48 protein-coding genes (2 of these 48 only partly in view) are annotated in these 57,671 nt (G+C 47.7%); 29 read left to right on the forward strand and 19 right to left on the reverse strand.

Features of this window, described 5'->3' with window-relative positions:
- The 5 genes from M3P05_RS01015 to M3P05_RS01035 form a co-directional block, all read right to left on the reverse strand.
- Positions 1 to 727, reverse strand: the 5' portion of a protein-coding gene (locus M3P05_RS01015; protein WP_249697365.1) for an endonuclease/exonuclease/phosphatase family protein. The gene continues 332 nt to the left of window position 1, outside the view; 727 of the gene's 1,059 nt are visible here — the first part of the coding sequence; its start codon is at positions 725 to 727; its stop codon lies beyond the left edge, outside the window.
- Between the two features lie 151 nt (positions 728 to 878).
- On the reverse strand, positions 879 to 1,433 hold the full coding sequence (locus tag M3P05_RS01020; protein WP_249697366.1) for an L-threonylcarbamoyladenylate synthase: 555 nt from the start codon (positions 1,431 to 1,433) through the stop codon (positions 879 to 881).
- Positions 1,434 to 1,586: 153 nt separating this feature from the next.
- Positions 1,587 to 2,717, reverse strand: coding sequence for a DNA-processing protein DprA (dprA, locus tag M3P05_RS01025; protein ID WP_249697367.1), 1,131 nt, complete (start codon positions 2,715 to 2,717; stop codon positions 1,587 to 1,589).
- 40 nt (positions 2,718 to 2,757) lie between these two features.
- Entirely contained in the window at positions 2,758 to 3,798 is a 1,041-nt protein-coding gene (locus tag M3P05_RS01030; RefSeq protein WP_249697368.1) for a LysM peptidoglycan-binding domain-containing protein, read from the reverse strand.
- 84 nt (positions 3,799 to 3,882) lie between these two features.
- Positions 3,883 to 5,682 carry a hypothetical protein gene (locus M3P05_RS01035; RefSeq protein WP_249697369.1) on the reverse strand — a complete coding sequence of 600 codons (1,800 nt, stop codon included), beginning with the start codon at positions 5,680 to 5,682 and terminating at the stop codon, positions 3,883 to 3,885.
- Positions 5,683 to 6,270: 588 nt separating this feature from the next.
- On the opposite strand from M3P05_RS01035, the gene def reads away from it, so the two are divergent.
- The 6 genes from def to M3P05_RS01065 all read left to right on the forward strand — a co-directional run bounded on the left by def (position 6,271) and on the right by M3P05_RS01065 (position 15,911).
- Positions 6,271 to 6,783 carry a peptide deformylase gene (gene def, locus M3P05_RS01040; RefSeq protein WP_249697370.1) on the forward strand — a complete coding sequence of 171 codons (513 nt, stop codon included), beginning with the start codon at positions 6,271 to 6,273 and terminating at the stop codon, positions 6,781 to 6,783.
- A gap of 131 nt (positions 6,784 to 6,914) precedes the next feature.
- Positions 6,915 to 7,886 carry a methionyl-tRNA formyltransferase gene (gene fmt / locus M3P05_RS01045; protein WP_249697371.1) on the forward strand — a complete coding sequence of 324 codons (972 nt, stop codon included), beginning with the start codon at positions 6,915 to 6,917 and terminating at the stop codon, positions 7,884 to 7,886.
- On the forward strand, positions 7,886 to 9,193 hold the full coding sequence (gene rsmB, locus M3P05_RS01050; RefSeq protein ID WP_249697372.1) for a 16S rRNA (cytosine(967)-C(5))-methyltransferase RsmB: 1,308 nt from the start codon (positions 7,886 to 7,888) through the stop codon (positions 9,191 to 9,193). The genes fmt and rsmB overlap by 1 nt, the downstream gene beginning before the upstream one ends.
- A 92-nt stretch (positions 9,194 to 9,285) precedes the next feature.
- Positions 9,286 to 10,659, forward strand: coding sequence for a Trk system potassium transporter TrkA (trkA, locus tag M3P05_RS01055; RefSeq protein ID WP_249697373.1), 1,374 nt, complete (start codon positions 9,286 to 9,288; stop codon positions 10,657 to 10,659).
- A gap of 426 nt (positions 10,660 to 11,085) precedes the next feature.
- Complete coding sequence (locus tag M3P05_RS01060) at positions 11,086 to 12,534, forward strand: TrkH family potassium uptake protein (RefSeq protein ID WP_249697374.1); 1,449 nt, start codon at positions 11,086 to 11,088, stop codon at positions 12,532 to 12,534.
- Between the two features lie 167 nt (positions 12,535 to 12,701).
- On the forward strand, positions 12,702 to 15,911 hold the full coding sequence (locus tag M3P05_RS01065; protein ID WP_249697375.1) for a hypothetical protein: 3,210 nt from the start codon (positions 12,702 to 12,704) through the stop codon (positions 15,909 to 15,911).
- 67 nt (positions 15,912 to 15,978) lie between these two features.
- On the opposite strand, the gene M3P05_RS01070 is transcribed toward M3P05_RS01065, so the two are convergent.
- From M3P05_RS01070 to M3P05_RS01095, 6 genes are all read right to left on the reverse strand, one after another.
- Positions 15,979 to 18,114, reverse strand: coding sequence for a beta strand repeat-containing protein (locus M3P05_RS01070; protein WP_249697376.1), 2,136 nt, complete (start codon positions 18,112 to 18,114; stop codon positions 15,979 to 15,981).
- A gap of 13 nt (positions 18,115 to 18,127) precedes the next feature.
- Positions 18,128 to 18,640, reverse strand: a complete 513-nt coding sequence (locus tag M3P05_RS21055; protein WP_249697377.1) for a hypothetical protein — start codon at positions 18,638 to 18,640, stop codon at positions 18,128 to 18,130.
- A 218-nt stretch (positions 18,641 to 18,858) separates the two neighbouring features.
- A complete protein-coding gene (locus M3P05_RS01080) occupies positions 18,859 to 19,677 on the reverse strand; it encodes a CsgG/HfaB family protein (RefSeq protein WP_249697378.1) in 819 nt (272 codons plus the stop codon).
- Between the two features lie 64 nt (positions 19,678 to 19,741).
- On the reverse strand, positions 19,742 to 20,149 hold the full coding sequence (locus M3P05_RS01085; RefSeq protein WP_249697379.1) for a curli assembly protein CsgF: 408 nt from the start codon (positions 20,147 to 20,149) through the stop codon (positions 19,742 to 19,744).
- 32 nt (positions 20,150 to 20,181) lie between these two features.
- On the reverse strand, positions 20,182 to 20,610 hold the full coding sequence (locus M3P05_RS01090; protein WP_249697380.1) for a curli production assembly/transport protein CsgE: 429 nt from the start codon (positions 20,608 to 20,610) through the stop codon (positions 20,182 to 20,184).
- Positions 20,607 to 21,272 carry a LuxR C-terminal-related transcriptional regulator gene (locus M3P05_RS01095; RefSeq protein ID WP_249697381.1) on the reverse strand — a complete coding sequence of 222 codons (666 nt, stop codon included), beginning with the start codon at positions 21,270 to 21,272 and terminating at the stop codon, positions 20,607 to 20,609. Before M3P05_RS01095 ends, M3P05_RS01090 begins: the two co-directional genes overlap by 4 nt.
- A 555-nt stretch (positions 21,273 to 21,827) precedes the next feature.
- On the opposite strand from M3P05_RS01095, the gene glyQ reads away from it, so the two are divergent.
- The 4 genes from glyQ (at position 21,828) to M3P05_RS01115 (ending at position 26,303) form a co-directional block, all read left to right on the forward strand.
- Positions 21,828 to 22,790 (forward strand): glycine--tRNA ligase subunit alpha, encoded by a 963-nt coding sequence (gene glyQ / locus M3P05_RS01100; protein ID WP_249697382.1) that lies wholly within the window; start codon positions 21,828 to 21,830, stop codon positions 22,788 to 22,790.
- Positions 22,790 to 24,880 carry a glycine--tRNA ligase subunit beta gene (gene glyS / locus M3P05_RS01105; RefSeq protein WP_249697383.1) on the forward strand — a complete coding sequence of 697 codons (2,091 nt, stop codon included), beginning with the start codon at positions 22,790 to 22,792 and terminating at the stop codon, positions 24,878 to 24,880. Before glyQ ends, glyS begins: the two co-directional genes overlap by 1 nt.
- A 163-nt stretch (positions 24,881 to 25,043) precedes the next feature.
- Positions 25,044 to 25,580 (forward strand): D-glycero-beta-D-manno-heptose 1,7-bisphosphate 7-phosphatase, encoded by a 537-nt coding sequence (gmhB, locus tag M3P05_RS01110; protein ID WP_249697384.1) that lies wholly within the window; start codon positions 25,044 to 25,046, stop codon positions 25,578 to 25,580.
- 6 nt (positions 25,581 to 25,586) lie between these two features.
- Positions 25,587 to 26,303 (forward strand): lysophospholipid acyltransferase family protein, encoded by a 717-nt coding sequence (locus M3P05_RS01115; RefSeq protein WP_249697385.1) that lies wholly within the window; start codon positions 25,587 to 25,589, stop codon positions 26,301 to 26,303.
- Between the two features lie 32 nt (positions 26,304 to 26,335).
- Here the strand turns inward: M3P05_RS01115 and M3P05_RS01120 are convergent, their stop codons facing one another.
- The 6 genes from M3P05_RS01120 to dnaA form a co-directional block, all read right to left on the reverse strand.
- Positions 26,336 to 27,277 carry a hypothetical protein gene (locus M3P05_RS01120; protein WP_249697386.1) on the reverse strand — a complete coding sequence of 314 codons (942 nt, stop codon included), beginning with the start codon at positions 27,275 to 27,277 and terminating at the stop codon, positions 26,336 to 26,338.
- A gap of 145 nt (positions 27,278 to 27,422) precedes the next feature.
- Positions 27,423 to 28,004, reverse strand: coding sequence for a D-sedoheptulose 7-phosphate isomerase (lpcA, locus tag M3P05_RS01125; protein ID WP_249697387.1), 582 nt, complete (start codon positions 28,002 to 28,004; stop codon positions 27,423 to 27,425).
- A 53-nt stretch (positions 28,005 to 28,057) separates the two neighbouring features.
- Positions 28,058 to 30,472: a DNA topoisomerase (ATP-hydrolyzing) subunit B gene (gyrB, locus tag M3P05_RS01130; RefSeq protein ID WP_249697388.1), complete on the reverse strand. Its 2,415-nt coding sequence runs from the start codon at positions 30,470 to 30,472 to the stop codon at positions 28,058 to 28,060.
- A 146-nt stretch (positions 30,473 to 30,618) separates the two neighbouring features.
- A complete protein-coding gene (gene recF / locus M3P05_RS01135; RefSeq protein ID WP_249697389.1) occupies positions 30,619 to 31,761 on the reverse strand; it encodes a DNA replication/repair protein RecF in 1,143 nt (380 codons plus the stop codon).
- Entirely contained in the window at positions 31,761 to 32,864 is a 1,104-nt protein-coding gene (gene dnaN / locus M3P05_RS01140; RefSeq protein WP_249697390.1) for a DNA polymerase III subunit beta, read from the reverse strand. The genes recF and dnaN overlap by 1 nt, the downstream gene beginning before the upstream one ends.
- A 50-nt stretch (positions 32,865 to 32,914) precedes the next feature.
- Entirely contained in the window at positions 32,915 to 34,741 is a 1,827-nt protein-coding gene (gene dnaA / locus M3P05_RS01145) for a chromosomal replication initiator protein DnaA (protein WP_283777620.1), read from the reverse strand.
- 515 nt (positions 34,742 to 35,256) lie between these two features.
- On the opposite strand from dnaA, the gene rpmH reads away from it, so the two are divergent.
- The 10 genes from rpmH to M3P05_RS01195 all read left to right on the forward strand — a co-directional run bounded on the left by rpmH (position 35,257) and on the right by M3P05_RS01195 (position 48,401).
- Positions 35,257 to 35,391, forward strand: a complete 135-nt coding sequence (gene rpmH, locus M3P05_RS01150) for a 50S ribosomal protein L34 (protein WP_249697391.1) — start codon at positions 35,257 to 35,259, stop codon at positions 35,389 to 35,391.
- Positions 35,392 to 35,409: 18 nt separating this feature from the next.
- Positions 35,410 to 35,829 carry a ribonuclease P protein component gene (rnpA, locus tag M3P05_RS01155; protein ID WP_249697392.1) on the forward strand — a complete coding sequence of 140 codons (420 nt, stop codon included), beginning with the start codon at positions 35,410 to 35,412 and terminating at the stop codon, positions 35,827 to 35,829.
- 39 nt (positions 35,830 to 35,868) lie between these two features.
- Positions 35,869 to 36,156, forward strand: a complete 288-nt coding sequence (gene yidD / locus M3P05_RS01160; protein WP_283777621.1) for a membrane protein insertion efficiency factor YidD — start codon at positions 35,869 to 35,871, stop codon at positions 36,154 to 36,156.
- A gap of 3 nt (positions 36,157 to 36,159) precedes the next feature.
- Positions 36,160 to 37,806, forward strand: coding sequence for a membrane protein insertase YidC (gene yidC / locus M3P05_RS01165; RefSeq protein ID WP_249697394.1), 1,647 nt, complete (start codon positions 36,160 to 36,162; stop codon positions 37,804 to 37,806).
- A 154-nt stretch (positions 37,807 to 37,960) separates the two neighbouring features.
- Positions 37,961 to 41,815, forward strand: coding sequence for an inositol phosphate phosphatase SopB (locus M3P05_RS01170; protein ID WP_249697395.1), 3,855 nt, complete (start codon positions 37,961 to 37,963; stop codon positions 41,813 to 41,815).
- A 103-nt stretch (positions 41,816 to 41,918) separates the two neighbouring features.
- Positions 41,919 to 43,277 (forward strand): tRNA uridine-5-carboxymethylaminomethyl(34) synthesis GTPase MnmE, encoded by a 1,359-nt coding sequence (gene mnmE / locus M3P05_RS01175; RefSeq protein ID WP_249697396.1) that lies wholly within the window; start codon positions 41,919 to 41,921, stop codon positions 43,275 to 43,277.
- 721 nt (positions 43,278 to 43,998) lie between these two features.
- A complete protein-coding gene (mnmG, locus tag M3P05_RS01180) occupies positions 43,999 to 45,888 on the forward strand; it encodes a tRNA uridine-5-carboxymethylaminomethyl(34) synthesis enzyme MnmG (protein WP_249697397.1) in 1,890 nt (629 codons plus the stop codon).
- 110 nt (positions 45,889 to 45,998) lie between these two features.
- Positions 45,999 to 46,667 carry a 16S rRNA (guanine(527)-N(7))-methyltransferase RsmG gene (gene rsmG / locus M3P05_RS01185; protein ID WP_249697398.1) on the forward strand — a complete coding sequence of 223 codons (669 nt, stop codon included), beginning with the start codon at positions 45,999 to 46,001 and terminating at the stop codon, positions 46,665 to 46,667.
- Between the two features lie 13 nt (positions 46,668 to 46,680).
- Positions 46,681 to 47,490: a ParA family protein gene (locus M3P05_RS01190; protein ID WP_249697399.1), complete on the forward strand. Its 810-nt coding sequence runs from the start codon at positions 46,681 to 46,683 to the stop codon at positions 47,488 to 47,490.
- A gap of 8 nt (positions 47,491 to 47,498) precedes the next feature.
- Positions 47,499 to 48,401, forward strand: coding sequence for a ParB/RepB/Spo0J family partition protein (locus M3P05_RS01195; RefSeq protein ID WP_249697400.1), 903 nt, complete (start codon positions 47,499 to 47,501; stop codon positions 48,399 to 48,401).
- 50 nt (positions 48,402 to 48,451) lie between these two features.
- Here M3P05_RS01195 and M3P05_RS01200 read toward each other — a convergent pair whose 3' ends face one another.
- The gene (locus M3P05_RS01200; protein WP_249697401.1) at positions 48,452 to 49,657 is read right to left on the reverse strand and encodes a Ulp1 family isopeptidase; all 1,206 of its coding nucleotides are present in this window, start codon (positions 49,655 to 49,657) and stop codon (positions 48,452 to 48,454) included.
- Between the two features lie 188 nt (positions 49,658 to 49,845).
- On the opposite strand from M3P05_RS01200, the gene M3P05_RS01205 reads away from it, so the two are divergent.
- From M3P05_RS01205 to M3P05_RS01245, 9 genes are all read left to right on the forward strand, one after another.
- The gene (locus tag M3P05_RS01205; protein WP_249697402.1) at positions 49,846 to 50,376 is read left to right on the forward strand and encodes a F0F1 ATP synthase subunit I; all 531 of its coding nucleotides are present in this window, start codon (positions 49,846 to 49,848) and stop codon (positions 50,374 to 50,376) included.
- A gap of 13 nt (positions 50,377 to 50,389) precedes the next feature.
- A complete protein-coding gene (gene atpB / locus M3P05_RS01210) occupies positions 50,390 to 51,259 on the forward strand; it encodes a F0F1 ATP synthase subunit A (RefSeq protein ID WP_249697403.1) in 870 nt (289 codons plus the stop codon).
- 116 nt (positions 51,260 to 51,375) lie between these two features.
- Complete coding sequence (atpE, locus tag M3P05_RS01215; RefSeq protein ID WP_249697404.1) at positions 51,376 to 51,630, forward strand: F0F1 ATP synthase subunit C; 255 nt, start codon at positions 51,376 to 51,378, stop codon at positions 51,628 to 51,630.
- 124 nt (positions 51,631 to 51,754) lie between these two features.
- Positions 51,755 to 52,225, forward strand: coding sequence for a F0F1 ATP synthase subunit B (locus M3P05_RS01220; RefSeq protein WP_249697405.1), 471 nt, complete (start codon positions 51,755 to 51,757; stop codon positions 52,223 to 52,225).
- Positions 52,226 to 52,238: 13 nt separating this feature from the next.
- Positions 52,239 to 52,772, forward strand: a complete 534-nt coding sequence (locus tag M3P05_RS01225) for a F0F1 ATP synthase subunit delta (protein WP_249697406.1) — start codon at positions 52,239 to 52,241, stop codon at positions 52,770 to 52,772.
- A 63-nt stretch (positions 52,773 to 52,835) separates the two neighbouring features.
- Positions 52,836 to 54,380 carry a F0F1 ATP synthase subunit alpha gene (gene atpA / locus M3P05_RS01230; protein ID WP_249697407.1) on the forward strand — a complete coding sequence of 515 codons (1,545 nt, stop codon included), beginning with the start codon at positions 52,836 to 52,838 and terminating at the stop codon, positions 54,378 to 54,380.
- A gap of 15 nt (positions 54,381 to 54,395) precedes the next feature.
- Positions 54,396 to 55,256 carry a F0F1 ATP synthase subunit gamma gene (gene atpG / locus M3P05_RS01235; RefSeq protein WP_249697408.1) on the forward strand — a complete coding sequence of 287 codons (861 nt, stop codon included), beginning with the start codon at positions 54,396 to 54,398 and terminating at the stop codon, positions 55,254 to 55,256.
- Positions 55,257 to 55,290: 34 nt separating this feature from the next.
- Positions 55,291 to 56,667 carry a F0F1 ATP synthase subunit beta gene (gene atpD, locus M3P05_RS01240; RefSeq protein ID WP_249697409.1) on the forward strand — a complete coding sequence of 459 codons (1,377 nt, stop codon included), beginning with the start codon at positions 55,291 to 55,293 and terminating at the stop codon, positions 56,665 to 56,667.
- A 69-nt stretch (positions 56,668 to 56,736) separates the two neighbouring features.
- Positions 56,737 to 57,165, forward strand: a complete 429-nt coding sequence (locus tag M3P05_RS01245) for a F0F1 ATP synthase subunit epsilon (RefSeq protein WP_249697410.1) — start codon at positions 56,737 to 56,739, stop codon at positions 57,163 to 57,165.
- A 268-nt stretch (positions 57,166 to 57,433) separates the two neighbouring features.
- Here the strand turns inward: M3P05_RS01245 and M3P05_RS01250 are convergent, their stop codons facing one another.
- Positions 57,434 to 57,671, reverse strand: partial view of a TetR-like C-terminal domain-containing protein gene (locus M3P05_RS01250; protein WP_249697411.1) — the end only. The gene runs 389 nt beyond the window's last position; only the last 238 of its 627 coding nucleotides appear in the window; its start codon lies beyond the right edge, outside the window — the gene reads right to left on this strand; it ends in the stop codon at positions 57,434 to 57,436.

Raw genomic sequence — 57,671 nt, forward strand, 5'->3', positions numbered from 1 at the left:
ACTTGTTCTCCTGAGTCATCTTCTCAAACAGACCAGAAACCAGGCTGACCTGCTTTTGCATGGTATCGGTTCCTTGGGCAAAAGCATCCAGATGAAGGTTGAGAACAAATAGACTATCTCCATTCGAGAGGGGAATTCTTGTTTCCAGAACAGCCCTGCGATAATGGAGATACTTGATGTAGTTCCTGGGTATCCGAGGCAAATCAAACCGCACCGTATCACTAATACGATAACGGCTTAGCGTCAGAAGGTGCTGCTCTGAAGGGCGCTTATTTGCAGGAAGGAAAACCTCTTTGTTCAGTCTTGAGTACGCTGTTGCAGCATAGCAGGGGTATATTTCACCCAGCTTCTCCATCAAAAGCTCAATCTGATCCTGACCTGTACGCTCATCCCGATCAACCTCCTGAAGCAAAGCGATATCGGGGTTCTCTTTCCTGATTGCTTCAGCAATCTCCGCTGCAATTTTATGCTGGCTTTCAATATCTAGAGGCGACACTGTATCAGGACCATCCCAGAAGTTATAAACACCTCCAGTCATAAACTGGACGTTGTAGGTGATAACTTTCAGGGGTTTATCTATTGGCGCTTTTTCTGCCCACGCAGGGCATCGGAAGTGAGTAGGGGTGTGCCAGTCATTTTCTGTTTCTTCTGCAAAGGCTGCAGCAGAAAAAATAACGTACAAAACCACAGCCTGCTTGAACAGAGGCAGAAAAGATAACGCCTTCATACTTTGATACTCACTCTTTGCCGAGTATTGATCAACAAATCGTAACCAGTAAGCAGCGTTACCTTTCTGAAGCCTCAGGCTACCAGCAGGAAACGCAGCACAGCGTCATATGTTTTCGCAATGCTGCACGGAGTATAGATAGGGCAGGAGATTAACTTCTTAGAACTTTGCCCGTGACAAGGTCACAGATTCGTGAAGGAGATGTCTGCTCTCCCGTCTTGCCTGCAACCACCATATCAACCTCTTCTCCCAACTCTGTACTTACTGCGAGATGGGTTGTGTGAGCCGGCTCTCCAGCTCTGTTGGCAGATGTTGATACCAGTGGTTTACCCCAGCTTTGGCAAAGCTGCTGTACAACTGGGTGGGCACTGACACGCACAGCGACTGAAGAATGCTGACCACGAACCCAGTCAGGCACCCACTTGTTAGTGTCAGGAATTAACCAGGTCACTGGTCCAGGCCAGGTTTCAACCAGAAGCTGATGCTGCTGATCAGAAAGAGACTCAAGCAGGGGCGCTACCTGCTGCTTGCTTGCTGCTACCAGAATTAATCCTTTCTCAACAGGTCTTCTCTTGATTTCAAGAATGCGTTCGACTGCCTGTTGATTCCATGGGTCACAACCCAGCCCCCATACGGCTTCTGTGGGGTAGGCAATAACACCACCGCCGGATACTGCCGCAGCAGCATGATTGTAATCGTCAATCATCAGTCGTTTAGTGAGCCTGTATTACTTTTTCTTGGTCAGAAAACCTTTCTCTGAGACTACGATCATTCTTGTTATCGTGAGTTTGAGAAGGTCTGCATCTGACAGGGCAATTAAAACTATAAGAAGGTGAATACACTGTCCAGAGTTGATTGGTTAACATCTTTCCACTCCACCGGGCACAGATTTTACAAACCCATCTAGCTCAAGCTGGAAAAGCAACTCGGATACTTTTCGCCCATCCATTCCTGTTCTGGCAATTATCTCATCCTGGTGACATGCTTCAGAACCGATTAGAGATAGAATGTGCTGCTGGTTAGGACAGTTTGGCAGCTCATACAGTTCAACATCACTTCCAGCAGAAATGGTTTGATGATTTACCAGAACCCCCGACAACTCTTCCAGAACCTGTTCGGCGTTTTCCACCAGACAGGCTCCATCTCTGATCAAAGCATGGCAACCTTTTACACTAGGATTATTCACTGAGCCGGGCATGGCGAATACCTCCCGCCCCTGCTCAAGGGCACACCTTGCTGTCACCAGCGAACCGCTTGCCATGGCAGCTTCAACCACCAGTACACCAGAACTTAACCCACTGATTATTCGGTTACGGCGCGGGAAATGGCCAGCCTTGGGCTGCGTCCCAAGCGGGAATTCTGAAACCAGCGCACCCTGCTGTTGTATTTGCTGGGCTAACTTTTTATGCCTGACGGGATAAACAATATCTACTCCACAGGCCACAACACCTATTGTTTGGGCACAAGCCTCAAGCGCTCCCTGGTGGGCTGCCCCATCAATTCCACGGGCTAAACCGCTTGTGATTGTTATACCCGTAGCAGCAAGGTCATGACATATTTCTCTAGCTGTTTGTTGAGCTGCCAGTGATGGACTTCTGCTACCAACAACTGCCAGCTGTTTTGATTTAAGAGTCTCAATGTTTCCTTTGATATAGAGCAAAGGAGGGGGATCATGAATATTCTTGAGAAGTTCCGGATATTCACCGTCTTCCAAGCTCAGAATATGGTGATCGAAAGAAAGCCCTAACCACCCTTTGTCCTTCTCCATAGCCATATATGTTAGTGAATTTTGCCCACTCAACTGAATAGCTCGAGCCACTCTTTCAGGAACAATGGTTCGAAGTCTCGAAAACCCAGCCTTCAGCACTTCCAGAGGATGAGAGTAATGGTCAAGCAGCGCCTGATAACGACTTGTTCCAAGACCGGGGATGTGGAAAAGTTGTAACCAGGGCTCAAGCTGCCGCCAGCGTTTGTTAAATTCGTCACACATGGAGACGAACTATAGTCCAATGTTTTAGAGTGGAGAGAAATCAGGGGGCTTTTAGAACGTCCCCTGTTGCCAGCGGTTGAGTTGCCTGCATAACAACAGCAAAGCTGACTTTTGAATAGGTTCGATAAATCATAACAAGGCCAACCCGCTGAGCAGGCAATTTCAGAGTCTGGCCAGATCTCTTATCTTTTGAATTTCTGCTGCGGTAGATGGCAAGAACATCCCCATCTTTCATTCGATCTTTTGACCCCAGATTAACTACAACGTTGTTAAAAATTCCAATATTGTGTATACCACCAACTACATCAATGATGACGCCTTCTACATAGGGGTTATCCGGAGTGTCGGGGGAAAAAGAAGTCGCCAGCCGTCGCTCTTCAGAGACCAGCAGCCTGTCATTAACCCGAACTTCCTTCGTGGCCTTGGTCACAAACATTGTTGCCACATCATTCTGCAGCCCTTTCATTGTCAGTGACCCAACATGCTGCATAAGAATGCCAAGCTCTTCCCCTGTTTTCGGATCTTTATAAGTTTCCCCCGAGCGGAATGCTCCGTACTTTCTATCCCCCCGAGAGAAATCTCCACGGGCATACAGCGTATCACCAGCACCACTTATGACTCTTTCCTGGCCATTAGCCAGCACCCTGGGAGCCTTTTCGATTGCATCCTGGCTATCCATAACCCGGCTAACACCCAGAAAACTGTGGATGGCATCAAGAGGGATGGCGGGAATGGCATCAACCAAAGGGGTGGAACGTACTTGTGGGGTCAGCTTTATGGTTCGACCCGGAATAACCGTTTCTTCTTTCTTGCGGGTTAATGTCAGTTTAAGTTCACTCCCTATCTTGATAACCCGGATAGTATCTCCTGGATAAATCAGGTCAGGGTCCTTTACAGAAGGATCAACCTCCCAAACCTGCCCCCAGCTCCAGGGGTCATGCAGAAAGCGACCGGCAATTCCCCAAAGTGTGTCTCCTTCAACAGCAGTATATGAAGCAGGTCGATCATCACGAAACAGGCTCTCTCCCAAGGAGGATGTCGCAACACAGAGCAAAATAAAACCCAGCAGCGCGTTTTTCATTATTTGATGCATCCCTGATTAGCTTATGCGCTTTTCCATATCTCCATATTAGTCACTGAATGCAGCTCTGTGCGCCCTGACAAATTATGTTTTTCTTCTTTGGGTTCTTTCCATAGTTAAAGAACGATAAGCATCGTCCTTCTGTTGTTGTGTCATTTTAGGGGGTCTTGGTCGCAGCACTCTGGTATTTTCCTCTTCATCCTCCATACTCTCTGGCTCTGAAGGTGTTCCTGAAAGGTAAGAAATCTCTTCCTCAGAAGCCTCCATATCTTCTTCAGCCCTCTCTTCGCGGAAGCGTAATAATTCACTGATAGGATCTTCCTCACCACCCTGATGACGGTCAGATTCAACTGGCGGTTCATGAGAACTGGTTGGAGGCTCTTGTGGAACAGGGCTGACTGGAGCCGGTAGAGGTCTCTGGGGGTGATTCACGACAGGAGCTCTATTCCACCAATGTTTAGCGCCTCTGAATGGAAGGGCAACTCCTTTCAGGGCGGCGCAAAATAGCGGCCCTGCTGACATCTGCTGCAAGCCTAGAGCCGTCCACCCCCGTCCTATAGCTTCAGTAACTGTTGTTAACTCAAGGATATGTAAACTTGCCCCATACCCCAAAGCAAACGTTGCTCCCGCTGTAGTCAGCAGAGTTGCTACCGTTTCACCAATTTTTCCCTTTTGAATAGACTGCATGCTGCCCAGGGTTCCTGCTGCTAAACCAGTTGCAATGTAGAGAAAGCCCCTTGCCTGAACGGGAAGCATCATCCTGACACCTTCCAGAACAATCATGGTGCAAAGGGTTCCATCAATATTCTTAAAGGTTTCTTTAATAATGTCCGGAGATTCCAGATTAATCATTATTCCGACAGATTTGCCGACAGCATCACCCAACATCATTCCGACAACTGGAGCGCCAACACAAAATCCAGCAACTCCCCCGACAGCCGCCCCTATTACTCTGCTTAACTGCGTGTGATTATTACCATCCCCATAAACCCCATCATGGATTCCAGCAGTAGCACTGGCAAGACCAGCATATGAGACTGCCGCCATTGGCTCCCCTGCAATCTGGCCTGCTCCAGTCGTCAGCCCCCCCCTGATCACGGCACCGGTTACGACCATGGCTGCAGTATCAAGCTTACCGCCTGTCTGAGCAGGTATAGAGGTGTTGCAGAATTCTATCCGCCGGTTTCCCATGCACGCATCGGCAAGCGCTATATTCGGGTTATCATAAATCCCATTTTTGCTCTTCCCTCCCGGAGAACAAACATCCATTTTGGCATCAGGCTTGTAGGGAGCAAAAACATACCAGTGCCTGATATCTCCCCCCGTTAGAAATGGCGCGACATATCCCTGAGAAGACTGATGCTCGACAATCATTCCATGGGTGTACTTTTGCGGCCTTTGGGTGAGTTCCTTGTAATAAAGAAATGCTGCATCCTCAAGGCTCGCATCATCCTGGCTGTCAAAATAGTAATAGAACCCCGAGGGGGTTAAACCGGGATTTTCTTTATGATTGGCAGCAAGTCGTAGTTTTGCTGCATTCATATAATCGCCTGCTTCTGCAGCTTTCTGTTCAGCCCCTCTAATCTCAGCAGCCGAAAAATTGCACCTAACCAAAGCATCAATAACATCAGCATCCTGCAAGTGCGTAACAGCCAGTATAAGCAGACTCTGATGCTCAAAATCACTGGTTCTCTCGACAAAACAATCAAACTGACTTCCTGTAAACGCCATGGATGTTGTGGAGTAATAGGCTTGCATTAGTGGTTGCAAATGCGCTTCAAGCTTTGCACAAAGGGCCTTCTTATCCTCTATGGATTTCAGCACCGTCTCATCACCACCAAGAGCCCTGACAAGTTTTGGCCGGTTTTTGTGTTCCGCTGCCACCTTGCAGGCTTTCGCTGCACGGGATTTAGTTATGTGCTTTCGGTATTTGAGCAGGTTCCTGATTTTCCTCTCACTCCAATGCCTGTTCTTTAAGGTTTTCAGAAGAAGCTCATTAGCTGCCTCCGGGCTAATTTTTTTGCAGGACCACTCCAGTATTTGGCCCGTAGTGCTGTGGTAGGCGTTCGCAAACCCATCAGCCCATAACCTCTCAGAGTCATATCCTGATTTTCTGGGAAATATCGAGCAGGCTTTATTGGTTGCAGCTCGTATTACTCTATGGAGAGGATTCTGGGAATGCTGGACCAAGGGTCTGCTGAACCCCATCAGAGACCAGTCTCCCAGACGTTTAGGTTGATGTTGTTGGATTTGCGAAGACATAAGTAAGAGCTCATATTCTTAACAGCGCTCGCAAAATACCGACAAGGATATGCCGTAACACTAACAACTGAGTTACCTCCGATAACAAACTCTACATATCTACATTGACAGTCACTCTAACCAACCAAAGATAGAATTACGGATGCCTGCCCAATACTCTTGCCGTACAATAAAATGATTTGGTTATATAAAGCAGAGCTGAAATAAGACATGGCAAAACTCGAAATTCTGGAATTTCCTGATCCCCGTCTGCGTGAGCCGGGCAAGAAAGTAGAAAAAGTTGATGATGAGCTGCGCGCAATTATCGATGATATGTTTGAAACCATGTATGCCGCTGATGGATGTGGCCTGGCAGCGACCCAGGTAAATATTCAGAAAAAGCTGTTCATCATGGATCTGTCTTCAGAAAAGGAAGAGCCTCTGGTCTTTATCAACCCAGAGATCACCGCACTGACAGAAGAGCCTTCAGAGTTTGGTGAAGGCTGCCTGTCTGTTCCCGGTTTTTATGAAAACCTGGACCGCCCGAACCGCATCAAGGTAAAAGCCCTCGACCGTAATGGTGAAGTGTTTGAGCGTGAGTTTGAAGGTCTGGCCGCAGTCTGTGTCCAGCACGAAAATGACCACCTCGACGGCAAGCTGTTCGTGGATTACCTCTCCAAGTTCAAGCGTGACCGTATCCGCAAGAAGCTGGAAAAAACACAACGGCTGTCTACAGGCCGCTAGCCCCAAATATAACCGGTATCGGCTCCTGCTCTGCGGGCAGATACCGGTTTTTTTTCCATATCCCGCAGCTTTCCCTTTTTTGCCTCTACAGGCGATAATTATCCTCTTAAGTCTTTTTCAGCCGGAACATCATGAGCAAAGCCCTGCGTATCGTCTTTGCCGGCACACCCGAGTTTGCCGCTATTCATTTACAGTCTGTGCTCGAAAGCGAGCATGAGGTTGTCGCCGCTTACACCCAGCCAGACCGTCCGGCTGGCCGTGGGCGCAAGCTGACCCCCAGCCCAGTTAAGGAGCTGGCCCTTCAGCATGACCTTCCTGTCTACCAACCTAAAAGCCTGCGTAATGAGGAGGCCCAGCAAGAGCTGGCAGCTCTGAAGCCTGATCTGATGATTGTTGTGGCCTATGGTCTGTTGCTGCCACTGGAAGTTCTTGATACTCCGGTTCATGGCTGCATCAATGTCCACGGCTCAATCCTTCCCCGTTGGCGTGGGGCGGCACCTATACAGCGTGCTGTGGCTGCTGGGGATAAAGAATCCGGTGTCACCATCATGCAGATGGACAAAGGTCTCGATACCGGCGATATGCTGCTCAAGGTGACCTGCCCAATCAATAACACCGATACCAGTCAAAACCTCTATGACCGTTTGGCAGAACTGGGTGGCCCGGCTCTTCAAAAGACACTGAACATGATCGCTGAAGGCTCTCTACAGCCAGAAAAGCAGGATGATAGCCTCGCAACTTATGCCCACAAGATGACCAAGGAAGAAGGCCAAGTCGACTGGAACAAGTCGTCCTGGGAGCTGGATTGCCAGATCCGGGGCTTTAACCCCTGGCCGGTTGCCTGGATGTTGCAGGATGCCAGCCAGCCTGAGAAGCGCACCCGTATCTGGGAAGCACAGTCTCTCGAAGAGCCTCTGGATGAACAAGCGACAGAGGCTCCTGGAACAATTCTTCAAGCCAGCCGTGACGGCATTGATATTGCCTGCGGCAAGGGTGTTCTACGCCTGAAAAAACTGCAGCTCGCAGGAAGCAAAGCAATGAATGTTCTGGACCTGCTGAACAGCCGCAGCGAGATGTTCAAACCCGGCGTGGTACTCAGCTAATGGCAGCACGAAAGCCTTCTGTCAGGCTCAACGCAGCACAGGCCCTGGCAAGGGTTATCAAGGGCGAGTCTCTGGGAACAGCCCTTCCAGCGGTGGAAGAGACGTTTGAGGGTCGTGATCTGGCCCTGCTGCGCCAGCTTTGTTACACGACTTTGAGACACTGGTTTTCTCTTAATGCCAGACTTGACGCGTTACTGAGCAAACCATTGAAAACCAAAGATTCAGAAGTTAAAGCGTTGATGCTTCTGGGTTTATGCCAGCTCAGCCATATGCGAATCCCTGAACATGCATCAATCAGCGAAACCGTAACTGCAGCAGGGAACCTTAAGAGGAAGCCTTGGGCTCGCGGGCTGGTTAACGCCGTTCTTCGTAACTCACAACGCGAAGCTGACACCCTGCAAAGTTTGTCTTTGGATAATGCAGAAAAATGCGAGTTACCTGCCTGGCTCTACGGAAAAATTGCCAAAGCCTGGTCAGACCAGCTTGATGAAGTTATCGCGGGGACTAACAGTCAGGCCCCTATGACATTGCGAGTGAATGCCAGAAAAACGTCCCGGGAAGACTACCTGCAAGTTTTGAAGGAAGCCGATATTTCTGCTGAAACCTGTCAGTATTCCAGACATGGTATTCAGCTCGAACAGGCTACTAACGTAAGTTGCCTGCCTGGTTTTTCTGACGGCATGGTCAGTGTTCAGGATGAAGCCGCACAGCTTTCTGCAGATATGCTGGAATGCCAGCCTGGTAACAGGGTGCTTGATGCCTGTGCAGCCCCTGGCGGCAAAACCTGTCATCTTCTGGAAAGCACTGCAGACCTCGACATGACAGCGCTGGACCTGGAAGCGGCGCGCCTTGAACGTGTTGCAGAAAACCTGGAACGCCTTCAGCTTCAGGCCAAGCTGGTTCGGGGAGATGCCAGCAAACCAAAATACTGGTGGGATGATAAACCGTTCGACCGTATTCTTCTGGATGCTCCCTGTTCAGCGACAGGTGTTATACGTCGCCATCCGGATATTAAGCTGCTGCGTCGCCCGGAAGATATAGTTCAGCTAGCTGAACTGCAGGGCAGAATCCTTGATACCATGTGGTCGCTATTGAAACCTGGAGGCACCATGGTTTATGCCACCTGCTCGATTCTTCCGGAAGAAAACAGTAAACAGATTAAGAGCTTTCTTGCCCGCACGGAAAATGCAGTGCAGGATACGCCCATAATGGGCTGTGGTCTGGATACCGGTTTTGGTATGCAACTGCTTCCAACAAAAGGCATGCATGATGGATTTTTCTACTGCCGTCTGCGTAAGCAGCCCTAAGCTGCCCGCAGTACCTGCAATAGAAAAACTTGCAAAGGGTGTGCGGAGAATAAGTTCTCCGCACTTTCCTGATTAACAAGAACTGAGCTTTCATGAAAATTATCATTCTGGGTGCCGGCCAGGTTGGTGGCACTCTGGCCGAGAACCTGGCCAGCGAAGAAAATGATATTACCGTTGTCGATATCAACACTGAGCGCCTGCGGGAACTGCAGGACCGGCTGGATATCAGAACTGTACACGGTATGGCCTCTTTTCCGTCTGTATTGAAGCAGGCCGGTGCTGACGATGCCGATATGCTGGTTGCCGTCACCAACAGTGATGAAGTGAATATGGTGGCGTGTCAGATCGCTTTCACCATGTTCCACACACCAACCAAGATTGCCCGTATCCGCCAGACTGCGTACCTGACCCGAACCGGTCTGTTCAGCGAAGAGGCGTTCCCTGTTGATGTTTTGATCAGCCCGGAGCAAGTGGTTACAAACCATATAAAGCGCCTGATAGAGCATCCGGGGGCATTGCAGGTTCTCGACTTTGCCAATGGCCGCCTGCAGATGGTGGCAGTTAAGGCTTACTATGGCGGACCATTGGTTAACCAGGAACTGCGCACCATCCGTGACCATATGCCTAATGTGGATACACGCTGTGCAGCAATCTTCCGCCGGGGTAAGGCCATTGTTCCAACAGGAAAAACGGTTCTGGAAGCGGATGATGAAGTCTTCTTTATCGCCGACCGTCGTCATATCCGCGATGTAATGAGTGAGCTTCGTCGACTGGATGAAGACTACAAACGCATTATTATCGCCGGTGGCGGTAATATTGGTCTGCGTCTGGCTCAGGCTATTGAAGACCGTTATAACGTTAAAATCATCGAACGTGATTTGAGCCGCTGCCACCAGCTCTCTCAGGACCTGAATCGCACTATAGTCTTTAACGGTAACGCTTCTGACAAAGATCTGCTGCAATCGGAAAGCATTGAAGGCACAGATATCTTTATCGCGCTGACCAACGATGACGAAGCCAATGTAATGTCTTCCATGCTGGCCAAGCGTCTCGGTGCCCGTAAGGTAATGGCTCTGATCAACAACCCTGCCTATGTTGACCTGGTTCAGGGTGGTGAGATTGATATCGCGATTTCACCCCAGCTGGTTACCATTGGCAGCCTGCTGCGTCATGTTCGCCGAGGTGATGTTGTAAACGTTCACTCTCTGCGCCGCGGGGCTGCAGAAGCCTTTGAGGCTATTGCCCATGGTGACAAGAACAGCTCACGTGTTGTTGGCCGAACCATTGATGAAGTCGAGCTTCCCGCTGGAACGACCATTGGTGCCATTGTTCGTGATGATGAGGTGCTGATCGCGCACGATCACATCATGATCGAAGCAGGTGATCACGTTATCTTGTTCCTGACAGACAAGAAGCGTATAACCGAGGTAGAGAAGCTGTTCCAGGTTGGCATAGCTTTCTTCTAAACAGAAAACTTCAAAACAGAAATACAACGAGGAGCCTGCAAGATCAGGCTCCCGATATAGCAACAGCCTAGGGGGCGTTCTCAATTAAATATCGACTCAGTGACTCTAAAAGCAGCCAGATGTTAGAAGGGCTTGTGAAAATCGTAGTTATTCTACATTGAGCAAGCCCGACGCAGCAGACGTTTGTGCCCTCTGGGTATGGCCGCTTTTAGAGTCACCCGCAGGGCGCTTTCGAGAGTTCCTGTAAGCTTCGTTGTAGCGCCTTGAAAGGCAACGAGCATTCCTGCGGCACTACGCCTCGTTACAGAAACTCTCGAAAGCGCTGAGCTCGATGTTTAATTGAGAACGCCCCCTAAAGCTGAAAACAATAATGAAATGATTTGAGTAACGGGGCTTTCATCCGTTACCGGGGGAGTGAAGCCGATAATGCATCCATCGGTGATCTTGCGTATTTTGGGGGCGCTGCTTGTTCTGTTTAGTCTGGCCAGTCTGCCTCCGGTATTCGTTGCCTGGCTTTACCATGAGCCAGAGATAGCTCTTTTTTCCTATACGTTTGTTGTGACTCTCTTTACAGGGCTTGGTGCCTGGCTCCCTTTTGCTCATACCGAACACGAACTCAGGCCCCGTGATGGCTTTTTGATTACTGTTCTTTTCTGGCTGGTGCTGAGTCTGTTTGGCTCCATTCCTCTATTGCTTATGGAAACACCAAATCTTGATTTTACTGATGCTTTCTTTGAATCCATGTCAGGCCTGACTACAACCGGTGCCACTGTTATTACCGGGCTGGAAGAGTTGCCGAAATCCATTCTTTTCTATCGCCAACAGCTGCAATGGCTTGGAGGCATGGGCATTATTGTTCTGGCCGTGGCAATTCTTCCTATGCTTGGTATTGGTGGCATGCAGCTTTACCGGACGGAAGCTCCGGGACCAATCAAAGACAGAAAACTCACTCCGCGAATTGCAGAAACAGCCAAAACGCTCTGGTATCTCTATCTTGGAATAACCACCATCTGTGCCGGTTGTTACTGGCTGGCTGGTATGAATTTGTTTGATGCCATCTGTCATAGCTTTTCCACTGTCGCGATAGGTGGATTCTCGACTTACGATGCAAGCATAGGCTGGTTTAACAGCCCGCTGATTGAAGGGATAGCTATTTTCTTTATGGTGATATCAGGGATGAACTTCGCCCTGCATTACTTTGCCATTCAGAGCCGTGATCCTTTTTATTATTTTAGGGATCCTGAAGTACAGGGGTATCTGGCCATCCTTGCAGGAGTAGGTTTTATATCGGTTGTTGCCCTCGATATGACCGGAACCTATACCGACTGGGAAGCACTTCGGTATGGCGTTTTCGAAGTTGTTTCCATTGCCACAACAACGGGGTACTCAATCTCGGACTTTTCTCTATGGCCAATCTTTCTCCCCATGCTTCTGTTTCTTACCAGTTTCTCTGGTGCCTGCGCCGGATCGACCGGAGGGGGAATGAAGGTTATTCGTATCCTGCTTATCTTCAAGCAGGCATCCCGGGAGTTAAAGCGCCTGATACATCCCAATGCAATCTTTACCGTCAAACTTGGACGCCGAGCAGTGCCGGATAGGGTAGGGGAGGCTGTCTGGGGCTTTGTTTCCGCTTATATTTTCCTGTTTATCATTATGGAGCTGGCGCTCCTGGCGACAGGGCTGGATCTGACCACAGCCTTTTCTACCGTTGCTTCCTGCCTGAACAATCTTGGCCCCGCTTTGGGTGAAGCCTCAGCTAACTACCAAAGCCTGCCAGCTACAGCAAAATGGGTTTTATCATTTGCCATGCTGCTTGGTCGCTTGGAAATTTTCACTTTGGTTGTGCTGTTCTCTCCCATGTTCTGGCGCCACTGAAAAACACTGCCAGACTGGATTTATCCAGTGACTTCTACTAAGACTTTCATCCCTTCCGTCAGAGCCTTATGCAATACGGCTCATTAAGAATAACTAGGGATGAAATGAGGAATTGTCGATTTAGGCAGGGAAGAATAACCTGCAATGGAAAAGTGCTCAGGCATATCTTGCCAAAGACTCGTGCCTCTCCGCTATTTTATAAAGCACACCTCCTATGTTTTTTATTTATCTTTCTTATAACCCCTTCTTATCAGCTTGTACTGGCTGGAATTGGCCAAACATCACCTATTTCATCCCTATCGCACCCAAGCTCAAGCAGCACAGATTCCAGTAGTGATAGCGACTCCGCCTCAGGCGAAGATAACGTTAACCCAAAGCCTCAAGAATTATCGCCTTCTAATAACCGCAGAGAAGATCTAAGGCGCATATTTGCAAGTACAAAAGCTCCCCCCCCAAAAAGAAGCCCAATGCATACTACGGCCTGTCCGACTCTCCCTGTGCAGCAGTCTTCAGATATTTCTTTATTGGATGATAAAGAAGAACACAATTCATATGATGAAAGTACTTACTCAAAAAATTTGGGTGTAACAATTTCTCTCGACCGCATTTATTCTGACGAACCATTATTTTTAAAGGTTCACATACCGAAATACATCTATGGCAAACTTAAAAAACAAAAAAAGAAAAGCACCAAACCAGTTAAACAAGTTTTCGTCGTAAGCAAAGAAGACAAGTCGAAAACAACCACCCAGAGAACATCAAGAAGCTCTCTTCGCGCACAGTTTATAAGATCGACATCTATAGAAAGTGATTCTGGCCTTGATTCTGAATCAGATTCAGAAGAATGGATACCAACCACCCAAAAAAGAAAAACAATAATTATCAATGACTCAGGAAGTTCTTCAGATGAAGAATCCAGCGACGATGAATGTATAAGTGTTCAAGCAAATTACAAAGGCCTTGCGTACCACCCCTATAACAAAGAAAAGTTAAAATCAGTTCTGGAAAGCATGATCAGAGAAGGTATGAATGATAAGGGATATTATAATGAAGATAGGATGTTTAGTGATTGTGAGTGTGCCAAGAGTCTAAATTCCGGTAGATATGGCATGCCACCTCAACTAAATAAGTATACCCATTGGAATGCACCTGCCGTTCGAGATGCAATACAAGCCTTAGAAATAGATGATACAAGGAACTTAGATGAGAGAAGACGGACTAAACGTATTACTCCAGAAACTCTGAAGAAAAGGTTTGATACATATTTGAAGGCTGGCAGTAGGAAATCAACCCCAAAGAATGGGATATTACCGGGTGGCTACAATGCCGATGGAAGAATCGCATACCTCTTTAACAAGTGTGGACTTCCTGTTCCCAAAGCTTTGACTTACGTGGAAACTCAAAGAAAAAAGAAACAGCGTTATAACCCAGATAAGCTGAAAGATTTAATTGAAAAGGCAAAGCCTGAAGGAAAGAAAGTAAGATGGACAGCTCTTCGTATTAGGCTTGCTATTCAATACTACCAGATACATGATCCTCGTTTAGAGCAACACACAAGAAAGAAAATTAATCTTATAGAACGTGCAAATGACTCAATACCTGCATTGAAGCTACTTCTCCTTGAATACCTTGTTGACTATGGGCAGTCTCATACTGATTTTGGCTATGTGGCCAAACGTCTCGATGGAAAAGTTTTTGTTCCAAAGGTTATTAGAGAAGAACGAGGTATTACTGAAGAAACAATGGAATGGAATCCCTTATTAATACAGACAGCTGTTGAGATTTTTGAGTTTCATAAATACGATCATTTAGTCAGGCAGCGTTTTGTTCGTAAAGATGAATTAGTTCAGGGGATGCGAGATGGCGAAGTAAACGACGATAGGAGAATACTATATGTTAAAGAGTACCTGCTCGCATGCCTTGAAGATATGATGCTATTGAAAGCACCCAACATTTATACCCGTATAGCGAGCCGTATTCGAAATTTGGGGGTGGAGTTTCCAACAAAAATAGTAATAAGAAGCGATTTTACAGGTACAAATTGGACAGCTGGCTGGGTTAGGGCAGCTTTTAATGCATTTAAGATAAAAATTCCAGTTAAGGTAAAAATACAACGCCGTTTCTGGATAAAAAAAATGAGGGAGTCACCAGTTAATTCTCCCGAGCACAATCAAGCAATCAGGGACTACGTAGAAAGCTTATCAAGCACTAGAACTTATAAGCAAATAGCAGATAACTTGAATGACCTGGCCAGGGGTAAGGACTGTAAGGTTGATCCTAAAAAAGCCATATACATACCTGTGCTTTATGGCGGGTCACCGCCGGACAGACATCTATCCTGTCACTGGATGAGCTATAACATTGCACTGATCATGGGAAATTTCAGTGAAGGAGGACATACACGACCAGATCTGATAGAAGTTATTCGGGACGAATCGGCCGAAATGCCAGAAAGGCTTCTTGCGCTTAGCCAATATATTGATCACATCAAATTCTTTTTTTCGATGAATAATCCCAAACCTCTCGGGAAAAAGGCAGAGAAAACTGGTAGCACACTTGGTTGGGAAAGAAACCTTTATAAACGCCTCAAAGACACATTGAACCAAACTGGCATTTTTATTCCTCAACAGGTCTTACATGATGCCAATGAAACCGTATCTGTTTATAAACCCATGTGGTCTTTACGCATGGCTGAAATTGCGGATCAGAAATTGGGGGAGTATTTGTACACTCATGAAGAAATGGGAAATAAAGAGAACACTTACGAGGATGATATTGACGACAATGAGCTTGATCTGGATTTAGATATTGAGGACGATCCAGCGCTTGATACATTAGATGTAGATGTAGATGTAGATGTAGATGTAGATCTTGTACTTCCTAAACGGTCTAACTTCACTGTATATACTATCCCAAAACTTTCAGACAAAAATATGGCTTTTGTTGAAGAAAAAGCAAAGGTTGCTACCACCACTGAGTTACCAAAAACTGATACAAAAAAAACCAGCTACAGGCCGTTACAACTCAGTACCAAGAGCTCTTCAAATACTCACTCTCACAGGTCTTCACAGTCGCATAGATGCTGCTCAAGCTCTCATCAGGTGGATAAAGAAAGAACCCATCGCGCAGAATCAAGATACCCACCCAGACACCGGCACCTCAGCCCAACCACAAGAGCAAGGAATAAGCTTAGTCAGTACCACCAGCCATTAGGAAGCTCAAGCTCCCATTTTCGCGAGAAGAGTCATTCAAAATATGACCACCAAGATCATTCTTTCCGTCATATTTCAAGTGACAGGCATAGTTCTTCAAACCAGTCTCAACAGCCCCCCCTGCAAACAGACTACAAATATTTTTTTGAACCGATTTCTCCTTGATCGGAGTTTCATCCTTAAAAAAGGAAGAGCATGCCCCCTTCCTTTCTTTTGTTTTATAAGTTCTACATCAGTACTGACGGATATTTGCAGTATTACCCGCTCCGCCAGTCTGAGAGATGGAGGCATAAGCATTGCTTCCGGTCTGCTGAATCATGGCCACGTTCATGTTTTCAGCTGAAGCACCAATACCCGCCTGAGCAACTCTTGCCCGCAGACCAGTACCAGTCTGCTCAACTGTTGCCTTGTTAAACCCACCAGTCATCTGGTCAACGGTCACATCCAGGTTGACACCATCCTGGCTGGCAGATGCCCAGTTATCGTTACCATCCTGATTCATGGTCACAAGACTATTGCTGGTTGTAGAGGTCTGGGTCATCTGAGCATAGTTATTTTCACCACCCAGGTTCAGACCAGCATTGTTATCGGTACCTGTCTGGGTAACGTGCAGAATGCCGAAATTACCAGTCTGGTTAATGGTGTAAGTCAGGTTTTCACCATTCTGAGAGATAGATGCGGTGTTATCATCACCCTGCTGGTTAATCACAGCGTTGTTGCCTGCACCATAACCACTCTGGGTAATATATGCAGAGTTACGATCACCATCTTGAGTGATCATTGCCAGATGGTTTTCGCCTCTTTGAGTAATAGTTGCAGAATTACGGTTGCCAGCCTGGTCAACATTAGCTGTCTGTGCAGTTCCATTTTGAGTGATAACTGCATAGGATGAATCACCATCTCTGGAAACAATAGTGGCCTGATGCAGAGAACCAGTCTGGCTAATCACGGACTCAACCCCATCAGTATTAAACAGATTGGTTTGAGTAATAGAAGCAGCTACGTTCGCAGTTGTGGTCTGGGTGATTATTGCATTCACACCATGAGAATTGCTCTGGATGATAGTCGCATCACCACCCGCACCGTATTCACTGGAATACTGGTTAATCGTCGCCGTTGCATTGCTTGAACCGTCAGTCTGCCAGATGTTGGCAGCATACAGGTTGGTACCGTAAGCCTCTTGCTTGATATTACCAGTGTTGTCATTACCAACCTGGGTCACATGGGCTTCCGTACCAGGCTTGGTATGCAGCTGCTCAATCTTGACGTTGTTTCCTTCACCTGTGCTGGAGATAGAAGCTGAGCTGCCCTGGGTCCAACGACCACTTGGGTCTTTCTTTTGCAGAATTGTACCGGTGTTACCACCACCAACCTGTGCAATTGTGGCTGAGCTGTTGGTTGTCTGCTGAATCTGCTCAATGGTTGCAGTATTACCGCCACCCTGAGACTGGCTGATAGACGCAGTTATATTGTTGGAACCACCTTTCTGCTTGATGGTCGCATCATTTCGAGATGCGGAAGAGCCGCCGCCCTGGTTGATACGAGCTGAAACACCTCGAACATTATCCTGTTCGATAGTTGCTCGGCCACCATCACCATTGATAACAATCTCAACATTACCATCCAGGTTTGAGACATTATTTTGGAAAACAGAAGCCGTGTTGTCGTTACCAGTGACAGTAATTCTGGCTTCAGCATCCTGAGCGTCAGTCTGTCTCTGGGTAATAGTAGAGGTGTTGCCAATACCAGCCTGATTAATGGTGGCAATGCTGTTTGAGGTGTTCTCAATCTGGTCAATGGTAGCAACGTTGCTTCCACCGACTGACTGACTGATATTTGCTTCCAGGTTAGTGCCGCCACCGCTCTGGGTAATTGCTGCACTGTTGCCTAACTCAACTGTTCCACCGCTCTGCTCAATCTTGGCGGCCACGTTGCTGACATTTTCCTGAGCGATATTAGCTTTGATGCTGCCATCACCATCAATAATTACCTGGGCTGTTTTATCAGCACCGCTTTTCGTCCCATTTACGTTTGTCTGGGTGATTGTGGAGTTATTGTTGCTCCCGTTGATCTGAACATCAGCGCTGACATCCCGGCTGTTTGTCTGAGTCACATTGATGATGTTGTCGATCCCGGTGGTTAAAGTCACTGTTGCAGAAACTGCTTCACTTCCACCAGCCTGATGAAGAGTTGCCCGGTTGTTATCACCGGTCAAAGACACTGTTGCACTTGCATCAGCTACTGCTTCTTGAGTGATGGAAGACACGTTTTCGAGACCATTCTGAGTAATCTCGGCATTGTTGGGTTCGGCGTATGCCGTCGAGCTTGCCAGCATTATTGCAGCTGCGATTGGTGTGTACTTCTTCATTCTTATCTCGTCATCAGTTGAACTGTGTAATCTCTACGCTCTGGTTACCTGACTGAGTTATATCGACGGAGAGCCCTACACCTATCTGGGTTATAGTGGCCGAGTTGTTTTCTCCGTACTGAGTAACATTTGCGCTGTTGTAGCTGCCTACCTGGTTGATGGTTGCGGTATTCCCGTATCCTGCCTGACCGAGGTAAACACTGTTGTAATCTCCTGTCTGATTCAGTATCGCTGTGTTACCAACGCCCGCCTGCCAGACAGTAATTGCGTTTTGATAGCCAGACTGTGATGCAGCTATTTCGTTTTCCTGCCCTTGCTGCATGCTGCGGTAAAGGTTTCCATCACCGGTCTGTGTCAGATTGAGATTGTTGTCAGAGCCATCCTGCCAGGCTTTGCCAATGTTTTCGGTTGGGTCAGGGATCTCATTCCAGCCTTCCAGCTCGTTCCAGCTGTCCAGATCTTCCCACCCACCGGCATTTGCCAGAGAGCTAAGCATGATCAAGCCTGTCAGAACAAGTTTGTGCACCAATGGTCATCCCGAACTTAAAGCCTATATGTATCCGGTTACTATTCTGCAAAAAGCAGTACAGCCAGACATCGCCAATGTGGGTGAAATCAGTTATGCGGCTGCCTCACCCAAAGGGGTGATCTGCACTTAGCAACAGGGTCAGTTTTATTCTTGTGGTAGCCGGAAGAAGATGGTTAGAATTTTTTTGTCGTTTTTATACCATGCTGACAGGCCCATTACAGAGATGGTGATGCTTCCTGCATATAGGCCTGAATTACCGGATTATTCATATCTTCAGGTTTCCCCAGCCTCCAGGAATTATCTTGAATTCCTTCGGTGATCATATGAATAACTGCTGCCTCTATTGCCGACATGACCAGCATCTGTACAGGTTCATTATTCGTATAACCGCCTTCGGTCTCCAATAGCCTCTTGTACTCTATAAATCGGTAGATACCCGCCTGCAGCTCGTGGGAAAGTATTGTTTTTGTGACATTAACACTGTGCAAAATTTGACCAGAATAGATATCGACGGCACGGAGGTTGATAGTCACCTGATCCTGCCGGTATTTCCCCGAAAAACCAATACCAAAGTACTTGGCTCCCACTCCACCTGTACGGGTGTTGCTTTCATAGGCAATGATTCCCCCTTCCAGCAACACACTCGCGGATGACAAGGGGGGGAGGTTGGCGTTTTGCACTTCCCTCTCTTTATTGGCGGCACGAATAATTTTTCGCTCAGTCAGAACATTCTGTAGCCCTTCACGCTCAAGGGGAATAAACCAGCCAGAGTCCTTGAGAGCCGTATTCAGCATTGCTGTTGCCCCCTGGGTAACAGCCGTCGAGAAGTTGCTGGCAGGAGCAGGACGATACTGCCCGGTCTGATCCTGAAAACCATACACCGCAGCAATAATTTTGCCTGCCGGTTTGGGAAGGGCCTTTAAATCCTGAAAGGTTGAGCTTCGTGGCATCAGGGTCGGTTTTTTTCCACCCAGAGGTTTTCCGGTAACAGGGTTACCTGCACAGCCACTTATTAGAGCTGCGATAAACAACATTGTTAGTATTCTTTTTACTGCAAGAACCATCTTTTACACAGCCTTCATATTCCTGATGTGCGACCTAGTTAATAAGCCCGTTAACAACAATTTCAGTACTCTCTCCGGTATTTTTATCTGTTGTCTGAACAACAAGATCGCCACTACCTCCCTGAGTGATCACAACCAGAAAGTCATCGGTTTCCAAACGACCATTGTTGTTTTTTCCTTGCCCAAGGTCCGCCAACATTTGACTTAACAGCCGGGATTGCAGAGAACTATTAAAGCGATCAAGTTCACTGGTCTGATTGAAGCTATTTGAAGATGATTTTGCTTTGGTGTCGTTTTGCGCCTGAGCGCCACCCAAAAGATAAGCCCCGTTGGCCGGGTTTCCCCCGAAAGAAGGGTTGACCGGGGTATAAATCAATTCGCTGGCTTGAGTGAATGAGGCAGCGACTCCTAGTAAAAGCGATATAACTGATGATTTGCCCAAACTACTCTCCTCGGGAACATCAAATCTGAAATTTAGAACTCGTCTTTTGCCAAATCCGGGTTGTTATCAAACAAATTTGATAACTGAATCATTTGTAGCTTCTGTTCCGCTGCATTGACAGCCAAATGGGCTTTAGTTTCGATGTCTGTGCGAGCGGGACTTAAGACAGTCCCATAGATTGGTTTTCTGTTGTAAACGATAGCAATCTGGCTGCCTCTCAGAGCACTGGGAAGCTCTCTAACCACCAGGTTTCCAGGAACAGACTTATCCTGTTCCCACCATAGCCTTGCGAACTCCCGATAAAAGCGACGTCCAGGCGGGGTTAGGGTTCGGTCAATAACGAGACCTTTTAACCCATTATCGGGTTCATCTCTTTTCAGTACAGGATCATCAGAGACAGCTGAAAGCGGCAGCAGGAATATAAGTGAGAAGATCAGTACTTGCTTGATAACACACTTCATCCAACCCCCGCAGACGACCCTGGCAGGTTTTCCTTTACCCAGATTGTCGCTTGGGTTCGGTTGTTGATATCCAGTTTTCTGTAGAGGTTTGTGAGGTGGGTTTTTACGGTGTTCTTACTAAGGCACACTTTGTCCGCAATCAAAGTATTACTCGCCCCGGTTGATACCAGTTTTAGAATCTCCAGCTCTCTGGGTGTAAGCTCATCAAGACGGGCATCAGCAATCATATCTTCAAACTGATCACTCTCAATCTTACGGTGCTGCTCAAGAAGCTCACTCATTATCTTGCGGGACAGCCAGTATTCGCCATCCATCATCCGGTAAATACCTTTTACCAGTGTTTCAAATGAATCATCCTCGTAGAACACACCCTTAATCACTTTGCAGTCAGAAATAATCTGCATGTCCTGATCTTTCTTGGTATTAATCAGGGCAACGGTGACATCTTCAACACTCTCGGATATATGTTGAAGAATTCTGGTGAACTCATCGCAACCCAGTGATGCCTTATCCACCAACACAATATGACCAGACAAAGCACCCAGGTTAGATTCGATCAGGGAAGGGGGAAGAGTGAAAGCCACAAACTCATGGCTGAGACTCTTCTCAAGCACAGATGCCTGTAGGTTTTTCTTTGTCAGGAGATATACAGAACTCACCATCTGATGCTCCGCCTATGACGCCTATGCTTCTCTTACAATCCATCCCAGAGTAAGTCAGAGTCCCTAGCAGCGTGCAGGTATACAAAACCGGCAGGCATACTGGCGCATATAGCGGACACCCAGTTGAACGGATACTGCTTAAAAAACGCCCAACTTACAGAGCATACTCTATATTTGTCAGCCTGAATTTACAATCAGCTCAAAGGTCACTGTTCTAATTTATGCTCAATATTTACATTTATATACTTCCTGAAACCACACGGAGTTCGTTTATTCCCGCAAAGAAAACGATTTCCTAACTTATTTATTGCAAATTACTAAATCACATAGCCAACTTTTCTTTTTCAATGTGCTTGCTTAGAACCCTCCATATATCAGATATATTATTAAGATTTTTTCTCTGATTTTTACGTGTTTATGAACTTCAAGGCATATATCTTTCAATTTCTATGGACTTTCCCTGCCACTCTCTACAGGACTTCTAGGGTATAATCGCTACATTCTTACTTGTTCAACTTGCTTTATAGAGCTTTGGACCTAACTCGAGGTGGTACTGTGACCAATCAGAATGCGCCAGATGTCAGTACTTTTCAGGGACTGATACTCACCCTTCAGGAATTCTGGGCAAGCCACGGCTGTGTGGTGATGCAGCCTCTGGATATGGAAGTCGGGGCCGGCACATTCCACCCGGCCACTTTCCTGCGAGCTATCGGACCAGAAAACTGGAACGCTGCGTACGTTCAGCCCAGCCGTCGTCCAACAGACGGCCGTTATGGTGAGAACCCCAACCGTCTGCAACATTACTACCAGTTCCAGGTTGTGATGAAGCCCAACCCCGCCAACTTCCAGGATCTGTATCTGGACTCCCTGAGAGCCCTGGGTATCGACCCACTGGTTCACGATATCCGTTTTGTTGAAGATAACTGGGAATCCCCAACTCTGGGTGCCTGGGGTCTTGGCTGGGAAGTCTGGATGAACGGTATGGAAGTCACCCAGTTCACTTACTTCCAGCAGGCCGGTGGTCTTGAGTGCTATCCGGTTACCGGTGAGATCACTTATGGCCTTGAGCGTCTGGCCATGTATATCCAGGAAGTCGACAGCGTTTATGACCTGATTTGGGCCCGCGGCCCACAGGGCGACGTGACTTACGGTGATGTTTATCATCAGAACGAAGTCGAGCAGTCCACTTATAACTTTGAACATGCCGACACCAAGGTTCTGTTCGAACAGTTTGACTACTTTGAGCGTGAATCCAGGCGCCTGGTTGAACTTGGCCTGCCGCTGCCAGCTTACGAGTTCACCCTGAAAGCATCCCATGCATTCAATCTGCTGGATGCCCGCCATGCTATCTCCGTGACCGAACGTCAGCGTTTTATTTTGCGTGTTCGCACGCTGGCTCGCGCAGTCGCTCAGGCTTACTTTGATGCCCGTAAGAAACTGGGCTTCCCTCTGGCCGATGACAAAATCCGTGAAGAGCTTCTTATGAAAGATGAAAGCATGAAGCAGGAGAGCAACTGATGTCCACTCAGGATTTTCTGGTAGAACTGGGCACTGAAGAGCTGCCCCCAAAAGCTCTGCGTAAGCTCTCTAATGCTTTTACTTCCGGTATCGTCACTCGTCTGGAAATGGCCGGTCTGAAGTTCAGCAGCTACACACCTTATGCAGCCCCACGCCGTCTGGCTCTGCTGATCAATGACCTGGAAACAAGTCAGCCAGATAAAAACAGCGAGCGCCGTGGCCCAGCTGTACAGGCTGCCTTTGATGCCGATGGCAACCCAACCAAAGCCTGCCAGGGCTTTGCCCGCTCCTGTGGTGTTGAAGTCAGCAAACTTGAGCGCCTCGAGACTGATAAGGGTGCATGGCTGGTTTATCGCTCTGTTGAACAGGGTAAATCGACAAAAGATCTGATTCCGGAAATCATTACGGCTTCTCTCGACGAGCTGCCAATTCCCAAGCGCATGCGCTGGGGCAACAAGCGTACAGAGTTTGTGCGTCCTGCTCAGTGGCTGGTCACGCTCCTTGGTGAAGAAGTTGTTAATTGTGAAATTCTTGATCTGAAATCAGGTCGTGACAGCCGTGGTCATCGTTTCCACTTCAATCAGAATGTCACCATTAACAAGCCTTCTGAATACAAGTCCCTGCTGAAAGACACCGGTTACGTTGTTGTTGATTATGACGATCGCCGCCAGACAATTCAGACTCAGGTGAAGGCGGAAGCAGAAAAGCTTGGCGGCGTTGCCGTTATTGATGAAGACCTTCTGGATGAAGTTGCCTCTCTTAATGAATGGCCCTCCGCGCTGACAGGCCACTTTGATGAAGAGTTTCTGGAAGTACCGGCTGAAGCTCTGGTTTCTTCCATGAAAGAACATCAGAAGTATTTCCATGTGGTTGACCAGAAAGGTCAGCTGATGCCTTACTTCATCACCATCACTAATATCGAAAGCAAGAAGCCTTCCGAAGTTATCTCCGGTAATGAAAAGGTTATCCGTCCACGACTGGCTGACGCCCGTTTCTTCTTTGAAACAGACAAAAGGACGACTCTGAACGCCAATCGCGAAAAACTGAAACCTATCGTCTTTCAGTCAATTCTTGGCTCTCTTTATGACAAGACAGAACGTGTCGCACTTCTGTCGGCGTTTATTGCCGAGCAGGAAGATGGCAACAAGGACAATGCTAAAAGAGCTGGCGAGCTTTGTAAGTCTGACCTGGTTTCTGAAATGGTTCTGGAGTTCCCGGAGCTTCAGGGAATCATGGGCATGTACTATGGCCGTCACGACGGCGAGCATGACGACGTTAGTCGTGCACTGAACGAACAGTACATGCCACGTTTCGCTGGCGATGAGCTGCCTGCATCTCTGACTGGCTGCTCCGTAGCTATCGCTGACAAGATTGATACCATTACCGGTATCTTTGGTATCAAGCAGCCACCGTCTGGCAGCAAGGATCCATTCGCACTTCGCCGTGCGACACTCGGCGTACTTCGCATTATTGTTGAGAAGAAACTCAACCTTGACCTGCGCGCCCTGATTAATGAATCCATTGCCTGCTACAAGGAGCAGGGTGTAGATCTGCCTGCGGGTTCTGATCTTGCGGATACTGTTCTCGACTTTATGCTGGATCGTTTCCGCGCCTGGTATCAGGATGAGAAGATCGCAGTTGAGGTCTTCCTTGCTGTTCGTGCGCTCAAGCCATCCCGTCCTTACGACTTTGACAAGCGTGTTCGCGCCACTGCTGGCTTTATGGAGCTTCCTGAAGCTTCTGCCCTGGCATCTGCCAACAAGCGTGTATCAAACATCCTTGCCAAGGGTGGTGATATGGTCATTCCTGACAGTGTCGACAGCGCATTGCTGAAGGAAGCTGCAGAAAGGGATCTGGATATTGCTTTGGCTGAGTGTCGCAGCAATGTTGAGCCTCTGCTGGCTGCTGGTGAATACAACACTGCGATGAACAAGCTGGCGACTCTCAAGAACCCGGTTGATACATTCTTTGATCAGGTTATGGTGAATGCAGAGGACGAGCAGGTGAAGCTGAACCGTTATGCTCTGCTGAAGCAACTTCATAACCTGTTCATGCATGTTGCAGACATTTCCCTGTTACAAACGAGCTAATCGTTACAAAAAGGCTCAGAATGCCAACAGATACTCTATAGGATTTCTGGATAATGGCATGCTGAGCACAGGAGGGCACAGCCCTCCATAAGAAAAAGTGCGGCTACGGCCGCATTTTTTATTTATTATTTCCCCCTTAAGCCACTCTATGGACATCTATTAGATGAAGTTGATCATTCTCGATCGCGACGGCGTTATTAACGAGGATTCAGACAATTACATTAAGTCGGTAGATGAGTGGCAGCCAGTTCCCGGTAGTATCGAGGCTATAGCCAACCTTTCCAAAGCCGGCTTTACCATTGCAGTTGCTACCAATCAGTCCGGCCTGGGCAGAGGATATTACTCACAGCAAACGCTCAATGATATGCATGGCAAAATGCTTGGACTTGTAGAAGAGCAGGGCGGCAGCATCGCGTGCATTAAGTTTTGCCCACATACTCCTGTTGATAACTGTGATTGCCGGAAACCACAGCCTGGGCTTGTTCGTCAGATAGAGAAGGAGCTTGATGTCAGCTCTGCTGGAGCCTGGTTTGTTGGGGATAGTGCCAAAGATATCGAAGTAGCCCGTTCCTGTGATTGCCTCCCTGTGCTGGTAAAATCCGGAAAAGGTATGCGAACTCTGAGCTCAGGTATGGGTCTCAACGATGTTGCTATTTTCGATAACCTCCTTGCGTTTTCGAAGTCTGTTATCAGGGACTGAGTAAAGATGAAAGAACTGCTGCTCTGGCCAAGAACCATACTGTTTTACATTGTGATTACCCTGTGGACAATTCTGTGGTCCATATTGATTATCACAACCGTTCCTTTTATCCCCAAGCATAAGTGCCACCCTTTCTTTGTCAGGAACTGGGCGATTGTATCTATCAACTTATGTCGCTATATCTGTGGTATTACATGGCGTGTAGAAGGTGTGGATAACATTCCTGATAAACCCTGCATTATTGCCAGTAACCACCAGTCCCCCTGGGAAACTTTCTTTCTGCAGGTTCTGTTTTCGCCTCAATCCACAGTGATCAAGGAAGAGCTGCTTTCAATTCCTTTCTTTGGCTGGGCTTTCAAACGCTTATCACCAATCCCTATCAACAGGAAGGATTCCCGTTCAGCTATCCAGCAGGTGATAGAGAAGGGCACCGATAGTCTGAATGAAAATTACTGGGTACTGATCTTCCCTGAAGGCACTCGCCATCGCTGGCCAAAACTTGGCAGGATCAACCGGGGAACAGCGGCTTTGGCAAGACACTCGGAGGCCTGTGTTCTTCCACTTGCACATAACGCAGGACGTTATTGGCCCGCTGATAAGTGGTTGAAGCGTCCTGGTGAAATTACAGTTCGTATTGGACCAGCCATCTCCTCAACAGATAAGAGCACTCTTGAGCTTACAAATGAGATCAAGGATTGGCTCGGTACTTACCTTCCTCATTGAGCGTATGATGACCCCTTTTCCAATCGAAGGGGTCACATCCTTTGCTTGATCAGCAACAGCTTTTCTCGATCACTAGTTAGCTCCCTTAATTGCGTATGACAAATCTCTTCCTGCTCAAGAAGATGATTCATCTCGCCTGCTAAATATGGATAAGCTCTTATAAAATTATCCACTTCTTCAGCGTTGCGACATCCTTCCTTATGATACTCCTGTGTAGCTTCATACACTTTAATTTGTGTTTGAGTTTCAGCACTTCCATCTGGAGTTTCTTCAGTGCATTCACCGTTTGCACTGGCTTCAAAACAAGCGACTTGAATCTTGTCTTCGTATTCACTTACTTTCTCGATATCTTCATCCCAGTTTTGTTGGTTTTCTACCTTCATTTTTTTGAGGCTCTTCTCGTCAAAATCTCCCTCAAACCAATCTTCATCCCTAAACCAATCTTCAAGATCGTCCCTGCATCGTTTTAAGGCTTTATGCTGCTTATCAGAACTCTCTTCAAAGCCTTCAAGCTCTGCTTTCTGTAACTGAATAACTCTGTCGCACACCGCAACCTCACCCTTGTATCGACTTTTTACATAACGAACACCTCCAGACAAGAGTGGTGTTCCAACATTAATAGCTGCCTCAACCCCTATTGCTGGCAACAAGCCTGATGACATATATACACTGCCTACAATCAAGCCGTGGACCACCTTTGATTCTCCTGAGCTATTCCTCTTACGTGACTCAGCGCATCCTCTTTTGAATTCATCCAGGAGGAAATCTGATGTGACTTCATACTTATCCAGCAGCTTTCTATCCTCATCTGAGAGCTGCCTGCCGACAGCTCCAACAGAAATCTGTGCAGGATGATGTTGAACCTGATACTGCTGAAAGGTTCTGATTTGGTCGGGTTTGGTAGGTTTTCTTAAAGGCTGGCGCTGAAGCTGTTCTCTTCCGGTTAGCACCTGCCCATCACTCATATTAAACATATCGCTATCCTTGCTATATATATTCCTTTGTACAGCTTTTGACAGCAATTTCTGTTTTTTTCCTCAGATTATTAACAACCTTGTTAGATATTCTGACCACAAAAAAACCGGGCTAATGCCCGGTTTTATAAGGATTAATTTTTACTTATTCCATTAGCTTTTCAATTAAGCCAATTAAAATGTGGATAACTTTAATATGGACTTCCTGGATCCGGTCAGCATACCCGAAGTGAGGGACACAGATCTCAATATCCGCCATTCCTGCCATCTTTCCCCCGTCCTTGCCGGTCAGGGCAATAGTCTTTATTCCCTTGGCCTGAGCTGCTTCAAATGCCCGGATAATATTGCCGGAGTTTCCACTGGTGCTGATTCCCAGCACAACATCTCCAGAACGACCAACAGCTTCGAGATAGCGGCTGAAGACGTGCTCATAGCCGAAATCATTGCTGACGCAGGACAGGTGGCTGGGATCTGAAATCGCAATTCCAGCGTAACCAGGTCGGTTTTCCCGATAGCGCCCTGTCAGCTCTTCAGCAAAGTGCATGGCATCACAGTGAGATCCACCGTTGCCACAAGACATCACCTTACCACCCGCTTTGAAAGATTCAGCTATCAGCTCTGCCGCATTTTGAATCTTTACTAACTGGTTTTCGTCAGCCAGGAACTTGCTCAGGACTTCCTGTGCTTCATTGAGTTCTGACTTGATAAATGCCTGAAAATCACCCATTTACATCAACCTGTTATATAAAAGAGTCGGTCAAAACCGGCTCTTTTTCATTATTAAACGTCGAGGTTAGCAACCTTCAAAGCGTTACTCTCAATAAAGTCACGACGAGGTTCGACCGCATCGCCCATCAAGGTGGTGAAGATCTGGTCTGCCGCAATAGCATCTTCAACACTAACCTTGAGCATACGGCGGTTAAGAGGATCCATAGTCGTTTCCCAGAGCTGATCAGGGTTCATTTCACCCAGACCCTTATAGCGCTGAATGCCATGGCGCTTGGTAGACTCATTCATCAGCCAGTTCAGAGCTTGCTCAAAGCTGTCAACCGGTTGATTTCTCTCACCTTTCTTCACGAATGCACCGTTCTCAACCAAGCCGTTGAGTTTCTCACCCAGCTTGATAATGGCGGCATAATCATTCGAGGAGAAGAACTCCTGCTGGAACAGATAAACAGTTTCGAGGCCATGAGCATAGACTGTGACTTCTGGAAGATAGCTGTGCATCTCAGGATCTTCGATCAGGCGCATACTGATCTTGTCACCGTTGGACACTTTGTTTACCAAGGTGTCATTCAGCTCATTCACCCATTTCTCTACGATCGCTCTGTCTTTCAGATTATCTTCTGTCAGCTTTGGAGAGTAAATCAGTTGTTGCAGAACCTTCGCTGGATAGAGGCGTGATAAACGTTCAATAATTGCTTGAACGCTTCGGAACTCATAAACCAGAGATTCAAGCTGTTCATCCGCAAGCCCTGGAGCATCTTCATTTACATGCAAGCTTGCGCCTTCCAGCGCAACTGTAGTCAGGTGTTCTTGGAGCGCTTCATCGTCTTTCAGGTACTGTTCCTGTTTTCCTCGCTTCACTTTGTACAGTGGAGGCTGGGCAATAAAGATATGCCCACGTTCGATTAGATCCCGCATTTGCCTGAAGAAGAACGTCAATAACAGTGTCCGAATGTGCGCACCATCGACATCAGCATCGGTCATGATAATGATACTGTGGTAACGTAACTTTTCTGGATCGAACTCTTCTAAACCAATGCTGCAACCCAAAGCTGTAATCAAAGTACCTACTTCTTGGGAAGAGAGCATCTTGTCGAAACGAGCCTTCTCGACGTTAAGGATTTTCCCTTTCAGCGGCAGAATGGCCTGAGTTCTACGATCGCGCCCCTGCTTGGCTGAACCGCCCGCAGAGTCACCCTCCACTATGTACAGTTCGGAGAGGGCAGGATCCTTCTCCTGGCAGTCAGCCAGCTTTCCTGGCAGACCGGCAATATCCAGAGCACCTTTACGACGCGTCATTTCCCGGGCTTTACGGGCAGCCTCACGGGCACGGGCAGCATCCAGCATCTTGTTTACAACAAGCTTGGATTCCTGTGGGTTTTCGACCAAGAACTCGGATAGGGCCTTACCCATCTCCTGCTCTACCGCTGTCTTCACCTCGGAAGAAACCAGTTTATCCTTTGTTTGAGATGAAAACTTGGGATCAGGTACTTTTACCGAAATAATGGCAGTAAGGCCTTCCCGGGCATCATCGCCAGTTGTGCCTACTTTCTGCTTCTTGGCTATACCTTCAGACTCAATGTAATTATTCAGAGTTCGAGTCAGGGCAGAGCGGAAACCAGCCAGGTGGGTACCACCATCCCTGTTAGTAATGTTGTTAGTAAAGCAGTGGATACCTTCCTGGAAGCCATCGTTCCACTGCATGGCAACCTCAACACCTACGCCATCTTCGTGCTGCGTGGAGAAGTGGAAAACTTTATTAACAGCTGTTTTATTCTGATTAAGGTATTCAACAAACGCCTTCAGACCACCTTCATACATAAACTGGTCTTCACGGCCATCTCTCTCATCCTTCAGGTTGATGCATACCCCTGAGTTCAGGAAAGAGAGTTCTCTCAGCCGCTTGGCGAGAATATCGTAGCTGTAGTGGATATTGTTGAAGGTGTCTTCAGAAGGCCAGAATGTGACAGCAGTACCCGTTTGATCCGTTTCACCAACAACGTCCAGGGGTGCGCGGGGAACACCATGATCATAAATCTGCTGATGTACCTTACCGGCCCGGCGAATGGTCATCCGGAGCTCGCGGGAAAGGGCGTTTACAACGGATACACCCACGCCATGCAGACCACCAGATACCTTGTAGGTATTGTCGTCAAACTTACCGCCAGCGTGCAGAACCGTCATAATAACTTCTGCAGCCGACACGCCTTCTTCTTCGTGGATATCTGTTGGAATACCACGACCATCATCCCGAACGGTTACAGACTCATCTGGATGAATAATGACATCTATTGCTGAGCAATGACCCGCCAGGGCTTCGTCGATTGAGTTATCAACAATCTCAAAGACCATGTGATGGAGACCGGTTCCATCATCCGTATCTCCGATATACATACCAGGGCGCTTCCGGACTGCATCCAGCCCTTTTAACACCTTGATATTTGATGCGTTGTAAGTTTGATCACTCATTCCGCCACTCTCCAATAGAACCGCGCATATCCAACCGGTGACGATCTGTCCATGAAGATATTTCCCGGAAATATCTTTTCGCTCATGGCTGTCTCTTCCCGGTCCAGCTGGCAGCGTTTGGTTAAGTTATCCTTCGTCTACACATATCAGGGCAATACAGCAGCCCCGGCAGACCTTAGATGCTGCTCCAGATCTTCGGCGGCATCTTCAATTAGCGTTCCATGTTCTACGTGGAACATTTTTACTTCTGTATTCGGACTCCATATGGAGCCCAGAGAATCTTTTTCTACACAGGTTATAAACACCTGTGAATTCATTGTTTCGAGCAGTTGACAGAGTCTCTGCCGGTGCTGGAAATCGAGCTCAGATGGCAGGTCATCAATAAGATAGACACAACCATGGTTATTAAGGCTGGAGAACAACATTCCCTGGGCAAGTTTAAGAGCACAAACAACGATTTTCTGCTGCCCCCTGGATAGGCTGTCTACTGCAGCCACACCTTTGTATCTCACCCTTATATCCGCCCGATGAGGACCCCATTGGGTATATCCGGCTTCTGAATCACGGGAAAGCGACCTTATCAAAACATCTGAAAGATCACTCTCTTTATCCCAGCCTCTCTGGTAAGTCAGCTGAACACCTTCAACACCACAGAGGTTCTGAATTGCTTTATCGAACACCGGATTGAGAAGATCGAAGTATTTTTTCCGAAATTCGTCAATAAGTTTGCCATTTTGAGCAAACTCCTGATCCCAGACTTCAAGCAATGAACCGCTTATTTTACCATGACGGAGCAATGCATTCCGCTGTTTCATTGCTTTCTGTAATCTTTTCCAAACATCCAGGAATCGATGTTCTACGTGGAACACTCCCCAATCCAGAAACTGGCGTCGATCTTTGGGTGATCCTTCAAGCAACCGAAAGGTATCCGGGTTAATAACCTGCAGAGGAAGAATAGAGGCAAGGGAAGAAGTGAGTTTGTAAGATTCACCATTTATCTGGATTCGAAAATTCGACTCAAGATCACGACTTACCCCAATAGACCAGTTGGCCTTTTCGCTAGCCACCTTACCAAAGACAGTGGCCGCAGGCTGGCCATTCCTTACCACAGGCTTAATTCTCAACGACCGAAAGGAACGAGCCATACCCAGAAAGTAAATGGCTTCCAAAATACTGGTCTTACCGCTGCCATTGGCACCATGGATAATATTAATGGTCGGGGAGGGGAGGAGTGTTACGGATACCAGGTTTCTAATATCCGTAACCTTAACTGTCTGCAATGAGGACATTACAGACGCATGGGCATTACAACGTAAACTGAATCACTGTTCTCAGGCTCTTCAATCAGAGCACTGCTGTTTGGATCAGAGAGAATCAGCTTAACTGCATCACCACCAAGAACAGAGAGAACATCCAGCAAATAGCTTACGTTGAAGCCAATTTCGAGAGAGCCACCGTCAAAGTTTACAGTTACCTCTTCCTCTGCTTCTTCCTGCTCTGGGTTGTTCGCCATGATCTTGACAGTATTCTGATCCAGAATCAGGCGAATACCACGGTATTTCTCATTGGAGAGAATAGCCGCGCGGTTCAGGGCAGAACGCAGGGTCTGACGATCGCCTATAACAAACTTATCTCCGCCGCGGGGCAGAACACGCTCATAATCCGGGAACTTACCGTCAACAAGTTTGGAGGTGAAAATAAAATCACCTGTGGTCGCGCGGATATGGTTGGCACCGAGAGTGATATTCACAATCTCTTCACCTTCAGTCAGAAGACGCGCCAGCTCCAGAATACCCTTACGGGGAACGATGACTTGGTGGCGCTCCTGCTGGCTGATATCAGCATCAACGGTGCACATGGCCAGACGGTGGCCATCGGTGGCAACGGAACGCAGGGCATGCTCACGAACCTCCAGCAGCATGCCGTTCAGGTAATAGCGAACATCCTGCTGAGCCATGGCGAAACCAGTACGGTCGATCAGGCGACGCAGGCGAGACTGATTCACGGAGAAAGAGAAAGAGCCAGACTCTTCTTCAATGCTCGGGAATTCATTGGCAGGCAGAGTGGACAGAGTGAAGCGAGAACGTCCGGAACGGAAAATCACTCGCTGCTCTTCTACCTGGAAGGTAATCTCGCTGTCTTCCGGGAGAGACTTACAGATATCCATTAACTTCCGGGCAGGAACAGTAATCTCACCACTTTCTGCTGGTTTATCCAGATGTACACGGCCAACCAGTTCTACTTCCAGATCGGTACCGGTCAGAGACAGGGTGTCGCCTTCAACTACCAGCAAGACATTGGACAGTACGGGCAGTGTTTGCCTGCGTTCAACGACTCCAGCAACCAACAGCAGTGGCTTAAGCAGGGCTTCCCGGTTAATGGTAAATTTCATTGTTTCCTTTCTCGCCTCTAGCTAAGGAAATTCGTCAGTCATTGGATAAGTTAACTGGTGAGTGACCGAAGCAGATTCTTGTGATCTTCGGCTATTTCACTATCCGTTTCACACAGTTGTTTCACCTTGCGACAAGCGTGTAACACTGTTGTATGGTCACGCCCTCCATAGGCGTCACCAATTTCCGGCAAACTGTGGTTTGTCAGTTCCTTCGACAGAGCCATGGCAATCTGCCTTGGGCGGGCAACAGAACGACTGCGCCTCTTAGACAGTATGTCCGAAATTTTAATCTTGTAGTATTCCGCAACAGTTCGCTGGATATTGTCAATACTGACTTGCTTATCCTGTAAAGCTAACAGGTCTTTCAGAGATTCACGAATCAGGTCAATATCAATTTTGCGACCCATAAAGTGGGCGCTGGCAATCACTCGTTTAAGAGCACCTTCCAACTCACGAACATTGGAGCGAATACGTTGTGCAATAAAGAAGGCTGATTCATGGGGTAAATCAACTTTAGCCTGCTCAGCCTTCTTCATAAGAATGGCAACGCGGGTTTCCAGTTCCGGCGGTTCAACCGCAACTGTCAGTCCCCAACCGAAACGTGATTTCAACCGCTCTTCAAGACCGGATATCTCTTTTGGATAACGGTCACAGGTCAGAATCATCTGCTGACCACCTTCAAGCAACGCATTAAAGGTATGGAAGAACTCTTCCTGAGAGCGCTCCTTGCCAGCAAAAAACTGGATGTCATCAATCAGCAGTGCATCAACAGAACGGTAATAACGCTTGAAATCATTAAAAGCGTTCAGCTGTATTGCTTTCACCATGTCAGCAACAAAACGCTCTGAATGCAGATAGACAATCTTGGCATCAGCATTTTGTCGAGCCAGGGCGTTACCCACAGCATGCATAAGGTGGGTTTTACCCAAACCAACACCGCCGTACAAAAAGAGCGGGTTATAAGCAGCCCCAGGGTTCTCAGCAACCTGTCGCGCTGCTGCCAGTGCAAGCTGGTTTGATTTACCTTCAACAAAGGAATCAAAGATAAAAGTTCGGTTCAGAGAACTTGTATGCTTGATACTTCCTTCCACTTCCACAGTGCGTTCCTGACGGGGACGCGGAGGAGAGGAAGGGATTGGCCGGGATTCAGCATACCCCTGTTGAATTCTGTGCTGAGCAACAGGTTCCTGATCAGATGCAACGGAAATAACTGATTGTGAAGAAACAGGTTCCAGATTATCAGCTTTTTTCCTTAGCGGATTATCAGAAATCTGTCGTCTAACTGGCGCGTGAGTAACACCGCGTTCATTATCACTGACTTCACCTTCACCAGCCAGTTCCTTTTCCAGCTCAGCTGCGGTTTTTGTGGATCTGGAAGAAGAGAGTGCCTCACTCTTGCTTTCAGAAACCGGCAGCGCTTGATGACTGGAAAGATCCAGATTGGTCTGGCCATTATGCTCAGGCGAGTCGTCATGGTCTGTTTGACTGAGACGGTTCCTCAAAGAAGCCGAGCGAGAGTTTGCCGATGACAACGTGGAAGAGCTGCTACGGGAATTGCCTGCAGCAAGGCTACGTCCTCTGGACGACTGCCCGCGAAAACCACCAAAAGAAGGCCGACGGTTACTGACCCCAAGAGCAATCGCTGGAGGGTTACCGTCTGACAGTTCGACTAAAACTTCTTCGATACGAGGCAAGTACTTGTCTTTAACCCAATCGAGGACAAACCGGTTTGGCGCCAGAAGACACAACTCATCGTGGTCTGCCATGACTTTTAACGGGCGCAACCAGGTATTGAATTGCTGTGAAGGCAATTCATCCTGAAGGATTTCCATGCACTTTTGCCAGAGTTCACGAGGCACTGGGATAACTCCGGTCATTGAACGACAGTTGTCTATATAAATATTGATAGTTACACCATTTTATCCCGTTAAGAAAATGTTATCCACACCGTTAATAACGATGTTTGATGGGAATATTAATTTTTTATTACTTTTTTCATGTAGTTAATGACCAGGCATAACACCGAAAGGGGATGAGAGGAAATATCACAACCTGTGGATATCTCTGTGCAAAACCACCTGAACAATTACTTAGTAAAAAGATAAATATGACCAGAAAGCCCATGATAGAGGGCTATTCCAGCCCCGTAATCTGTGAACATTTCACAAACCAGCTAAATGAAAACCGAGGGTTCGTGGTTACATTTTTGGAGAAAAATGGTACGAATGATCCAAAAATAATTGTAACAGCCCGTTGATTTCCACCAACCCATGTCAAATTGTGTGCCCCATATACATCTTTTAAATTGACGCTATTTCCTGTATTCCCTAAAATTGCGCGTCATTTTCCTTTTTCATAGTTTCCGAGTGAAACACCAAGGGTAGATATCACCATGAAAAGAACTTTTCAGCCTAGCGTTCTGAAGCGTAAGCGTACTCACGGTTTCCGTTCCCGTATGGCCACCAAGAATGGCCGTGCCGTTTTGGCTCGCCGTCGCGCCAAGGGCCGTAAGCGTCTGTCCGCTTAATAGCTCTCAGGCCTGCATATGATCTTCGGGTTCAGCCGTAACCTTAGGCTGCTGAAGGCATCTGAGTTCAAACGGGTCTTTGACAAAGCTGAGATAAAAGTTTCCGACAAAAATCTTCTTATCCTGGCAAGAAGGAACACCCTTGGTATTCCTCGACTGGGTCTGGTCATTGCCAAAAAGAACATTCGTACTGCGGTTGCCCGTAACAAGGTCAAACGCATTATCAGGGAAACATTTCGACTGAGTCAGAACAGTCTTCCGGAGCTGGACTATGTTGTCCTTGCTCGGAAGGGCCTGGGTGAACTTGATAACAGGCAACTGCACAGCCTGCTAGACAAGCAGTGGTTGCGCGTTAAAAAAAGGTCAGGACAACGTGATACGAGCCAAACCAGGCCGGGCACCAAAGCTCCTGCCAAGGCACGAACCCCTGTAGATTAATCCTCCGCAGGGGTTAGCCATATAAAAAAGGTACAGAACATGTTTAATCCGCTCAGGTCTTTAGTTCTGTTACTGATAAGGGGTTACCAGTACGGAATCAGCCCCCTTATGGCCAGCCACTGCCGTTTTTCCCCTTCCTGCTCCTCCTATGCCAGGGAAGCCATCACCGTTCACGGGCTCCTCAAAGGCGGTTATTTCTCCTGTCGACGACTTCTTCGCTGCCATCCGTGGCACCAGGGAGGCTACGATCCTGTACCTTCGTGCAAAGGCAGTCAGACAATGAATAAGGCGGAACCGGACACTACCAACCGTTTCGATGGCCATTAAATCATGGATTTGCAACGCACCCTCTTAATCGCGGGTCTGGTTGTTGTGGGATACCTGACGGTGCTGCAATGGAACCAGGACTACAATCAGCCACCAGCTGTCAGCCAGACTGAAGCCCAGCTTCCGGCAACCAGTGCTCCTGCTGTACAAAGCACGTCAGCAACCTCTGATGCTCCAGATCTTGCTCAGGATTCTCTGCCTGACACCAACGACTCAGCGCCTTCTGCTGAACTGGTCACTGTAACCACCGACACCCTGATCATGACAATTGATACCCGTGGTGGTGACATTGTCCGTATCGAGCTTCCAAAGTATCCACGAGTCAAAGGCCAGACAGAACCTTTCGTACTGCTGGAAAATACCGCTCATCGTACTTTTATCGCCCAGAGTGGTCTGACCGGCGCAAATGGTCCTGACCGCCTTGGCAAGCCTGTCTACAACTCAGCCAAAACATCTTACTCCCTGGGTAACAGCCAGGAGCTGAATGTTGACCTGACCCTGAAGGCAGATAATGGTGTCAATATCACCAAACGCTTCGTCTTCACCAAGGGAACCTATCAGGTCAAGGTTGATTACCGGATTCAGAACAACAGCGACAGCACCTGGAGAGGGAATTTCTACAGCCAGCTGAAGCGTGACAACACTGAAGACCCAAGCCGTGAAATCAGCAGCTCCGGTAATATCAACACCTATCTGGGTGCTGCTGTTAAAACCGAAGAGAAGCACTACGAGAAACTGGATTTCTCTGATTTCACTGACTCTCCCTTCAAGGAAAAGGTCAAGGGTGGCTATGCCGCTATCGTGCAGCACTACTTCGTAACTGCCTGGGTGCCTAACCAGAACCAAGTAAATACCTTCCAGACTCGTGTTTACAAGGGCGATAACATAATCAGCGTGGTCGAGCCGACTGTTGAAGTTGCTCCCGGCCAGACAGAGACTGTTGGAGCCACTCTTTACGCAGGTCCAAAGAACCAGGAAGTACTCGAATCTCTGGCTCAGGGTCTGGATCTGACCATCGATTACGGCATGCTGTGGTGGTTTGCCAAGCCACTGTTCCTGCTGCTCAGCTACATCCACTCCGTACTGGGTAACTGGGGTTGGAGCATTATTACCCTGACCATAATCGTGAAGGGTCTGTTCTTCCCGCTGTCGAAGGCCAGCTACACCTCTATGGCCAAGATGCGCAAGATCTCTCCGAAGATGCAGGCTCTGAAAGAGAAGCATGGAGAAGACAAGCAGGCGCTGTCCCAGGCCATGATGAAGCTGTACAAGGATGAGAAGGTCAACCCAATGGGTGGCTGTCTGCCAATCCTGGTTCAGATGCCGGTATTCATTGCCCTGTACTGGGTACTGATTGAATCTGTGGAACTGCGCCATGCTCCATGGCTGGGCTGGATTCACGATCTGTCCCAGATGGACCCCTACTTCATTCTGCCGCTGATCATGGGTGCTTCCATGTTCGCACAGCAGCTTCTTTCTCCAACACCTCCTGACCCCATGCAGGCTCGTGTGATGAAGCTGATGCCGGTGATCTTTACCTTCTTCTTCCTGTGGTTCCCTGCCGGTCTGGTACTGTACTGGGTAACCAACAACCTGCTGTCCATTTCTCAGCAGTGGTACATCACCAAGTCAATCGAGGCCCAGGACTGACCAGGTTCATCTGATTGACGAAAAAGCGGGCTTATAGCCCGCTTTTTTTTTGAGGGGACACTATCCCGCCACCCTTCCGGCAAATACTCAAGATAGCGAGGAGATATGCCTACCATAAAGGCTACTAGGGAGTTGCTGAATCCAGGGAGAGGGGATGAAGATTTTGATTCCAGTCAAAAAAGTATTTGGAAGCCTGAGAGATTTTGCTTCAGATTACATAATCAAACCAATCAAAACCCTTTGGGGCAGACTTGTTTCTTCATCATCGGGACAACGTAATATTCCCAAACCAGATAATCAGACTCACATGCGGGTCAGGAGGACTCTGAGAAGAAGAAGAACCACACATAAAACTCCCACGGAAACCATAACTCAAACACCTCAAACATCCCCAAGAAGACATACGAAACCTTCACCTCCTCCTTTCGAAAGGCCGCAAACCCAGCAGCAAGACCTTATTGATCTAAGTGATCCACCCCAATCTTCACATCAGCGCGGGAAATCTGAGGATGTCCTATTTATGCCTGTTCAAGGTGGACTGGCCGCTTCATCAAGCCCGTTACCCGAAAATGAAGATGTCAGAGATCATATAACCTTCGAAGAGAATTTCTCATCTGAAGACAAAGATAACAGTTTGTTTGTTCCTACAAGCTCAAAGGGTTTAACAGCATCTGTACCCCCAGCATTTGCAAGTGATGTTACAGAAGGTATTCCTGACTTCAATAAAACACCTTCTATCGAGCCTTACAGCGATGCAGCACCTACAGGATTTCCACGAAAACGCTTGTCTTCAACAAGTTCAGAAAGCTCTTCCTTATCAATATTTGAGAACAGAAAAAGCTCTACCGGCAGTCAAGACTATGACCCAGAGGATAACGAGTTTTCCAGTGATGAAGGCGATAGCGATGTCTTTTCTCCACCATTGTCACCAACTCTCTCACCACTGCAATTAGATAATGAACCTCGCTTTCGCAATGATTCCCTGTCAACTCCAAGAAGTACTTTGTCCAGTCTTTCTGAAAGAGAGGGCTTCTCAGAGGATTATTCAGATGACTATCGGGCAACCACTGATGATAACGCAGAAAGTGACCTGGAAGCCTATCCCCAAGCATCTCTAAGAGATTATCAAGAACCGCCAAAATCTATAAGAAAGTTTTCATATGACTCTATAGATGAGGCTGATGATTTTCCTGCAAAACAAGAGCATAAGAAAAGAAACAAGCCACAACATTTCATGAGATCACATAGTGTCCCAATATCATCAGATGATGAAGACAGAGAAAATACTAGTGGTAATAATGATCTTCTCCAATCTCTTAGCGGCATTAAGCGCCCAGTAAAAAAGAGAGTTCACCAAGAACTGCGCAGAGAGCTAGATGAAATAAAAGAACAAGTTGATGATGTCACCAAGGAAGAAATGCAACGTGAGATAGACCAAATCGTAATGCAATCCCTTGGACCAGCAATGCGCAGAACCTTAGCCGAACAAGGTCTTATAAGTGCCGATAAATCAATTGTTGTGGATTCAGTATCCGATAGTGGAATAAGCAGTGATGAAAATATTCATACAGATTCACATGAGAGTATCAAAGTTCAGTTTGTTATTGTTAATGAAGAAGGAGGCGATAGTGGCATTGATTCTGGTACTGAAGTTAGCTCTAACTCAGACCAGGAAATAGATGACTCAAGTGATAATGAAGTAAAAATTTTTGTTAAGTCATCAGGTAATAAAGAGGCTCTTATTGCCAAATACTCATCTTCTGTTGATAAAATACTGAAAGAAAACAATGTTCCAAAAACAGAATGGGAATCAGTAAAACATAAGGTTCTCCACGAGTTATCTTCAGGTAATGTATCAAAGGCTGATCTCAAACAAATAGTTACTCAGCAAGTTCAAAACTATAAATCATCTGCAGAAATGATGATGCAAAATACGGTCACGCTAATGGCGGGCAGGCGCCCAACAGGGCCTATCAAGCCCGAGGATATCCTCGACCTACAAAATAGACAGCCACATGAACAAGCACCTGTTACCTCCGGTGATATAGCAGCACTGGAAACTCTCGCCCAAATAACTCCCCCAGCCATTGCTTGTTGTGAGTACAACCCTCATACGAGTGGAGATGACATTAACATCACTCAACAAATTGCAGAAACAGAAACAATCCTATCTGAAGTAAAATCTAAACTAAAAGCATTCACTGATTTAGGTAGTGGAACATCTGCTTATTGGGGAGGGCCTGGAAATTCCGACGATCATTACAATATAAAAACCAGCGTCTTCGAAGACCTTCAGCAAATGGAAACCAAACTAACCAACAAGCTTCAGGCATTAGAGCTCTCCAGGAAAGGAGACTTCAGACAACTTAAAAATATCGCTCCCTCCGTAGATTTATTTGACAAAGTTGCCCTAGAGCTATTAGAAGAAAAAATTTCACAAACCTCAGAAGATCTTGAATCACTGAATCAATCACTGAAAAAGCAAAGATTCCTTTCTTTTTCCTGGTCCAAGAAAAAAGCAAAAATCGCTATAAAGGAAACTTTATTGAAAGAGCTGAATAAAGCTCATCAAAAAGTTCAATCTGCACGTGATAAATGCAAACTAACTCCAAACGACGACGGTATTGTTATCGATGCAGTAAAGCAACTTAAGAAATATGAAAAAGCTATTGCTGAGGCTATGGAGTCTGTAGACCTAAAGGAAGAATACGAGCTTAGTAAAACAGAGATGTTAAATGATACATATACTGAGTCTCTAGAGGAAGACATTCCTCTGCAGGTTGATGGAGCATTCCATAAAATTCATACAACAGCGAAACCAGCCCATGAAGCAAGATTTACCCTCGAGGGAGAAGATGGCGAGATAGAGCCACATAAAACTCCATACGGCGGGACAATCAGAAACTCAGCAACCAAATATGATCCGGATCATGCCCGTAACTTTTATATTCAGAAAACAGTGGATGAAGCCGGAAATGTGATTGAAAGAGTCTTTCGCCTCGGAATTCCAACTCGCTTCTGGGATGACCCCATCAAGCGAGAAGATATAGAAACAGTCTGGAAAGAAGTGTTTGTTGCTCAAATTTGTGAAACTCATGCAGATATTCCCGGATTTAAAGATGCTGTAGATAAAGGTCCCGAACACGCAGTGCCTCTACCAATGTCTTATACATGTCTACTCAGTCCGGATATGTTTAGAAAAATCACAGGTCTCCATGAAAATGAGCATATGATGGCCGAAGAAGCCATCGAAACACTGCTGGAAATGGAAGACAAGCCCATTGAACTTGAAATACGCGATAGCCAGAGTGGAGAACTTCACACAGTGTGGGTTAAACCAGATTCTGTTGCTTTGATCATGCCCCTGAATCAGTTGGCATTCTCAAAAACACAGAAACACCTTTTGGGAACCTTTAAGCTAGCAAACAAGTACAACAAAAAAGCAGCAATAAAAATGTTTGGTGACTTTGGCAGGAAACCCAAAAAAGGTAGAGATACCGAACATCTGGGCGGATCAGTAGGGCAGTATCTCAATGATCACCAAAAAGATATATCTCCTCTTGAAAGAGAGCAAATCATTGCCATCTCTACCGAAATGGCTCGGGTTATCCACAACAAGCTCTACCACAAGGGTGGAGCCAGACCAAATTATCTGGGGTGGCTTCAACAGGAACTCTGTCGTTTAACCAATCGCAACTATGTCACTGGCTGTAAGAGCGGTAAAGACAGAACAGGGAATGCCTGCACGGCAAACACTGTCGAAAGTGCCGAAGCTCATTACAGACTCAAGGCTGCAATAGAAGAAGGGAAGAAAGATCCATCCATACCTGAAATTATGAACTTCGGAACAGATTTGCAAACCTCAGAGAGAGTTCTCAACATGAATACAGCTCTGTTTCTAAGTCCAAGCATGGGTATTACCAGAAACTGCGTGGGCTTCTCAGGCCTGAAGTGTGACGACACGGCTCTCGGCGTCAATAGCCCGCAACTGGTATACGTCAAGAACTGATTCTCACTCCCATCTTGTTGGTATTGGGCAAAACCACGACTTTGCCCAATACCCTCTGCTTCATTAGACTACCGTCCTTTCAAATAATCCTTTCAGACAGGTCATGACCCATCAGGACACCATCGTCGCTCAGGCGACGGCCCCCGGCCGGGGCAGCGTTGGCATTGTAAGAGTCTCAGGCTCAAGAGCACGAGATATTGCTGATATCATCACAAGGCAGAAGTTGACGCCACGCCACGCCCATTATCTCCCTTTTCTGGATAGTGAAGGGAACACTATTGATGAAGGTCTAGCCCTTTATTTCCCTGGTCCTAACTCTTTTACCGGCGAAGATGTGCTGGAGCTTCAGGGACATGGTGGCCCGGTTATTATCGATCTGTTGATAAAAGAGATTACCAACCAGGGGATTCGACTGGCACGGCCAGGAGAATTTTCCGAACGGGCCTTCCTGAATGACAAGCTGGATCTAGCCCAGGCCGAGGCAATTGCAGATCTGATAGACAGTGCCTCGGAAGAAGCAGCCCGCAGTGCAGTCCGTTCCCTGCAGGGTGCTTTCTCGAAAAGAGTTCACGAACTGACAGAAGAGCTGATTCGCCTACGCATCTACGTGGAAGCAGCTATCGATTTTCCAGAGGAAGAGATCGACTTCCTGTCTGATGGCAAAGTTTCCAAAGATCTGGAACAAGTTATTACCAACTTATCCACAGTATTCACCGAAGCCAGACAAGGAACACTGTTGCGCGATGGTATGACTGTCGTGATCGCAGGACGCCCAAATGCCGGGAAATCCAGCCTGTTGAATGCTCTTTCTGGTAGGGAGTCGGCCATTGTTACAGATATCGCGGGAACAACAAGAGATGTTCTCCGTGAACATATCCACATTGACGGCATGCCTCTTCATATCATTGATACTGCCGGTTTGCGGGATAGTGATGATATTGTCGAGCAGATTGGTGTAAAACGGGCTTTTGATGAGATAGCACAGGCAGACCTGGTTCTGTTGATGGTCGACAGTACAACCACAGAAACCACTGAGCCCCATGATATCTGGCCAGAGTTTGTGGACAGATTACCTTCCGGGGAAAAGATAACTGTTATTCGCAACAAAATAGATCTGTCAGGAGAAGCCGCCGGTTTCACTGAAGGCGAATTTCCGGTTATCCGCCTCTGCGCCAGTTCAGGCAAAGGGGTTGATAGCCTTCGCGAGCACCTGAAAGCCTGCATGGGTTTCACCGGAACAGGTGAGGGAGGCTTCAGCGCCCGCCGCCGACATATCGATGCTTTGGAAAAAGCCAGGGAAAGCCTGGAACAGGGTAAAGCCCAGCTTCAGGGAATGGGAGCAGGGGAGTTACTTGCAGAAGATCTGCGCATGGCTCAACAGGCTCTCGGAGAAATCACCGGAGAGTTTTCCAGCGACGATCTTCTTGGACGCATTTTCTCCAGTTTCTGTATAGGAAAGTAATGCACAAGTAAGTACTTCCTACTTCCAAACACTCTGTAAGAGAAAGATTCTGCAAAGAAACTTTCTCTTTTTTATGCGCAAGTAATTCACAGGAAAACCTCCCACTTATCCTTTCCCACTGATCACTCACAGGATAATGACTCTGTGGAAACAAGTGCTGAAGCAAGCAATCACAAGGGATTAGAAAAACTACTCACAGATAAGTGTTAACAGATTCTGGATATTGCGATGTGGATAAAATGTGAAAAAGTCCCTGTTTACAAAGCTGAAGATAACCCTCTGGAAATGGCAGGGATAAAATTGTGCGCAATAATCCATGTGTATAAAGAGCCATTTTAAACACAGCATAATCCAAGGAAAATCCAAGGCTGATAACGGTAAATATACAAGGTTATCATTCTCGCAATCCCTTGATATCAAAGAGATAATTTAACATTTCCACAAAAAAGGCCTTCCTATATAACAAACAAAAATAATAATAAGATAAGAATAAATATATATATTCATATTTTCTTATCTATAAGAAAAAGAAGAGTTAATAAGTAAGTTAAAAAGGTTAATCAGTGGTGTAGGTGTTTTTCCACAGGAGAGGACTGTTTTAATTTATTCTGCAACCTTTATACTCTCGCGGCTCTCTATCAGCCTCTCATTGCTTATCAGCTTATATAGAGATAAAGAATCAAGTCAGGAGCAACATCCGTAGTCCGGAGGAAAGAATCACGTGGATTTTCCAGCACGCTTTGATGTGATCGTTGTCGGTGGTGGTCATGCAGGTACAGAAGCCGCACTGGCATCAGCACGAATGGGCGCCAAAACCCTGCTGGTCACTCATAACATCGAAACTCTGGGTCAGATGTCATGTAACCCTGCTATTGGCGGGATTGGCAAAAGCCATCTGGTAAAAGAGATTGATGCTCTTGGTGGAGCTATGGGCAGAGCAACCGATCTCGGTGGTATCCAGTTCAGGGTTCTGAATTCACGAAAAGGCCCTGCTGTCCGGGCGACACGGGCACAGGCTGACCGGATTCTCTATAAAGCTGCCGTTCGTGAAATTTTGGAGAACCAGAGTAATTTATGGCTATTCCAGCAGGCTGTTGATGACCTCATCATGAATGGGGATGCTGTCAAAGGTGTGGTTACCCAAATGGGTCTTCGCTTTGAAGCTGAGCAGGTGGTACTGACAGCTGGAACCTTCCTGGGCGGATGTATCCACATAGGCATGCAGAACTATGGTGGCGGGCGGGCTGGAGATCCTGCTTCCATTAGTCTGGCTAAAAGGTTACGGGAACTGCCTTTGCGGGTAGAACGTCTTAAGACTGGTACTCCTCCCCGTATTGATGCCCGGTCTGTGGATTTCTCTGTTATGCAGGAACAGCCCGGTGATTTCCCAACTCCGAATATGTCCTTCATCGGTAAACCGGAAGATCACCCTCGACAGATCAGCTGTTTTATTACCCATACCAATGAGCGCACTCACGATATTATTCATGGTGGCCTTGATCGCTCTCCCATGTATACCGGGGTGATTGAAGGTGTAGGACCGCGTTACTGTCCATCCATTGAGGACAAAATCCAGCGCTTTGCTGACAAGAACTCCCATCAGGTCTTTATCGAACCGGAAGGGCTGACCACTCACGAGCTATATCCCAACGGGATATCCACAAGTCTGCCTTTTGATATTCAGCTTGATCTGGTGCGTTCAATCCGTGGTATGGAAAATGCTCATATTGTTCGTCCGGGCTATGCCATTGAATATGACTTCTTTGATCCACGGGATCTGAAACCTTCACTCGAGACCAAGGTTATTGATGGTCTGTACTTTGCGGGTCAGATCAACGGCACGACCGGTTATGAAGAAGCGGGTGCCCAGGGCTTATTGGCTGGTCTGAACGCTGCCTTGCGTTCACGTGGTGAAGAACCCTGGTGCCCTCGCCGGGATGAGGCTTACATTGGAGTGATGGTGGATGACCTGATTACCAATGGCACCTCCGAACCCTACCGCATGTTTACCAGCCGGGCAGAATACCGTCTGATTCTGCGGGAAGATAATGCAGATCTGCGTCTGACTGAGAAAGGGCGTCAACTTGGCATGGTTGATGACGAGCGCTGGGCTGTATTCTGTGAAAAGCGTGAAGGTATTGCCCTGGAAGTTGAACGTTTGAAAACAAGTTACGTTCATCCCAAAACTTCTGAGGCTGAGCAGATCAATCACAAGCTGGAAAATCCGGTGTCCCGCGAGTACAGCCTGATGGAACTGCTTAAGCGTCCCGAGCTGAACTATCAGGATATTGCCGGTTTGAAAGGTCAGCCTGTGGATAACCGTCAGGTTGCCGAACAGGTTGAAATCCAGAGCAAGTATCAGGGTTACATTGATCGTCAGACGGAAGAGATTGAAAAGCTGCGTCGGAATGAAGAGACCAGGCTTCCGGAAGCCATGGACTACGACGATATCTCCGGTCTTTCCAATGAGATCCGCCAGAAACTGAAGGATGTTCGCCCGGCTACTCTGGGGCAGGCGGCTCGAATCCAGGGAGTCACTCCGGCTGCCATTTCCCTGCTGCTGATTCACCTGAAAAAGCGTTCAATGACAGGAAAGATTGAAACCGCCTGATATCCACAGACTGATATGTATAAAAAATGCCGCGTTTCCTGATAGGGAGACGCGGCATTTTCATAGTAGACTGCACGGTTTCGAAGCTTTACAGTCAAGGCGTGGCATCTGTGAAAAATCTGGAAGTAATGCTGCAGTTGGGTGCAGAACAAATGGGGATTAACCTTTCCCCCGAGCAACTGGCCCGGCTGCATCGTTATGTTGAACTGCTGGCCAAGTGGAACAAGGTGTATAACCTGACCGCTGTTCGTGATCCAAAAGAGATGGTTTCCCGCCATATTCTCGATAGTCTGAGCATTCTTTCTCACGTAGAACGTCTGACCAATCCTGGCAGCCGCTTTATTGATGTGGGCTCAGGTCCTGGCCTGCCGGGTATTCCTTTGGCGATCATGCTGCCGGACAGGGATGTATCCACTCTGGACTGCGTGGGTAAGAAAACACGTTTTCAACAGCAGGTCTGTGCCGAACTGGATATCACCAATGTCACAGTTCTGAATGAACGTGTGGAAAAGTGGCAGCCGGAACAACCTTATGATCTGGTGATGTCCAGGGCGTTCAGTTCTTTCAGCGATATGATCAAGGGAACGGATCACTTTTTGAAAAGTGATGGTCTCTGGCTGGCCATGAAAGGCATCCATCCCGATGTGGAACTGAAAGAATTAAAGAGTTTCAGACCCGATATTTCTGCAAAAGAATCATATTCACTGACGGTTGCCGGTTGTGAAGGACAGCGGCATCTTGTCATACTGGAACGAATGGATAGGACGCAGGCAGTTTAGGGGAGCCGCGCTGATGGGAAAAATCCTTGCGATTACCAATCAAAAGGGTGGTGTTGGTAAAACGACCTCATGTGTCAACCTGGCAGCCTCTCTCGCTGCAACCCGACGCAAGGTACTGCTGATAGACCTTGATCCTCAGGGTAACGCCACAATGGGCTGTGGGGTCGATAAACACGATCTGGAGTTGTCGGTCTACGACGTGCTTGTGCACAGAACGCCGGCCCAGGATGTTATTGTGGCCGCTGAAGAGGCGGGAATTGCTGTTCTGCCATCCAATGGCGACCTGACAGCTGCGGAAGTTGAGCTGCTGGAGCAGGTGGACAGTGAGTCCAGTCTTCGCCAGGCCCTGGCATCAATCCGGGATGAATATGACTTCATTCTGGTTGATTGTCCGCCGTCGCTTAATATGCTGACGGTCAACGCACTGGTGGCAGCCGATGGTGTGATTATTCCCATGCAGTGTGAGTATTATGCTTTGGAAGGCCTGGCGGCACTGATGGAAACTGTCTCCGGAATCGCGGCAACCAAAAACCCCGGGTTACAGATCGAGGGGCTGCTGCGAACCATGTATGACCCCCGTAACAGTCTGACCGTTGAAGTATCCCGTCAGTTGATTGGTCACTTTGGCAATAAAGTGTACCGTACAGTAATACCGCGTAATGTTCGTCTGGCCGAAGCCCCCAGTCACGGACTGCCGGTAATGAAATATGACAAGCATTCCCGGGGAGCTGTGGCGTATCTTGCTCTGGCCGGGGAACTGATTCGCCGGCAGGAAGCCGGCAAGGTCCGGAAGACTCCGGAACCTGAAACTGCCATGAGGTGAAACGGCGCGTGGCCAGAAAAAAAGCATTAGGCAAGGGCCTGGGAACACTACTGCAAAGTGCCCGGGTTGCTGAAGAAATCGAACAGCTGCAACAGCCGACCACAATTGAACTTCAAACAGTACGTGATCGTATGCTGCGTGAAGTTCCTGTGGAACATATTCAGCGTGGACGTTATCAACCACGTCGCGATATGAGCCCGGAAGCACTGGAAGAGCTGGCAAGCTCAATTCGCAAACAGGGTGTGATGCAGCCCATCGTAATTCGTCCTGTTGGCGGAAATGGCGAAGAGAAGTACGAAATTATTGCCGGTGAACGACGTTGGCGTGCTACTCAGCTGGCGGGTCTGGACAAGATCCCGGCGGTGATTCGGGAAGTATCTGACGAGTCCGCCATTGCCATGGCGTTGATTGAAAATATCCAGCGTGAAGATCTCAATGCCATTGAAGAAGCAATGGCTCTCGCGCGTCTCAAAGAAGAGTTCGATCTGACCCAGCAGGAAGTTGCCGAGGCTGTGGGTAAGTCCCGGGTGACAGTCACAAACCTTCTGAGACTTCTGACCTTGCGGGAAGATGTTCGCAAGATGCTGGAGTATGGTGATATCGAAGCTGGTCATGCCAAAGCCATTCTCGGTCTGGATGGTGCCAAACAGCTTGAGGCTGCCCGTACTGTTGTTGCCAAATGTTTATCTGTTCGGCAGACAGAAGCTCTTGTTCGCAGAATCCAGCAGGAAGATATTGCTCCGGAAGAGCAGAAGAGGGTTGATCCCAATATCCAGAACCTGGAAGAAGATCTTTCCAAAAAAGTTGGTGCCAAGGTTTCCATCCGGCATACAGCTAAAGGGAAAGGGAAACTGGTGATCAGCTATAACACTCTTGATGAACTGGATGGGGTTTTGGCTCATATCCAGTAATGCCTGAAGTATTTTATGGAAAGCGGATGGTCCCACGCTATCCGCTTTTTTTAATCGCTAATGACAATTGGTTTTTCCGGGGTTGTTTCTGTAAGGTCTATTACCTCTGCAGGGGGTGGTTCTAGGGCTTTTAGTGTTATTTCCAGATCGCAAAAATAAATCAGGCTATTGAAAATATTGGTTCTTGTCCTGTGATATGGATAATCGCTTGTTATTTTCAGATTTGTTCCCCCGTGCAGTGATAAGCGATCAATTGCCCAAATTACAGCGACACCACAATCGTTTGTTCCTGCGTTTTGCGGGGGTGTCTCTAGGTTTTCAATAGTGAATCTGCTGAAATCTTTCGAGCAGCCGGTGGTGTTGTTTTTCGTTTCTAACCATTTATGAAACAAACGGGCTTGAAGAATGCCTGTTGGCGTATCTTGTTGTTCGTTTCCTAGTGCGTGGTCCAAATCTCTTAAAAGTATTTTTTCCAGATCGCTTGTAAGCGGGCCTTGTGAAGGGGCAGGCTTTGATAGAAGACTATCCAGATAGTAGATTTTTTCTTTTGTGATATCTGCCACCAGAAGGATCCAGTGACAATTATCAACGTTTACTGGTAAAAAAATTTTACCAACACCTTCAAGCTGAATGGGTTTTTTCTTACTCCTTTGAGGTTCTATTTCAATATGTCCTGTGTAAAGAAAGGGCGATAGATAAATATTTTTTGGCTGTAGAGAATAGTATTCCTGCCGTTTTTCACATAAAGACATGGAAAGTAATAGTAATGAATCTGTCAGCTCTACCCCCTTCTTAAGGTTCAAAATATCCTCTATGGGACATTCTGAGTAAAGAGTTGATCCATTGCATACCAATTTGCATTCCTCTTTTCTGTCCAGCGCTGACGTTATGAAATCAAGTCTCTGTTGGTTTAGCTCTAATTGGTCATTAAACAGAAAGTCAAAATTAATCCCTGGTGCGGGTAAGACGATATTCGAGATTGAACACGAAGCATCTGATGGGTCTATCTGTATACATTCTTTGGGTCTTTTGTGCTCACTTGTTTTGACACTCGTTCTCAGAGGTCTTTTTCGTGATAGTGATGTATCGCCAGTAGTCCCGGTGGTACTGTCTGTTGTAAGTAAGGAGGCTCCCTGATTTATTGACACAGTTGAACCGAAAACATGTGGTGGGCTATGCGGAACTGTTAGTTCTGGCTGTGATTGATAGCTCTTCTGTTGATCTGTCTGGCTGACTGAATCTGAAGTTCTTTCCATAACCCCACCTGAAATTTCTGCACAAAAACTAGTCCGATTTACTGAAGGCTGGAATTATGAGGTTAAAGGTTGATCAATTCCCTAACTATTTAGGCATTACTGGTAACAGATTAAATAAACTACCTGTTTTTATTCGGCTTTCCGTATTATGCAAAGATGGTTGAACGTAGGTAATAATACCCATATACTTGCCACGCCTGACAGCCTCACACAAAAAAGGCTATAAGAATAACGGCATAAAAGCATACGAAAAAAATAAGAGCAGTTGCGCAGATTTGACTAACAGAATTGTCAGTAATTTTGTGCAGGACAGACAGAGGTATGAGGCGGGCTTGATGCAATATCCTCACCTGCAAAAACCAGCGATACATCGAGTAATTATTGTGCAGTCAGTGATGACTGTGCTGCTATCTGCAGTATTTTTTTTAAATAACACAACTGCAGGTCTGTCAGCCCTTCTTGGGGGGCTTATCTGTTTGATACCGAATACCTACTTTGTGGCCAGGACGTTTTCACGTTCCGGCGCACGAGCGGCAAAAATAATTGTAATGGACTTTTACAAGGGTGAAGCGGGGAAGTTTCTTCTTACTGCTTGTGGCTTTGCTCTGGTCTTTGCTCTGGTAAAACCGCTGGATTATGCGGTGTTGCTGGGCGTTTTTGTTTTGGTGCAGGCGGTCAACTGGTTTACGCCGGTGCTGCTGAAAATCCGGATAAGTTGACGGGAAACGATTTATGGCAGCAAATACAGCCTCCGGTTATATCCAGCATCACCTGCAGAATCTGACTTATGGTCAGTTGCCAGCAGGTTACGAGCGCAGCGATGGCTCGGTACTGAATGATGCAACCTGGACAATAGCTCACAGCGCTCAGGAAGCTTCTGATATGGGCTTCTGGGCTATTCATGTCGACAGCATGCTCTGGTCTGTCTTTCTCGGCCTGATTTTTCTTTTAATTTTCCGTTCAGTCGCAAAAAAAATTACCAGTGGTGTACCCGGTGGTTTGCAGAATGTGATTGAAACCATTGTCGAGTTTGTTGATACCAGCGTGAAAGAGAGTTTTCATGGCCGGAATCCGGTTATCGCTCCTCTGGCATTGACGATTTTCTGCTGGGTCTTCTTTATGAACCTGATGGATCTGATTCCGGTTGACTGGATTCCCGGACTGGCCACTCTGGCCGGGGTTCCCTATATGAAGATCGTGCCAACCACCGACCCTAATATCACGATGGCCATGTCTATCAGTGTCTTCCTGCTGATGCTGTTTTACTGGGTCAAAGTCAAAGGATTTGGCGGTCTGTTCTCTGATCTGGCTCTGCATCCATTTACCAGTGACAACCTGGTAATCAAGACCATTCTTATCCCGGTGAACCTGCTTCTGGAGACGGTTTCCCTTATCGCCAAGCCAATCTCTCTCGGCCTGCGACTGTTCGGAAACCTTTATGCCGGTGAACTGATTTTTATCCTTATTGCCATGATCGGATATCTGCAGCTGCCCCTGCACTTTGGCTGGGCCCTGCTGCATGTTCTGGTTATTACCTTGCAGGCATACATCTTCATGACCCTGACCATTGTTTATCTGAGCATGGCTCATGAAGATCACTAAACAGCCCTGAGCGAAAATGCGAAGCATTTTGGTGGGAAACAGCCGTCATAAGCGGCGCTTAACTCTAGTTACTTGAAAACAAACAAACCATCTGACGATTGGAGTCTGGAGGAAATATGGAACTGGTAGTTGGTCTAACCGTCATCAGTGTTGCAATCATGCTGGGTCTTGCTGCGCTGGCCACTGCAATCGGCTTTGGTATGCTGGGTGGGAAATTCCTGGAAGGTGTTGCACGCCAACCTGAAACTGCTCCCATGTTGCAGACCAAGATGTTTATTGTCGCCGGTCTGCTCGACGCTATCCCCATGATTGCCGTAGGTATCGCGCTGTTCTTTACCTTCGCCAATCCATTCATCGCGCAGGTGCAATAAGCCTGGGTTAATGGCTGATCATGTTTTTTGACTGTTTGGTCTTCCGGCTCTTCTGGTGCCGGAAGATGCTGATAGCCCAAACATCAGAAAGCAAAACATTAACTGATTTGCGAGAGGTGATGGTGTGAACATCAATGCGACCATTATTGGTCAGACAATTGCGTTCGCATTCTTCGTGTGGTTCTGCATGAAGTATATCTGGCCGCCCATTATTGGCGCCCTGAATGAACGTCAGAAAAAAATAGCAGATGGGCTGGCTGCTGCTGATCGCGCTACCAAAGATCTGGAGCTGGCTCAGGCTAAGGCAGTGGAAGAACTTCACCTGGCTCGTGAACAGGCTAAAGAGATTCTTGAGCAGGCTAATCAGCGTGCCACTGTGATTGTCGAGGAAGCGAAGGGCGAAGCCCGCAAAGAAGGTGAACGCCTGATAGTGGCAGCCCGCGCTGAAATCGATCAGGAAGCCAACCAGGCTCGGGAAGCTTTGCGTGCCCAGGTTGCCAGTATTGCTGTGGCAGGCGCTGGCAAAATCCTTGGCAAGCAGATTGATGAAGCAGCCAACAGTGAACTGGTAGAACAGTTGGCAGCGGACCTTTAAGACGGAGGCGACTATGGAACTGACCACTTGCGCCCGTCCTTACGCCAAAGCTGCGTTTCAACATGCTCTTGGCCAGAACGCTCTCGATAGCTGGCTGGAGATGTTGAAAAGTGGCGCAGCCGTGGTTCGGAATGACAAAGTCAATGTGTTGCTTGGGATGCCTTCCCTGACAGCCGAGCAGAAAGCAAATGCCTTTATTGATGTGTGTGGCGACAGTTTGAGCGACAGTGGTCGTAATTTTGTCCGCACACTGGCTGATAACAAGAGATTGACCCTCCTGCCACAGATTGCCGAACTGTTCGAAGCTCTCAAGGCCGAACAGGAACAAAGTGTTGATGTAGAAGTTCTTTCGGCATTCCCTCTTTCCAGCGAACAGTTAGAAAAACTGGGCGGGAAGTTAAGGAGCAGGCTGAGTTCTGAGGTCAGGCTGGTCAATACGCTTGACCCCGAACTGATTGGAGGCGTTGTCATTCGTGCTGGCGATCTGGTGATCGACAGTAGTATCAAGACAAGGCTGGAAAAGCTGGCTGATGCAATGCTCTCGTAAGCAGCCATAAACAGCCATGAGCGGTATAAGAACGAATTCCTAAAATTGGCAGGCAGGTTTGGCATGCAGCAACTGAATCCTTCTGAAATCAGCGACATTATCAAGAGTCGGATAGACAGCCTTGATATTTCTGCTGAAGCCCGCAATGAGGGCACAATCGTCAGCGTTTCTGACGGTATCGTACGTATCCATGGTCTCGCTGATGTTATGTATGGCGAGATGATTGAATTCTCCGGCAATGTTTTTGGAATGGCTCTTAACCTGGAACAGGACTCTGTGGGTGCCGTTGTTCTTGGTGATTACAAAGGCCTGGCGGAAGGACAGAAAGCCAAGTGCACCGGACGCATTCTGGAAGTGCCCGTTGGCTCAGAACTTCTGGGGCGGGTGGTCGATGCTCTTGGTAACCCTATAGACGGCAAAGGTCCAATAGAAAGCAAAAAGACAGCACCGGTTGAAAAGGTTGCTCCTGGCGTAATTGCCCGTCAATCGGTTGATCAGCCGGTTCAGACTGGTTACAAGGCTGTTGATGCCATGGTTCCCATCGGACGTGGCCAGCGTGAGCTTGTGATCGGAGACCGTCAGACAGGTAAAACCGCTCTGGCCATTGATGCCATCATCAACCAGAAAGACACCGGCATCAAATGTATCTATGTTGCCGTGGGCCAGAAGCAGTCTTCGATCGCTAACGTGGTACGTAAGCTGGAAGAGCACGGTGCGATGGATCATACAATCGTGGTTGCAGCTGGCGCTGCTGACCCGGCTGCCATGCAGTTCCTGGCACCATTTGGTGGCTGCTCCATGGGAGAGTACTTCCGTGACCGTGGTGAAGATGCCCTGATTATTTATGATGACCTGACCAAGCAGGCCTGGGCATATCGTCAGATATCCCTGTTGCTTCGCCGTCCTCCTGGTCGTGAAGCTTATCCAGGTGATGTCTTCTATCTCCATTCCCGTCTGCTGGAGCGCGCTGCCCGAGTAAACGCTGACTATGTTGAAAAGCTGACCGGCGGCGAAGTGAAAGGGAAAACAGGTTCACTGACAGCCCTGCCTATTATCGAAACTCAGGCTGGTGACGTATCAGCATTCGTACCCACCAACGTAATATCTATTACAGATGGCCAGATCTTCCTGGAAACAGATCTGTTTAACGCTGGTATTCGTCCGGCAATGAACGCGGGTGTTTCTGTATCACGGGTAGGTGGCTCGGCCCAGACCAAGATCATCCAGAAGCTGGGTGGTGGTATTCGTCTGGCTCTGGCTCAGTACCGTGAACTTCAGGCCTTTGCACAGTTTGCATCAGACCTGGATGAAGCGACCCGGAAACAGCTTGAACATGGGCAGCGTGTCACAGAGCTGATGAAGCAGAAGCAGTATAAGCCTCTGTCTGTTGCAGAAATGGGTGTTTCCATTTACGCCGCAGAAAAGGGCTATCTGGAAGATGTTGAACTGAACAGGATCGGCGCTTTTGAAGATGCCCTGCTGAGTTACGTGAACAGCCAGCATGCAACCCTGATGGCCAAAATTAATGAGTCCGGCAGTTACAGTGATGAGATTCAGGCGGACATTAAGGAAGCCATCGAGAAGTTCAAAGCAACCCAGACCTGGTAAAGGGAGCGGATTGCTATGGCAGTCGGAAAAGAGATAAAGACGCAGATAGCGTCGATAAAGAATACGCAGAAAATCACCTCCGCCATGGAGATGGTTGCCGCTTCAAAAATGCGTAAGGCTCAACAGCGTATGGAGCGTTCACGCCCCTACGCTGAGCGTATCCGTCAGGTTGTTGGTCATATAGCCAATGCCAACCCCGAGTACCGTCATGATTACATGATTGAACGGCCGGTGAAGCGGGTTGGCTATATCGTCGTTTCAACAGACCGTGGTCTTTGTGGTGGTCTCAATACCAACCTGTTCAAGCGCACTGTGGAGAATATGAAGCAGTGGCACGACAAGGGTGTTGAGATTGATATTTGTGTAGTTGGTAACAAAGCAGCGTCATTCTTTAACAGCTTCGGTGGCAATGTTGTTGCGGCAATGAATCATATGGGGGATTCCCCAAACATTGCTGACATGATCGGCGGTGTAAAGGTGATGCTCGATGCTTATGAGCAGGGACGAATTGATCACCTTGTGATTACCTTCAACCGGTTCGTAAATACCATGGCTCAGACGCCGGTTTGTGAACAGCTGCTACCCCTGCCACCGGATGAAGATGAGGCTCTTAAGCATCCCTGGGATTACCTGTATGAGCCTGACTCCAAGTTGCTGTTGGATCAGTTGCTGGTGCGCTATATCGAATCCCAGGTTTATCAATCGGTGGTTGAGAATAATGCCTGTGAACAGGCGGCCCGGATGGTTGCGATGAAGAGCGCCACCGATAACGCCGGCAACCTGATCGATGAGCTGAACCTTGTGTATAACAAGGCGCGCCAGGCTGCGATTACCCAGGAACTTTCCGAAATCGTAAGCGGCGCAGCGGCCGTATAGGACAGAATTTCAAGATAAGAGGTGAGGATGCATCATGAGTAGCGGTCGTATCATACAGATCATAGGCGCCGTTATCGACGTCGAGTTCCCACGCGAGGAAGTCCCTCAGGTATACGACGCCCTGAAGGTAGATGGCAAGGAACTGACCCTGGAAGTACAGCAGCAGCTGGGTGACGGAATTGTTCGTTCCATCGCGCTGGGCTCCACAGAAGGTATCAGCCGTGGGTTGGTAGCCAATAACACCAATGCTCCGATCAAGGTTCCAGTCGGCACCAGTACACTGGGACGCATTATGGATGTTCTTGGTGACCCTATTGATGAAAAAGGCCCCATTGGTGAAGAAGAGCGCATGCCCATTCACCGGGAGCCACCCAGCTATGCTGATCAGGCAGCCACCAATGAGCTGTTGGAAACCGGGATCAAGGTTATTGACCTGGTCTGCCCATTTGCCAAAGGCGGTAAGGTAGGCCTGTTCGGTGGTGCCGGTGTTGGTAAGACCGTAAACATGATGGAGCTGATCCGGAATATTGCGATTGAACACTCTGGCTTCTCCGTGTTTGCCGGTGTGGGTGAGCGAACCCGTGAAGGAAACGACTTCTACCACGAGATGACCGATTCCAACGTACTGGATAAGGTATCCCTGGTGTATGGTCAGATGAACGAGCCTCCCGGCAACCGTCTGCGTGTAGCCCTGACTGGTCTTACTATGGCAGAAAAATTCCGGGATGAAGGCCGCGACGTGCTGTTCTTTGTGGATAACATCTACCGTTATACTCTGGCCGGTACAGAGGTATCAGCTCTCTTGGGGCGTATGCCATCGGCGGTAGGTTACCAGCCGACACTGGCAGAAGAGATGGGCGTACTGCAGGAGCGGATTACATCAACCAAGACTGGCTCCATCACCTCGATTCAGGCGGTATATGTACCGGCGGACGACCTGACTGACCCATCTCCGGCAACCACCTTCTCGCATCTGGATGCGACCGTGGTACTGAGCCGGGATATCGCTTCCAAGGGTATTTACCCTGCGATTGACCCGCTGGACTCCACCTCTCGTCAGCTGGATCCACTGGTTATCGGTCAGGAACACTATGATGTGGCCCGTGGTGTACAGACAGTATTGCAGCGCTACAAAGAACTGAAAGATATTATTGCGATTCTGGGTATGGATGAATTGTCCGAAGGAGACAAGCAGACTGTAGCCCGAGCTCGTAAGATTGAACGTTTCCTGTCGCAGCCATTCTTCGTGGCGGAAGTGTTTACAGGTTCACCTGGTAAGTATGTGTCCCTGAAGGACACCATCCGGGCGTTCAAGGGAATCCTGGAAGGGGAGTATGACGCACTTCCCGAGCAGGCGTTCTACATGGTTGGCTCAATCGATGAAGCGATTGAGAAAGCCAAGTCCCTTTAAACCGATAACATCCGGCCTCTTTTTCTGAACACTGTTTGAAAAAAGAGGTCTGAACAGGAGGGACATACCATGGCAGTGAGTGTTCACTGTGACATAGTCAGTGCAGAGGATGACATCTTTTCCGGTCTGGTTGAGATGATCGTAGCAACAGGTACAGAAGGTGATCTGGGTATAGCTCCTGGGCATACACCTCTTATTACCGGCTTGAATCCCGGGCCTATTCGCCTGATTAAGCAGGGTGGTGAAGAGGAAATCTATTACCTTTCTGGCGGGTTTCTGGAAGTTCAGCCCAATCAGGTTAAGGTTTTGGCTGATACCGCGCTGCGTGCCAGAGATATGAATGAAGCGGCGGCAGAAGAAGCCAAGAAGCAGGCGGAACAGGCTCTGGCTAATCAGCAGGGTGAGTTTGATTACAGCCGTGCGGCGACTCAGTTGGCAGAGGCTGTTGCCCAGCTTCGTACTCTACAGGCTATTCGTAAGAAATTGGGTAAAAAGTAACGATAGCTTGAGAGCTGAACACCGTTCATATGAGCTTTAACACTGTTCAAAATTTAAACGGTTAGTTATTTCAAGCTATAAAGAGAAACCCTTAATACCGGTTTTTGGTATTTGAGGGTTTTTTGTATGTGAGAGTATTAATTGTGAGCTTGAAGGTGGATATTTGAAGTTCAGCAAGGCTCAAGTAATTTCTGAGTGCCTCAATAAAAATCTAGGACAGATTACACAAAGAGCAGAAGGTCACTTAGGGCCACTCTATTCCAGGCCTCTAAGAGGTCGTTGTGGATAATTGCCCGTTACTGACCCAGCTCTTCAAATAGTTATCCAGCAGAGAATCAATCATCTGCTCACCACTGGTATGCTTTTCAGAGATAACCCCGCCTCCAGCAGCAAGAAGACAGATTCCATGAACACCAGCCCAGATAACACGTGAAGCAATGTGAATATCCTGAAGTTTCTTTCGCCCTTCAATTCTGCTTAGTTGTTCTGTAAACAGAGCAAAAAGA

It is taken from the genome of Parendozoicomonas callyspongiae, assembly GCF_023502345.1.
GTDB classification, from domain to species: domain Bacteria; phylum Pseudomonadota; class Gammaproteobacteria; order Pseudomonadales; family Endozoicomonadaceae; genus Sansalvadorimonas; species Sansalvadorimonas callyspongiae.

Excerpts from the sequence above, each read along its gene's own strand:
- M3P05_RS01020 (WP_249697366.1), bottom strand. The coding sequence starts at position 1,433 with ATGATTGACGATTACAATCATGCTGCTGCGGCAGTATCCGGCGGTGGT.
- dprA (WP_249697367.1), bottom strand. The coding sequence starts at position 2,717 with ATGTGTGACGAATTTAACAAACGCTGGCGGCAGCTTGAGCCCTGGTTA.
- M3P05_RS01030 (WP_249697368.1), bottom strand. The coding sequence starts at position 3,798 with ATGAAAAACGCGCTGCTGGGTTTTATTTTGCTCTGTGTTGCGACATCC.
- def (WP_249697370.1), top strand. The coding sequence starts at position 6,271 with ATGGCAAAACTCGAAATTCTGGAATTTCCTGATCCCCGTCTGCGTGAG.
- fmt (WP_249697371.1), top strand. The coding sequence starts at position 6,915 with ATGAGCAAAGCCCTGCGTATCGTCTTTGCCGGCACACCCGAGTTTGCC.
- rsmB (WP_249697372.1), top strand. The coding sequence starts at position 7,886 with ATGGCAGCACGAAAGCCTTCTGTCAGGCTCAACGCAGCACAGGCCCTG.
- trkA (WP_249697373.1), top strand. The coding sequence starts at position 9,286 with ATGAAAATTATCATTCTGGGTGCCGGCCAGGTTGGTGGCACTCTGGCC.
- M3P05_RS01060 (WP_249697374.1), top strand. The coding sequence starts at position 11,086 with ATGCATCCATCGGTGATCTTGCGTATTTTGGGGGCGCTGCTTGTTCTG.
- M3P05_RS01070 (WP_249697376.1), bottom strand. The coding sequence starts at position 18,114 with ATGAAGAAGTACACACCAATCGCAGCTGCAATAATGCTGGCAAGCTCG.
- M3P05_RS01080 (WP_249697378.1), bottom strand. The coding sequence starts at position 19,677 with ATGTTGTTTATCGCAGCTCTAATAAGTGGCTGTGCAGGTAACCCTGTT.
- M3P05_RS01090 (WP_249697380.1), bottom strand. The coding sequence starts at position 20,610 with ATGAAGTGTGTTATCAAGCAAGTACTGATCTTCTCACTTATATTCCTG.
- M3P05_RS01095 (WP_249697381.1), bottom strand. The coding sequence starts at position 21,272 with ATGGTGAGTTCTGTATATCTCCTGACAAAGAAAAACCTACAGGCATCT.
- glyS (WP_249697383.1), top strand. The coding sequence starts at position 22,790 with ATGTCCACTCAGGATTTTCTGGTAGAACTGGGCACTGAAGAGCTGCCC.
- gmhB (WP_249697384.1), top strand. The coding sequence starts at position 25,044 with ATGAAGTTGATCATTCTCGATCGCGACGGCGTTATTAACGAGGATTCA.
- M3P05_RS01115 (WP_249697385.1), top strand. The coding sequence starts at position 25,587 with ATGAAAGAACTGCTGCTCTGGCCAAGAACCATACTGTTTTACATTGTG.
- M3P05_RS01120 (WP_249697386.1), bottom strand. The coding sequence starts at position 27,277 with ATGTTTAATATGAGTGATGGGCAGGTGCTAACCGGAAGAGAACAGCTT.
- lpcA (WP_249697387.1), bottom strand. The coding sequence starts at position 28,004 with ATGGGTGATTTTCAGGCATTTATCAAGTCAGAACTCAATGAAGCACAG.
- gyrB (WP_249697388.1), bottom strand. The coding sequence starts at position 30,472 with ATGAGTGATCAAACTTACAACGCATCAAATATCAAGGTGTTAAAAGGG.
- recF (WP_249697389.1), bottom strand. The coding sequence starts at position 31,761 with ATGTCCTCATTGCAGACAGTTAAGGTTACGGATATTAGAAACCTGGTA.
- dnaN (WP_249697390.1), bottom strand. The coding sequence starts at position 32,864 with ATGAAATTTACCATTAACCGGGAAGCCCTGCTTAAGCCACTGCTGTTG.
- dnaA (WP_283777620.1), bottom strand. The coding sequence starts at position 34,741 with ATGACCGGAGTTATCCCAGTGCCTCGTGAACTCTGGCAAAAGTGCATG.
- rpmH (WP_249697391.1), top strand. The coding sequence starts at position 35,257 with ATGAAAAGAACTTTTCAGCCTAGCGTTCTGAAGCGTAAGCGTACTCAC.
- rnpA (WP_249697392.1), top strand. The coding sequence starts at position 35,410 with ATGATCTTCGGGTTCAGCCGTAACCTTAGGCTGCTGAAGGCATCTGAG.
- yidD (WP_283777621.1), top strand. The coding sequence starts at position 35,869 with ATGTTTAATCCGCTCAGGTCTTTAGTTCTGTTACTGATAAGGGGTTAC.
- yidC (WP_249697394.1), top strand. The coding sequence starts at position 36,160 with ATGGATTTGCAACGCACCCTCTTAATCGCGGGTCTGGTTGTTGTGGGA.
- M3P05_RS01170 (WP_249697395.1), top strand. The coding sequence starts at position 37,961 with ATGAAGATTTTGATTCCAGTCAAAAAAGTATTTGGAAGCCTGAGAGAT.
- mnmE (WP_249697396.1), top strand. The coding sequence starts at position 41,919 with ATGACCCATCAGGACACCATCGTCGCTCAGGCGACGGCCCCCGGCCGG.
- M3P05_RS01190 (WP_249697399.1), top strand. The coding sequence starts at position 46,681 with ATGGGAAAAATCCTTGCGATTACCAATCAAAAGGGTGGTGTTGGTAAA.
- M3P05_RS01200 (WP_249697401.1), bottom strand. The coding sequence starts at position 49,657 with ATGGAAAGAACTTCAGATTCAGTCAGCCAGACAGATCAACAGAAGAGC.
- atpB (WP_249697403.1), top strand. The coding sequence starts at position 50,390 with ATGGCAGCAAATACAGCCTCCGGTTATATCCAGCATCACCTGCAGAAT.
- atpE (WP_249697404.1), top strand. The coding sequence starts at position 51,376 with ATGGAACTGGTAGTTGGTCTAACCGTCATCAGTGTTGCAATCATGCTG.
- M3P05_RS01225 (WP_249697406.1), top strand. The coding sequence starts at position 52,239 with ATGGAACTGACCACTTGCGCCCGTCCTTACGCCAAAGCTGCGTTTCAA.
- atpA (WP_249697407.1), top strand. The coding sequence starts at position 52,836 with ATGCAGCAACTGAATCCTTCTGAAATCAGCGACATTATCAAGAGTCGG.
- atpG (WP_249697408.1), top strand. The coding sequence starts at position 54,396 with ATGGCAGTCGGAAAAGAGATAAAGACGCAGATAGCGTCGATAAAGAAT.
- atpD (WP_249697409.1), top strand. The coding sequence starts at position 55,291 with ATGAGTAGCGGTCGTATCATACAGATCATAGGCGCCGTTATCGACGTC.
- M3P05_RS01245 (WP_249697410.1), top strand. The coding sequence starts at position 56,737 with ATGGCAGTGAGTGTTCACTGTGACATAGTCAGTGCAGAGGATGACATC.